52 protein-coding genes and 1 pseudogene (2 of these 53 only partly in view) are annotated in these 56,639 nt (G+C 67.8%); 10 read left to right on the forward strand and 43 right to left on the reverse strand.

Going from position 1 to position 56,639, the window contains the following annotated elements; translation table 11 throughout:
- From QZ607_RS09455 to QZ607_RS09485, 7 genes are all read right to left on the reverse strand, one after another.
- On the reverse strand, positions 1–946 hold the 5' portion of the coding sequence (locus tag QZ607_RS09455; RefSeq protein ID WP_295882156.1) for a tetratricopeptide repeat protein. 1,046 nt of this gene lie to the left of the window's left edge; 946 of the gene's 1,992 nt are visible here — the first part of the coding sequence; it begins with the start codon at positions 944–946; its stop codon lies off the left edge, out of view.
- 194 nt (positions 947–1,140) lie between these two features.
- Positions 1,141–2,094 carry a hypothetical protein gene (locus QZ607_RS09460; RefSeq protein ID WP_295882157.1) on the reverse strand — a complete coding sequence of 318 codons (954 nt, stop codon included), beginning with the start codon at positions 2,092–2,094 and terminating at the stop codon, positions 1,141–1,143.
- A 141-nt stretch (positions 2,095–2,235) separates the two neighbouring features.
- Entirely contained in the window at positions 2,236–3,201 is a 966-nt protein-coding gene (locus tag QZ607_RS09465) for a 1-deoxy-D-xylulose-5-phosphate synthase N-terminal domain-containing protein (protein ID WP_295882158.1), read from the reverse strand.
- Between the two features lie 101 nt (positions 3,202–3,302).
- Positions 3,303–3,944, reverse strand: coding sequence for a hypothetical protein (locus QZ607_RS09470; protein WP_295882159.1), 642 nt, complete (start codon positions 3,942–3,944; stop codon positions 3,303–3,305).
- Positions 3,945–3,977: 33 nt separating this feature from the next.
- Positions 3,978–4,724 carry a YciK family oxidoreductase gene (locus QZ607_RS09475; protein ID WP_295882268.1) on the reverse strand — a complete coding sequence of 249 codons (747 nt, stop codon included), beginning with the start codon at positions 4,722–4,724 and terminating at the stop codon, positions 3,978–3,980.
- Between the two features lie 126 nt (positions 4,725–4,850).
- Positions 4,851–5,291, reverse strand: coding sequence for an FKBP-type peptidyl-prolyl cis-trans isomerase (locus tag QZ607_RS09480; protein WP_295882160.1), 441 nt, complete (start codon positions 5,289–5,291; stop codon positions 4,851–4,853).
- Between the two features lie 43 nt (positions 5,292–5,334).
- The gene (locus QZ607_RS09485) at positions 5,335–5,475 is read right to left on the reverse strand and encodes a hypothetical protein (protein WP_295882161.1); all 141 of its coding nucleotides are present in this window, start codon (positions 5,473–5,475) and stop codon (positions 5,335–5,337) included.
- Between the two features lie 312 nt (positions 5,476–5,787).
- Between QZ607_RS09485 and rimO the strand changes: the two genes are divergently transcribed.
- Positions 5,788–7,152 carry a 30S ribosomal protein S12 methylthiotransferase RimO gene (gene rimO / locus QZ607_RS09490; RefSeq protein WP_295882162.1) on the forward strand — a complete coding sequence of 455 codons (1,365 nt, stop codon included), beginning with the start codon at positions 5,788–5,790 and terminating at the stop codon, positions 7,150–7,152.
- Between the two features lie 52 nt (positions 7,153–7,204).
- On the opposite strand, the gene QZ607_RS09495 is transcribed toward rimO, so the two are convergent.
- Together QZ607_RS09495 and QZ607_RS09500 are read right to left on the reverse strand one after the other, a co-directional pair.
- Positions 7,205–8,743, reverse strand: a complete 1,539-nt coding sequence (locus QZ607_RS09495; RefSeq protein ID WP_295882163.1) for an NYN domain-containing protein — start codon at positions 8,741–8,743, stop codon at positions 7,205–7,207.
- Positions 8,744–9,538: 795 nt separating this feature from the next.
- Positions 9,539–10,540: an alcohol dehydrogenase catalytic domain-containing protein gene (locus tag QZ607_RS09500; protein ID WP_367268174.1), complete on the reverse strand. Its 1,002-nt coding sequence runs from the start codon at positions 10,538–10,540 to the stop codon at positions 9,539–9,541.
- A gap of 696 nt (positions 10,541–11,236) precedes the next feature.
- On the opposite strand from QZ607_RS09500, the gene QZ607_RS09505 reads away from it, so the two are divergent.
- The 4 genes from QZ607_RS09505 (at position 11,237) to QZ607_RS09520 (ending at position 15,869) form a co-directional block, all read left to right on the forward strand.
- Positions 11,237–13,249, forward strand: coding sequence for a pentapeptide repeat-containing protein (locus tag QZ607_RS09505; RefSeq protein WP_295882164.1), 2,013 nt, complete (start codon positions 11,237–11,239; stop codon positions 13,247–13,249).
- A 41-nt stretch (positions 13,250–13,290) separates the two neighbouring features.
- Positions 13,291–13,908, forward strand: a complete 618-nt coding sequence (locus QZ607_RS09510; RefSeq protein WP_295882165.1) for a hypothetical protein — start codon at positions 13,291–13,293, stop codon at positions 13,906–13,908.
- A gap of 88 nt (positions 13,909–13,996) precedes the next feature.
- Entirely contained in the window at positions 13,997–14,617 is a 621-nt protein-coding gene (locus QZ607_RS09515; RefSeq protein WP_295882166.1) for a hypothetical protein, read from the forward strand.
- A gap of 10 nt (positions 14,618–14,627) precedes the next feature.
- Entirely contained in the window at positions 14,628–15,869 is a 1,242-nt protein-coding gene (locus QZ607_RS09520; RefSeq protein ID WP_295882167.1) for an ATP-binding cassette domain-containing protein, read from the forward strand.
- Positions 15,870–15,937: 68 nt separating this feature from the next.
- Here the strand turns inward: QZ607_RS09520 and QZ607_RS09525 are convergent, their stop codons facing one another.
- Positions 15,938–16,135, reverse strand: a complete 198-nt coding sequence (locus QZ607_RS09525; protein WP_295882168.1) for a hypothetical protein — start codon at positions 16,133–16,135, stop codon at positions 15,938–15,940.
- 90 nt (positions 16,136–16,225) lie between these two features.
- On the opposite strand from QZ607_RS09525, the gene QZ607_RS09530 reads away from it, so the two are divergent.
- Positions 16,226–18,670, forward strand: coding sequence for a methyltransferase (locus tag QZ607_RS09530; protein WP_295882169.1), 2,445 nt, complete (start codon positions 16,226–16,228; stop codon positions 18,668–18,670).
- A gap of 93 nt (positions 18,671–18,763) precedes the next feature.
- Here QZ607_RS09530 and QZ607_RS09535 read toward each other — a convergent pair whose 3' ends face one another.
- On the reverse strand, positions 18,764–20,473 hold the full coding sequence (locus QZ607_RS09535; protein ID WP_295882171.1) for a hypothetical protein: 1,710 nt from the start codon (positions 20,471–20,473) through the stop codon (positions 18,764–18,766).
- Between the two features lie 365 nt (positions 20,474–20,838).
- Between QZ607_RS09535 and QZ607_RS09540 the strand changes: the two are divergent.
- Positions 20,839–21,369: pseudogene (locus tag QZ607_RS09540) on the forward strand (class I SAM-dependent methyltransferase); the annotation flags it as partial.
- 296 nt (positions 21,370–21,665) lie between these two features.
- On the opposite strand, the gene QZ607_RS09545 reads toward QZ607_RS09540, so the two are convergent.
- Positions 21,666–22,580 (reverse strand): META domain-containing protein, encoded by a 915-nt coding sequence (locus QZ607_RS09545; protein ID WP_295882173.1) that lies wholly within the window; start codon positions 22,578–22,580, stop codon positions 21,666–21,668.
- Between the two features lie 228 nt (positions 22,581–22,808).
- Positions 22,809–24,053, reverse strand: coding sequence for a PEGA domain-containing protein (locus tag QZ607_RS09550; RefSeq protein WP_295882175.1), 1,245 nt, complete (start codon positions 24,051–24,053; stop codon positions 22,809–22,811).
- Between the two features lie 387 nt (positions 24,054–24,440).
- Here QZ607_RS09550 and QZ607_RS09555 point away from each other — a divergent pair, with 387 nt between their 5' ends.
- Positions 24,441–24,833, forward strand: coding sequence for a septal ring lytic transglycosylase RlpA family protein (locus QZ607_RS09555; protein WP_295882177.1), 393 nt, complete (start codon positions 24,441–24,443; stop codon positions 24,831–24,833).
- A gap of 154 nt (positions 24,834–24,987) precedes the next feature.
- Here the strand turns inward: QZ607_RS09555 and QZ607_RS09560 are convergent, their stop codons facing one another.
- The 12 genes from QZ607_RS09560 to QZ607_RS09615 form a co-directional block, all read right to left on the reverse strand.
- The gene (locus QZ607_RS09560; protein WP_295882179.1) at positions 24,988–25,428 is read right to left on the reverse strand and encodes a hypothetical protein; all 441 of its coding nucleotides are present in this window, start codon (positions 25,426–25,428) and stop codon (positions 24,988–24,990) included.
- A 352-nt stretch (positions 25,429–25,780) separates the two neighbouring features.
- A complete protein-coding gene (locus tag QZ607_RS09565; RefSeq protein ID WP_295882194.1) occupies positions 25,781–26,047 on the reverse strand; it encodes an acyl carrier protein in 267 nt (88 codons plus the stop codon).
- Entirely contained in the window at positions 26,044–27,273 is a 1,230-nt protein-coding gene (locus QZ607_RS09570) for a dihydrolipoamide acetyltransferase family protein (RefSeq protein WP_295882196.1), read from the reverse strand. The genes QZ607_RS09565 and QZ607_RS09570 overlap by 4 nt, the downstream gene beginning before the upstream one ends.
- Positions 27,274–27,287: 14 nt before the next feature.
- The gene (locus QZ607_RS09575; RefSeq protein WP_295882198.1) at positions 27,288–28,277 is read right to left on the reverse strand and encodes an alpha-ketoacid dehydrogenase subunit beta; all 990 of its coding nucleotides are present in this window, start codon (positions 28,275–28,277) and stop codon (positions 27,288–27,290) included.
- A 4-nt stretch (positions 28,278–28,281) separates the two neighbouring features.
- Entirely contained in the window at positions 28,282–29,307 is a 1,026-nt protein-coding gene (pdhA, locus tag QZ607_RS09580) for a pyruvate dehydrogenase (acetyl-transferring) E1 component subunit alpha (protein ID WP_295882200.1), read from the reverse strand.
- Positions 29,304–31,112, reverse strand: coding sequence for an acetate--CoA ligase (acsA, locus tag QZ607_RS09585; protein ID WP_295882203.1), 1,809 nt, complete (start codon positions 31,110–31,112; stop codon positions 29,304–29,306). Before acsA ends, pdhA begins: the two co-directional genes overlap by 4 nt.
- 123 nt (positions 31,113–31,235) lie before the next feature.
- Entirely contained in the window at positions 31,236–32,216 is a 981-nt protein-coding gene (locus tag QZ607_RS09590) for a hypothetical protein (RefSeq protein ID WP_295882205.1), read from the reverse strand.
- A gap of 330 nt (positions 32,217–32,546) precedes the next feature.
- A complete protein-coding gene (locus QZ607_RS09595; RefSeq protein ID WP_295882206.1) occupies positions 32,547–32,846 on the reverse strand; it encodes a hypothetical protein in 300 nt (99 codons plus the stop codon).
- 249 nt (positions 32,847–33,095) lie between these two features.
- Positions 33,096–33,362: an acyl carrier protein gene (locus QZ607_RS09600; protein ID WP_295882207.1), complete on the reverse strand. Its 267-nt coding sequence runs from the start codon at positions 33,360–33,362 to the stop codon at positions 33,096–33,098.
- Positions 33,363–33,418: 56 nt separating this feature from the next.
- Positions 33,419–36,136: a glycosyltransferase gene (locus tag QZ607_RS09605; protein WP_367268175.1), complete on the reverse strand. Its 2,718-nt coding sequence runs from the start codon at positions 36,134–36,136 to the stop codon at positions 33,419–33,421.
- Positions 36,137–36,168: 32 nt separating this feature from the next.
- Positions 36,169–36,648 (reverse strand): hypothetical protein, encoded by a 480-nt coding sequence (locus QZ607_RS09610; RefSeq protein ID WP_295882209.1) that lies wholly within the window; start codon positions 36,646–36,648, stop codon positions 36,169–36,171.
- On the reverse strand, positions 36,645–38,183 hold the full coding sequence (locus tag QZ607_RS09615) for an FAD-dependent oxidoreductase (protein WP_295882210.1): 1,539 nt from the start codon (positions 38,181–38,183) through the stop codon (positions 36,645–36,647). The genes QZ607_RS09610 and QZ607_RS09615 overlap by 4 nt, the downstream gene beginning before the upstream one ends.
- Before the next feature lie 149 nt (positions 38,184–38,332).
- Here QZ607_RS09615 and QZ607_RS09620 point away from each other — a divergent pair, with 149 nt between their 5' ends.
- On the forward strand, positions 38,333–41,032 hold the full coding sequence (locus tag QZ607_RS09620; protein ID WP_295882212.1) for a bifunctional acetate--CoA ligase family protein/GNAT family N-acetyltransferase: 2,700 nt from the start codon (positions 38,333–38,335) through the stop codon (positions 41,030–41,032).
- Between the two features lie 253 nt (positions 41,033–41,285).
- Positions 41,286–42,614 (forward strand): porin, encoded by a 1,329-nt coding sequence (locus tag QZ607_RS09625; RefSeq protein WP_295882214.1) that lies wholly within the window; start codon positions 41,286–41,288, stop codon positions 42,612–42,614.
- A 201-nt stretch (positions 42,615–42,815) separates the two neighbouring features.
- On the opposite strand, the gene QZ607_RS09630 is transcribed toward QZ607_RS09625, so the two are convergent.
- The 18 genes from QZ607_RS09630 to QZ607_RS09715 form a co-directional block, all read right to left on the reverse strand.
- Positions 42,816–43,328 (reverse strand): ferritin family protein, encoded by a 513-nt coding sequence (locus tag QZ607_RS09630; protein ID WP_295882215.1) that lies wholly within the window; start codon positions 43,326–43,328, stop codon positions 42,816–42,818.
- Positions 43,325–45,157: an FAD-dependent oxidoreductase gene (locus QZ607_RS09635; protein ID WP_295882217.1), complete on the reverse strand. Its 1,833-nt coding sequence runs from the start codon at positions 45,155–45,157 to the stop codon at positions 43,325–43,327. Before QZ607_RS09635 ends, QZ607_RS09630 begins: the two co-directional genes overlap by 4 nt.
- The gene (locus QZ607_RS09640) at positions 45,157–46,299 is read right to left on the reverse strand and encodes an NADH-quinone oxidoreductase subunit D (protein ID WP_295882219.1); all 1,143 of its coding nucleotides are present in this window, start codon (positions 46,297–46,299) and stop codon (positions 45,157–45,159) included. Before QZ607_RS09640 ends, QZ607_RS09635 begins: the two co-directional genes overlap by 1 nt.
- 197 nt (positions 46,300–46,496) lie before the next feature.
- The gene (locus QZ607_RS09645; RefSeq protein ID WP_295882220.1) at positions 46,497–47,066 is read right to left on the reverse strand and encodes an NADH-quinone oxidoreductase subunit C; all 570 of its coding nucleotides are present in this window, start codon (positions 47,064–47,066) and stop codon (positions 46,497–46,499) included.
- A 624-nt stretch (positions 47,067–47,690) separates the two neighbouring features.
- Positions 47,691–48,104, reverse strand: coding sequence for a GxxExxY protein (locus tag QZ607_RS09650; protein ID WP_295882222.1), 414 nt, complete (start codon positions 48,102–48,104; stop codon positions 47,691–47,693).
- Between the two features lie 92 nt (positions 48,105–48,196).
- Entirely contained in the window at positions 48,197–48,964 is a 768-nt protein-coding gene (locus QZ607_RS09655; RefSeq protein WP_295882224.1) for an NADH-quinone oxidoreductase subunit B, read from the reverse strand.
- 43 nt (positions 48,965–49,007) lie between these two features.
- Positions 49,008–49,220, reverse strand: coding sequence for a type II toxin-antitoxin system HicA family toxin (locus tag QZ607_RS09660; RefSeq protein WP_295882226.1), 213 nt, complete (start codon positions 49,218–49,220; stop codon positions 49,008–49,010).
- Positions 49,217–49,423, reverse strand: coding sequence for a type II toxin-antitoxin system HicB family antitoxin (locus tag QZ607_RS09665; RefSeq protein WP_295882227.1), 207 nt, complete (start codon positions 49,421–49,423; stop codon positions 49,217–49,219). Before QZ607_RS09665 ends, QZ607_RS09660 begins: the two co-directional genes overlap by 4 nt.
- Before the next feature lie 40 nt (positions 49,424–49,463).
- Positions 49,464–50,363 carry a respiratory chain complex I subunit 1 family protein gene (locus QZ607_RS09670; RefSeq protein WP_295882229.1) on the reverse strand — a complete coding sequence of 300 codons (900 nt, stop codon included), beginning with the start codon at positions 50,361–50,363 and terminating at the stop codon, positions 49,464–49,466.
- 85 nt (positions 50,364–50,448) lie between these two features.
- Positions 50,449–50,733 (reverse strand): DUF2442 domain-containing protein, encoded by a 285-nt coding sequence (locus QZ607_RS09675; RefSeq protein WP_295882231.1) that lies wholly within the window; start codon positions 50,731–50,733, stop codon positions 50,449–50,451.
- Positions 50,717–50,953, reverse strand: coding sequence for a DUF4160 domain-containing protein (locus QZ607_RS09680; protein WP_295882233.1), 237 nt, complete (start codon positions 50,951–50,953; stop codon positions 50,717–50,719). Before QZ607_RS09680 ends, QZ607_RS09675 begins: the two co-directional genes overlap by 17 nt.
- 147 nt (positions 50,954–51,100) lie before the next feature.
- Entirely contained in the window at positions 51,101–51,373 is a 273-nt protein-coding gene (locus tag QZ607_RS09685; RefSeq protein WP_295882235.1) for a DUF2442 domain-containing protein, read from the reverse strand.
- A complete protein-coding gene (locus QZ607_RS09690) occupies positions 51,354–51,590 on the reverse strand; it encodes a DUF4160 domain-containing protein (RefSeq protein WP_295882236.1) in 237 nt (78 codons plus the stop codon). The genes QZ607_RS09685 and QZ607_RS09690 overlap by 20 nt, the downstream gene beginning before the upstream one ends.
- A gap of 25 nt (positions 51,591–51,615) precedes the next feature.
- Positions 51,616–53,541 carry a proton-conducting transporter membrane subunit gene (locus QZ607_RS09695; RefSeq protein ID WP_295882238.1) on the reverse strand — a complete coding sequence of 642 codons (1,926 nt, stop codon included), beginning with the start codon at positions 53,539–53,541 and terminating at the stop codon, positions 51,616–51,618.
- A 61-nt stretch (positions 53,542–53,602) separates the two neighbouring features.
- A complete protein-coding gene (locus tag QZ607_RS09700) occupies positions 53,603–55,105 on the reverse strand; it encodes a proton-conducting transporter membrane subunit (protein ID WP_295882240.1) in 1,503 nt (500 codons plus the stop codon).
- Positions 55,102–55,614 (reverse strand): sodium:proton antiporter, encoded by a 513-nt coding sequence (locus tag QZ607_RS09705; protein ID WP_295882241.1) that lies wholly within the window; start codon positions 55,612–55,614, stop codon positions 55,102–55,104. The genes QZ607_RS09700 and QZ607_RS09705 overlap by 4 nt, the downstream gene beginning before the upstream one ends.
- On the reverse strand, positions 55,611–56,354 hold the full coding sequence (gene mbhE, locus QZ607_RS09710) for a hydrogen gas-evolving membrane-bound hydrogenase subunit E (protein WP_295882242.1): 744 nt from the start codon (positions 56,352–56,354) through the stop codon (positions 55,611–55,613). Before mbhE ends, QZ607_RS09705 begins: the two co-directional genes overlap by 4 nt.
- Positions 56,347–56,639, reverse strand: the 3' portion of a protein-coding gene (locus QZ607_RS09715; RefSeq protein ID WP_295882244.1) for a DUF4040 domain-containing protein. The gene runs 22 nt beyond the window's last position; only the last 293 of its 315 coding nucleotides appear in the window; its start codon lies off the right edge, out of view; the stop codon is at positions 56,347–56,349. Before QZ607_RS09715 ends, mbhE begins: the two co-directional genes overlap by 8 nt.

Here is a 56,639-nt window from a genome sequence, read left to right on the forward strand (position 1 = left end):
ATTCTCGGGGATCTTGGCGGCCGACGGCGATGAACCAATCTGCCCACAGCATCCAGCAGTAGGGATTGAGTGGCTCCCAGGTCAGCGCCTGTTCCACCAGAGTACCGAAGTGGTCGAGCCGATCCGCAGGTATCTTTTCCTGCTGGAGCAAGCGACCGCCCAGATTGTGCAGTGTGCGGACGAAGAAGTAGCTGTCGCCGGTTTGTACCGCGTAGACACGATTCTGTTCCAGGAGTCGGAACAGGCGCTCAGCCAACTGTTCAGCCGGCAGTAGAGCCGCCTTGATGTCATGCTCCAGCAGCTCACGGTCCTGTTTGGCAGCAGGCTGCACGCCCGCGCCTCGTTGTCGGCCACCGGTCCGCGCCTGGTTCAGCGGTTTGCGCAAAGCGTCGGCGAGGTCGCGCGCCCTGCGCTCCGCGCCCGGTCCCGCGAATCCGTCCAGCGCCTCCGACAGTACTGATTGCCAGTGCTGCGGGGACCGGGGGTAGTCGCCGCCGCGCCCCCGCAGGGCGGCAAGCTCGCGGTTGACGAAGGCTCGACCCGCTTGGGCGTCCGGATATGTGACCTGCGCATGGCGCAGCAGGGCGTTGAGCATCAGGACCTGGTTGCGGCGGGCGTCGTGCTCGTTCGGCAGGTTCCGCAAACCGACCAGCGCCGTGTTGAGGTACTCGGGGCGCGGATCGGCGGCCAAATGCAGCCAGGTGGCCGTGTCCGCGCTGTCCGGCTGGTCGCGTGTCAGCAGCCGCCAGCACTCCAACGCCGGGTCGCGGTCGGATCCCAGCCGCAGCGGCGTGAGCCAGCGCAGCCAGGCGTCCCGGGTCTGGCGGATTTGGTAGCGGGTGCTCGGCAGATTCAGCAGCTGCAGCGCCAGCAGTGCATCACAGAGCCGCTTGCCGTACACCGCAAACCCGAGTCGTTGCACCTGCCGGGCATAGTCGCGACGCATGGTCGTGAGCCACGCCAGCAGCGCGTCGTCAAGCCGGCGCCGATCCGCTGCCAGCTCGGGCTGCTCCGGAAACGCTTGGTACAACAGGTCCGGGACGTCCAGTCGCAGCCCGGAGCCGACGCCGGCGCGACCGCTGAACAGATCGGCCACGGCGCGCTCGGGATCCCGCGCGAACTGCTCACGCCAGCGCCCGATCATGTGCGACCCTGCATGGGCTCACCGAAGTCGTCACGGCCGCTGGCGTCCTGCAACGCGATCAGGTGGAGATCGCGCGCGTCTTGCAGCTGAGCATCTTTGCAGGCATGAGGTTGGTGAATCCAGCCGAGTTTCCACAGGTGCGGGCGGGTGTACTCGATGCGGCAGTGGATGATCTCGCAGGTGAGCGTATCGGCTTGCTCGGGCAGCAGATGCAGGGTGGCACCGTAGGTTTCTTCGCGCGGCACTGGGAAAAAGAATTCATGCATGCCACCGTCCAGGACGGTCGGCAGGGCGGCGGCGATCGGCAGCTTCGCGTCTGCTTGCGCAGAGATCACCTCTGCAAGCCGGTAGCGCATCAATGCGACCGGCATGGGCGCGCCACCGTCGGTGCCGTAGTGGCCGAGGCCAAGCCGGTCTCGAAGAGCATGCGGCCAGTCGTCGGCATCCGCCTCTTCCTTCACTTCGTCATAGAAGGCCGCGAAGGCGGGTCGCCCATCCCGCGCTGAGCTCCATGACGAGAAGAAGCTGTCGGCCGCCTTCTGGGCATCCGAGTCGCGACCGGAATCTGCTCGGGTCAGGATGTCCCGCAGTGCTTCCAGGGATAGCTGGGCGTTATTGAGGGCGCGTGTCAGCGATTCGATGCGCACAAGGCTCTGGTTGGGGTTGTTGCCGATGCCGGTCAACCAGGCGTCGCGGTTGATGGCGAGGAAGGCGTCCGGAACCGAGACCTTCGGACCCGCAACATACTGGTCGAGGTGCTTGGTATTCGCTTCAGCCCAGTCACCAGGCACCAAGTCCTCCGGGTCTTCCAGCACCTGCTCCAAGATCTCCAGAAATTGCTGCCAGCGGGCTGCGGACGCCCGTTCATCAAAACGGCAATTGTCGGCAACGGCGGCCTCTATCGGATCGACGGAGCGGCTCTGGCGGACAAGATACGCTTGAGTATCCATACGACTCTTCTCTTCGACTGGGTGTGCGAACCTCAGTGGGCTACTCGCCCGGGTATACCCTCAGGCAGCGGACGTCGTCCCTAGGCGTCGAAACTGTGTTTTACCATTTCTGAGCCGTGAGCTGTTTGCGGAAGAGTGCGCTTAATCCCCGCGCACCCAGGAATTCAGCGCGTTCTCGTAGGCCCGGCGCTCCGCGTCCGACGTGAAGCGCAGGTAGTGCAGCTTCGGTGCGCGCTTGCGCATGAGCTCGATGCCGCGGCAGGGGTCGGTGCGGGCGATGACCACAAGCGGGCGGTCGCCGGTGCCGAAGCCGTCTGCCGCGGCCGCCAGCGCGTCGCTGTCGTGCCCGTCCACCTCGTGCACGTCGGCGCCGAAGGCGCGCAGGCGCTCCGCCAGCGGCTCGATGGTCATGACCTCGGCCATGGCGCCGTCGCACTGCTGGGCGTTGGCGTCGATGTAGACGCCCAGGTTACCGATCCGGTGGTGCGCAAGCGCCGCGAAGGCCTCCCAGGTCTGGCCCTCCTGGAATTCGCCGTCGGACATGAACACCCAGACCCGACCCGTCTCCCCCTTCAGTCGGCGTGCCAGCGCGATGCCGCCGGCCTGGCTCAGGGCCTGGCCGAGGGAGCCGGCGGTGACCTCATGCCCCGGGGAGTGCTCTGCGCCGATGAGCTCCACGGTGCTGCCGTCCTGGTTGAAGGCGTCGAGTCCGTTCGGGCCAAGCCGCCCCAGCTCGATGAGCAGGGAGTAGAGCACCAGCGCATAGTGCACCGGCGAGAAGATGAAACGGTCCAGCGCCGGCCCCTGCGGCCCGTTGTAGTCGGCGCCGGTGAAGGCGTCCGGGTTGCTCGGCCCCGGCACACCGGCGAAGGGTCGCGGCACCAGCGGTGCTTGGCTCGCGCCGAGCCGCATGACGCGCAGATACAGCGTCGCCAGGGTCTCCGCGGACGAGCAGGCCTGGCTCAGGTAGCCGCCGTTGTTCTTGAGCGTGTAATCCAGCACGCGGCGGCGCACCGCATCGGCGACGCGGCGGACGGCTGCGGCTGTCGCGTCGGGGGGGATGCCGACGTCGGGGGCTGCGGGCGGGCGTTGTGCGGCTTGTGGCATGGCCTCGGGCATGGGTCGGTGAGCTGTGGTGGTCGCGGCTCGGCTTGCTGCGGCATTGTAGTCCGCCTGGCGTGCGGGCAATGCCGGGATGGACAGGAGCCTCAGTGCCCGGGTCTTGTCGCCAGGTAGAGTACGGGGCCGAACAACGGCACCTGCTGCCAGGCGGGCGCAGGCCCGAGCCCACGCCGGCGGCGGTCGGTCAGGGCGGCCAGGTGCAGGGCGGTGGTCAGCGCGATCAGGTCCGCGGTCATGACGGCGATGAACTGTGAGCCGGCAAACTGCGCTGCGAAGGCCGCCGGGCTGCCGGCCACCAGCGCAAAGCCCACCAGGCCCACGCCGATGAGGAGCATGATCCAGCCCGCCACCGGCGAGCCGATGGCGCGCACGAAGGCGCCGGGGGCGGTCTTCAGCGGCGCCCGGGTGTTGCGCAGCACCAGGTAGGGCAGCAGGATGATGCCGCCCAGAAAATAGGCGCCGATGGCAAACGGCCAGGGACCAACCGGGGAGTGCGGGCGGCCCGGGTCGTAGAGCAGGATGGCGAGGAAGGCCGTGGGCAGGAGCCCGAGCAGATTGAAGACGGCGATTGCGATGGGGTCCACCCGGCTCGTATCCGCCAGCGCCAGCGCCGTGACCTCGCCCAGGAAGTCCGCCGGCGCCGGCGGCGAGAACAGGAGCCAGTAGCCCACCAGCGCCAGCCAGAGCCCGGCGTAGGCCAGACGATCAGTCCGCCGATCAGTCGTCATGGGTGCGCAGCCGGCGTCTGACCCGGGGGCCGCTCAGTCGGCCTGCGCCGAAAGCGCCTGCCCGGTGGTGCCGGCGCCATCCGTGCCGAGCAGCCAGAGGTAGGCGGGCACGGCCACCTCCGGCGTCGGCAGGGTGTTCGGGTCCTCGCCGGGATAGAGCTGACGGCGCTGGGCCGTGCGCAGGATGCCGGGGTCCAGGCTGTTCACCCGGATGCGGGTGCTGTCGCGGGTCTCCTCCGCCAGCACCTGGGTCAGTCCCTCGATGCCGAACTTGGCCGCCGCAAAGGCGCCCCAATAGGCGAGCCCGCGGCGGCCGACGCGGTCTGACGTGAAGACGACGGAGGCGTCCTCCGCCGCCCGCAGCAGCGGCATGCAGGCCTGGGTGAGCAGGAAGGGCGCGGTGAGGTTGACGCGGGTGACCCGCTCCCATTCCTTGGCGTCGTAGTCGTCGATGCGGCTCAGGAAGGGCACGTAGCTTGCGCAGTGCACCAGCCCGTCCAGGCGCCCGAACTCATCGCCCAGGGTGGTGGCGACGCCCAGGCAGAGCTGCTCGTCCGCCGTTGCCAGGTCCAGCGGCAGGCTCGCGGGCTCCGGACTGCCGTCGGCCTCGATCTCGTCGTAGACGCCTTCCAGCCGGTCCTCCTCCTTGGCGCACAGCACCACGGTTGCACCATGGCGGGCGGCGGCGCGGGCGACGGCGCGGCCGATGCCCTCCACGGCACCGGTGACGAGCACGACGCGGTCGCGCAGCAGATCCGGGCTTGGCTGGTAGTCCTGCATGGTCGGGCGGGGCACTGCGGGGCCTGACGCGGTCAAGATGAAAGCCCGCTAGGCTAACACTTCGTTGCCCGGCAACCCATGGGGAAACGCAATCGCGCAGCGCGGGCTCGGTGTGCCCAGGCTGCGTCAGCTCACGGCGAGGATCTGCACCCGCGCGCGCAGACCGCGGCGTGCAAGGGGGTGGTTGAAGTCCACGCGCAGGTGCGTGTCCGTCACGGCCAGGACGGTGCCCGGCGTCTCCTGTCCGCCCGGGGTCTCGAAGGCGATCACTTGCCCGGGCTCCGCGGCGAAGCCCGGCGGCAGGTCATCGACGGGCAGGTCGTGTACCAGGCCTGGGTCCACGGCGCCGAAGACCGCGGCGCCCTCGGCGAGCAACTGGGTGTCCGAGCCCGCCGGCAGGTCGAGCAGCATCTCCTCCAGGCCCGGTGCCAGGGTGCCGTCGCCCATGACGAAGCTGAGCGGCTCCCCGGCGAACGTGGAGAGCACTTCGGTGCCGTCCTCCAGCGTCAGGGACAAGTGCAGTATGACCCGGCTGTGCGGGCCGATGCGCGGTGCGTCGGCGGTCATGGGCAAGGACGGCGAGCCGGTGGCCGGCACCGCCCCGGCGGCGTCAGGCCAGAAGCTCCTGGGTGACGAACAGATAGCCGACGCTGACGGTGACGACGGCGATGGTCAAGTACGGGATCAGCATACAAAAGCCGGGCAGATCGTTGCACACCTTGCTGAGACGACAGAGCTTGCAGTTCTTCATCACCTGGATCCTCACCTGATCCGCGGGCAGTTGGTCGGGCGGCTCAGCGGCGGCGACTCGCCACCCTGAGGGCCGTTGCGCCGGCACCTGGGGTTAATACCTAGAGCGTCGCTAGATTACCCGTGAATATTTGTCGGAATCAAGGGCTCAGTCACGGCGTTGTCGCGGCCCGTCGGCGACGCAGACCACAGCGGCAGGCCGGGATGGCCGGCGGTGCGCCCGCAGCCGCTGTCACGCCCCAGCGGACCCGGCGACCGGGCGGCGCAGCATTGCTATGCTGTCGGTCCCAAAAAGCGCAGGAATCAGAGCCAGATGTCACAGCCAGCAGACGCCGCGCACGCCGTCTCCGAGCAATCCCCGCGGGTGGGCTTCGTCAGCCTCGGCTGCCCCAAGGCCACCGTGGATTCGGAGCGGATTCTCACCCAGCTGCGGGCCGAGGGCTACGGCATCTCGCCGAGCTATGACGGCGCCCATCTGGTGGTGGTGAACACCTGCGGCTTCATCGATGCCGCGGTGGACGAGTCCCTTGCTGCCATCGGCGAGGCGCTGGACCAGCACGGCAAGGTCATCGTCACCGGCTGCCTCGGCGCGCGCGCGGAGCTGATCCAGGAGACCCATCCACGGGTGCTCGCCGTCACCGGCCCACATGCCTACGACGAGGTGATGGACGCGGTGCACCTGCACCTGCCGCGCCCCGAGCCGCATCCGGCGGCGCCCTTCACGAGCCTGCTGCCGGAAACCGGCATCAAGCTCACACCGGCCCACTATGCTTACGTGAAGATATCCGAGGGCTGCAACCACCGCTGCAGCTTCTGCATCATCCCGAGCATGCGTGGTGACCTGGTGAGCCGCCCCGTGGGGCAGGTGCTCGCCGAGGCGGCGCGGCTGGTGGACGGCGGTGTGCGGGAGCTGCTCATCATCTCCCAGGACACCAGCGCCTACGGGCTGGACCTGAAGTACCGCACCGACTTCTGGCAGGGCCGGCCGCTGCGCACCGACATCGAGAGCCTCGCCCGCGGCCTCGGCGAGCTGCCCGCCTGGGTGCGGCTGCACTACGTCTACCCCTACCCACATGTGGACCGGCTGGTGCCGCTGATGGCAGACGGCCTGATCCTGCCCTACCTGGATATGCCGCTCCAGCACGCGAGCCCCGCCGTGCTCAAGGCCATGCGCCGGCCGGCGGCCGCCGAGAAGGTGCTGGAGCGCCTGGCCGACTGGCGGCGCATCTGCCCGGAGCTCGTCATGCGCAGCACCTTCATCGTCGGCTTCCCCGGCGAGACCGAGGCCGACTTCGAGGCGCTGCTGGCCTTTCTGGAGGCAGCCCGGCTCGATCGTGTCGGCTGCTTCGCCTACTCGCCCGTGACGGGCGCCGCCGCCAACGCGCTGCCGGACCCGGTGCCGGAGCCCGTGAAGCAGGAGCGCCTGGCGCGCTTCATGGCCGCCCAGGCCGAGATCAGCCGCGCCAAGCTCGCCGCCCGGGTCGGCCAGCGCATGACCGTGCTGGTGGATGAGGTGCTCGAAGACCAGGTCATCGCCCGCAGCTATGCCGATGCCCCGGAGATCGACGGCAGCGTCATCATCGACGGTGCCTGGGAGCTTATGCCGGGTGATTTCATCGAGGTGGACATCACCGCCAGCCTGGAGCACGACCTCATCGGGGAGCCGGTCTGCGACTGAGGGCCGTGGGGACGGCGTCCCCGCCGCGAGGAGCTGAGGCAGCCGCCCGGCCTCAGTCGGCTGCATCGGCGTCTGCTGGTGCCAACCGATAGACCTGAGTCACGCCGTCCATCCCGGGCACGAGCAGATTCCGGTCGACGCAGGCCTGGAACATATCCTCCACCTGCGCGGCCGAGAGTGCCCGGTCGGGCAGCGCGGCGCGCGAGCGCAGCTCCCGGACGATGCGCCCCCGGGACAGGCTCTCGCCGAACTCGGCGTAGATCTGTCGCAGGATGCCATCGATGTCCACATGGCCCGCGATCTCGAGCCCCGGCACCCGCAGTGTCTGCGTGGGTGCCGACGCCCCGAGCTCCAGCAGCGCCTGGGCATAGGCGACGGCGTCGGCGTCCTGCGGCGCAAGCCCGAGCAGCTCCACCGTCTTCGCGACATCCAGGTCCGGCCGTGCGGTCCGCGCCTTATACACGACGCTGCGCTCGTAGAAGGTCACCAGTGCCGACAGGGAGTCGATCTCCGGGACGAAGCTCATGCTCCGGTCCTTGTGCGGGAGATGATCCTGGTCCGGGTGAATGTTGAAGACCCGGGATTGCCAGAGCACCGTGTAATACTTGGTCAGAATTGCGGCGGACAGCGTGCGGTCGTTGGACGCCTCCGCCACCAGCTGGACGAGCTGCGTGCGGGTGAAGGTCGGCTGCGCCTTGGCCGAGCGATAGATCTCGCGCAGAATCTGGCGCCGGCGCCCGGGATCGACCTCGTAGCGATAGTCGCGCAGCCCGCTTTCGCGCAGCAGCGTCTCCAATGGGTCCTGCGCCTGTTTGTGGGCCTCCTTGCCGGCGTCGGCCGCGAGCCTGACGACGATGTCACCGCCCGGTACGTCGGCGATGGCCGCCACATCGGGCAGCGCCTTCAGAAAGCCCTTCAGAGACTGGAAGCCGTAGTCACTGACATCAAAAGTGGGCGAGAGCTCGCGGCGCAGCGCGGGCACGATCTTGGCGCCCAGGATGCCGTCCGGCTCCCGCGCCAGTACGCGGCGCAGCGCCTTGCGGGCGCCGTTCAACTCGCGCCCGCCGGGGCCGCCCGCTTCCGTGGCGCCGTCTTCGGCATAGGTGCGGCGCAGCGCGGCGTAGGACACGAAGCGATCACACAAGGCCGCGAAGTCGTCGCTCACCGCATTGTCGGGGGCGACGCCCACCACCCGCTTGCCGCGGCGGCGCAGCGCCTTCAGCACGTGAATGAAGTCCCGGTCCCCGGAGACGAGCACGAAGGTGGAGATGGCCGGCAGCTCCCACATGGTCTCGATGGCATCCACGGCGAGCTTGACATCGACGGCGTTCTTCTGGCGCTTGGCGAGGACGTGCACCAGGTCGATGCCGAGGTTGTAGAGATCGAACTGGAATTGATTGATCTCGCGCAGACGCCAATCGGCGTAGGCCCGGGCGGAGACGACGTTGCCGTACTCCTCCGCCAGCGAAAAAATCAAACTGATATCCAGGTGCTCGGCCGTGGACTCATCGCCATAGGTATCGGCGATGCCGCGAACCAGGTTCTCGAAGTCGAACAACAAACAGACTTGGTCGTTGACCGTGGATGACATGCTGCATCTCCCAGCCGCTGTGAGTCCGATGCCCGGTCAATACCGGTGCATTCTTGGGTTATCGGCCGGGACAACAGCCCCGGCATTGGTCTGTACCCGAAGGGCACGAAGACAGATGAGCACCAGGTCGGACGCGCGGCACGCAGGTCCGGTTCCGCGCGCGCCCGCGATGGGCTCGCAGCCGCCGCAGTGGTGCGCTCAAGCAGGGGCCTAGGCGGCATGATGCGTTCTGCTGCCACACGCCCCGCCCCGGGGTGAGCCGGGCAGGGGAATGGGTGGGCGCGCGGGGGCACCGGGCAGATGCCGATCCCCGGCGGGGTCCGTAGCGCGGTGTGCTTGTGCATGCGTCCCAAAGCGTGGCGGCGCCGACTGCGGTGGGGGACAGGCAGGTCCGTTGGCCTGGACTCTGACCCCAGGCTAACGCGAGCACGGCGATGCCCGCAACGGAAAGTGTGCGCTGACGGCGCGACGCGGTGTCTGTCACCGCTGCGCCCGCGGTGCGTGATCGGACGCTCGCCGGCATGGCGCGGCGCCCGGACTGTCACCCCTGCGCCCGCGGTGCGTGATCGCCCTGGCAGGGTTGGTGGGGCTGCGACAGCGCCACCCGACCATCAGGGGCTGGCGCATGCGCCATGTGGGGTCAAGCCGGGCTGCACCGCCCCGGACCAGCTCGTTGCCCCGCCCCAGGGGCGCGGGCGAAAGGCGACTGTTGGCGGGGCCGGCCCCTGCTGCGCGATGCGCCGTTGGGCGGGGCTGGTTGCGGTGGGCGCCGCGGCGGGCAAGGCGCGGGCGCACTCAGGTGCAGTCGAGCAGCACCTTGAGCACGCCGGGCTCTGCGGCCCGGCGCAGGGCCGCCTCGGCGCGGGCGAGCGGCAGGCACGTATCGATGAGCGGTGTGGGGTCCACCAGCCCCTGGGCCAGGAGGCGCAGGGCCGCGGGGAAGGGCCCGCAGCGGGAGCCGACGACGCTGATCTCGTCCACCACCAGTCCCGCCAGGTCCACCGACACCTCCCCCGCATAGGTGCTCTTCAGCACCAGGGTGCCGCCGGCGCGCAGTGCACGCCGTGCGAGCGCCAGGCCACCGGGCGCACCGCTCGCCTCCACGGCCAGGTCGAAGCCCGCCGCCGGTACGTCGTCTTCGGCGAGCCAGGGGATGCCGACGTTCGCCAGCAGGGTGCGCTGGCGCGCGCGGCGGGCCACCACCGCCAGGTTGCAGCCGGTGAGGCGCAGCACCTGCGCGATGAGCTGCCCGAGCCGGCCCGCGCCCACCACCAGCACGCGGGTCTCGGGGCCGATGTGCACTTGCCGGGTGATCTGCAGGGCTGCCGCCAGCGGCTCAGTGAACACGGCGGCCTCGTCCGACACCCCGGCCGGCACCGGATGGAGGTTCTCAAGCGGCAGGGTCAGATACTCGGCGAAGGCGCCGTCATGGCCGCGCATCCCCAGCACTTGCCTCCGCTCGCAATGCTTCCTGCAGCCTCGGCGGCAGGCGTCGCAGTGCCCGCAGGCGATGTTAATCTCCCCGACAACACGAAGACCGACAAGGCTTGGCTCTGAAGGGCAGACGACGACGTCCCCGACAAACTCGTGCCCCAGTATCCCGCGGAATCCAGCGTAGCCGCGCACCACCGCCATGTCCGAGCCGCATACACCGGCCTGCCGTACACTTACGAGCGCGTCGCCAGTCCTGGGAACGGGAACGGGTAAGTCGGAGCGCACAGCAGGGTTCCCGTCGAGGACGAGTCCGGACATCGCTTTGCTGGGGCGCAGCGCCTTGGTCTGGGCTTGTTTGTGCATGGCGTGGATCAAGTAGGATATGGTCAAATGCTTGTCGCTGCGTTGAAGAGCTAGGTCCCGCCGCGCAGACGACCGCGACAAACGGTTATCCTACCGGCCGGATTGGGGGTTGCCGCTGGTGTGTGCTATGGCGTGTACACGGGCAGTTGTCGGGACAGAGCCGCTGAAGCCGATTATGCCGACGAGGATGTGCTCGCTCGCCACGATTCCCAAGCCGCCGGCTTCTGTGCCCTTCGGCACACCCTCCGGGTTTGCCCTCTATGGTGACTCTCGGGTCTGAAGTTCCAGCCCAGAGCCTCTCCAGGCCCGCAAGGGGGCAGGATATCGGAACGGTGGTCTACGACGCGCCTAGGGGCCAGCATGGAATCGCGGCACGTCTGCCGCTGCAGGCGTTCGCCGCCAGCGCGCTACGAAGCTCCGTGGACAGCGCGATTCGACGTGATTCAGACCGCTTCGTACAAACCGCGTTGCGTTAGAATCCTTCTCGCCGTCGACGAGATTACCCGAATTGGAGACTATGCCTTCCGATGCTGCCAGGTCGCCATCAGTCGCGCAGCCCAAGCCGCTCTGGTTCCAGGCGCTCGCGAAGCAGCAGCCCACCGTACGAACCTGCAGCTTCCCCAGCCCGAAAACCTTAGCACGCGCGATTGTCCCAGCGATTGCGGCGACTCTGGGCGTTGTGCGGGAACGTACAGTGTGAAGTTTTTAGCACTCGCGCTACTCGCCGTTTTCGCAGCGATCGTGATTTTCCCCCAGGAGTTTGCGGCTTTGCTCAGGCGCTTACACCATTTCGCACGGGCGATCAGGACGTTCCGGGTCAGCAAACTAATCGAAGCAGCGTCTCTCAGGAAGATCAAAACCAAGCTCACAGCTGCCGATATGCCCCGTCTTGAGTTTCTTCTCATTTTACTGGTCGGCTACCTTTCGGTTGTTCTGTTCGTACCTATGCTGCTCTTAACAGGACCAGAGCCGGAGTGGCTGCGTTTGTTTTATTGGCCCACCGAGCACCCAGTGAGAGTCATGGCGGCAGTCACCGCGTCACTGACCGTGCTGGTCATATTTGCGTGGCTGAAGGTCCCGACGGAGGTCGAGCGTATCGGCGAACAAGCTGGCTCAAGCGATTCAGCTTATATGACACTTACCTGGTTGGCGGCTGGGTTGGCCTTCTTGCTCTTCTGGTTTTTGCCCAAAGCGGAGGGCCAAGGAGGAGCTGCGCCGCTCTTCGGATGGCATCACCTTGGGCTGCTTTCCATCCTGGTCCTGAGTTGGCGACTTTGGGTCTTCAATAGTAAGCGCTACCAAGGCCTGGAATCAGAAATTGTCGCCGGACGAAAGCCGGACCGATACGGCCAATGGCTCATTGATCGGGCGTACGAGCATCGCTTTTCGTGGTCGTTGATTGTGCCCATCACCCTCGCGGCCAGCCTTGGCAGTGTCGCCCCATTGTTGGTCGGGGAGATCGTCATTCGGGTGACAGAAGTCGTTGAGCGTCGGACAGACCACAGTGAGCTCCACAAAGCCGAGGGCGAGGTGTCAGAAACTCAGTCGGCGACAGCGGCGTCCTCGGGACAACGGACGTCCATGGACCAGAGCCCTCGGACCGAAATCGCGGGCCGCGGCTTAAGCGCCGTTTTTCTCGCGCTGACGGGCCTGCCGCTGCTGAGCTATGCATGGTTCATTCGTGCTTACGAGCGGGAGCGCGAGCTCAAGCGGAACGAGTCCGAGCACTCATCGGGCGAATTCAGTCGGCTCATGGAGATTGCTGCGGGGGGCACCAGCAAGGGTGAGCGCGACACCAGCACCGCGAATGTGGTGCTTCGCCGTACTGCCATCCGCCAGTTGCAGGACTTCTTGAACGGTTCCCGCGCACCGCTCCAATGCCGCAGCAACAGCGCGGCCATCTTCGAGCTGTTCTCATCGGTCGTCCGCGCCGAATTCGAGCGGTTCGAGGCCGCGGTAAACGATGGTAAGCCTCGCCCCGCTGCGCTGGACGATGCCCGGCGCAACCCGCTGATTTTGACCATCGGCGCGGTGCTGCGTGGCGTTTACGGGCAGACTGGCAGGCGCGGCCCCAGCAGCCACAGCCGCCATACATGGAGTAAGCCTGCAATCATCGTCAGCGCCAACAGCCTTGCGGACCTGCACTTCGATCTGCTCGACCTGCGCGACGTGGACTTCGGCGGTCTTGACCTCTCCCGTTGTACCTTCCGCGACGCGCGTTTGAGCCATGCGCGGTTCTATGGGGCGGTCATGCCGCACGCTGACCTCTCCAACGCTGAGATGCTCAACGCTAACCTGGATGGGGTGCAGCTGGATCAGGCTCTCTTGATGCGTGCAAATCTATCCTGGTCGTCAATGCGGTCAGCCTCGCTACGCGAGGCCCGACTCGAGCACGCAGCCCTCATTGGGCTGCAGCTCGAAGGCTCTGACCTCAGTCTGTCGAGCTTCGTTGGGGCCAACCTGAGCATGGCTGCGCTCGATTTGCAGACCAACCTCATTGGATGCAATCTCAGGCAAGCGGTGCTGATCGGCATCCAGGGGCTCCGCAAGGGCGATAAGCCCGAAGAGGACGAGCCTGAAAACCCAGCCGCGGGGGACGCGGGCCAGCAGTGGGCGAAGTCGATTCCGGGACTTGACGTCGCCGGCGCCTACTGGGAATCTGATCCGCAGCGTATCCCGACGCGCATCGAACAGGGGGACGTTACGTGACTTCCCCCCGTTTTTCCGACAACCTCTAAGGGCCAGTCCAGATGACCGAGCTCACGAAACGCAGTCTGTTCAATCAGCAGGCGTTGGCGCTGATGCCGCTTTGCATCGCCCTCAATATCGCTCTCGGCGGCGTGGTCCACTTCCTGAAGCTGCCGATTTATCTGGATGCGACGGGCACCATACTCGCGACCCTGTTGCTCGGGCTGCCTGCCGGGGTCATCGTCGGCGTCGCAAGCTTCCTGCTGGCGTCCCTGGTCATCAGCCCGGTCTACGTCTTTTTTGTCGGCACGCAGGCGGCGATTGCAATCTACATTTATCTGGTAGCCCGCTACCTGCACGGCTTGCTGAGTACCCCGCGGGCCATCGCGACCGGCATCGGTCTCGGTGTCCTGGCCGGTGTTGTGAGCGCGCCGATCATTGTGTTGGTTTTTGGTGGCGTCTCCGGCAGCGGTCGCGATCTGGTCACGGCCTTGATTGCGAGCAGCGGTCAGCAGATTCTCAATGCGGTCATGCTCTCCGGTGCGGCCAGTGAGCCGATCGATAAGACCCTGCAAGTCCTGATCGCCTTTTCGCTGCTGCGCGGCAGCCCGAAAGGACTGCTCGAACGCTTCCGCAACCCGTGGTTGGTCGGCAATGGCTTCCTCAAAGCGCCGGGCTGACGATCACATTCCCGAGCCTTGGGCTCGCGGAACTGCGACGCTGGTCGCAGTCATTGGAGTGTTCGTTTGTACCGATCCGACTGCGCTGATGTTGTTCTGGATCGGCCTGCTGTTGCTGCTGTACCTGGTCGGCATACTGTCACTGCATCTGCATTTCCTATTGTTTGTCTGGGTGCCCTTGTGTCTGGGATTGCTCTTGGTTTGGGGCGTCGCGATCCCAGCGGGCAACAGTGCGGGATTCGGGCTCGGGAGCGCGGAAGCCTATCGGACTGCGCTGATTGCGCTGCGCATCGGAGCGTTTGCCGCACTCCTGCAGCTGTGCTTCGTGCCGCTCTTGCACCGTTCCGAGCTTGTTGTGACACTGACGGCTTGGGGTCTGAGGGGTAGTGCCCTCGTTCTCGCCGTCGCCTCAATGACGCTGATCGACGACCTGCGGTATCGGGTGGATCAGGTAATGTCAGCCCGCATCGCCCGCGGACTGGCTGCGCGTAATACCCTGAGTCGCGTTCTGCAACTGCCCGCAATGTTGCGCCCTCTGCTGGTGTTCGTGCTGACTAGCGCCGTACGCCGTAGCGAGCTCTGGACACACCGGGGACTGGAACGTCGACTAGCGCAGATTCCGGTGGAGAATGGCTTCGGCTCGCGCTCGGTCTCCGTCCTGATATTGGCCGGGGCAATCGCTTGGCTTGCTGCCTCGCTTCTCCTTTGAATCAACGCCCATGTCCGAATCCTACGCCCCAGCGCCAATCCTGCTTGAGGGCCCCAATTTCAGCGGGCGGACCGCCCATCTTCGAGGTTTTGTAGGGCTGCCGCCGGTTTCGGGCGGAGAGCTGACTCAGGGTTTGTCTGGCGGCGCCTTTGTTGCTCAGGACAGTCAGAACTTCATCTCCGGTCTTGCAACCACCGGCCACCTGGAATTGCTGTTGCACGGGCTAGAGCAGTGCCCGTTTCGGGAGGACATCGAACGGCTGACCGTCCAGCTGAGGCTCCGCGAGTGCCTCGATCGGAACCCGTTTACACTCTCTGGGGGAGAACAGGCGATGCTGACCGTCCTGTCTGCAGCGGCGATGACGCCGCGGCGCCTTGCGCTGGACGGGGTTCTGGAACAGTTGAGCGATGCCTCGCGCGAGGTCATGCTGGACCTCATCGGCGGCCCTTTGGCGACAGTTTGCGCGACTCGTCTGGCCGACAATCGCCTGACGCACTTTCCGGGGCTCTTGGAGCGATTCTCGTTGCGACCCCCGGGCGCCGTGCCGGCGCTCCGTCCTGACACCCCCTGGCCGGGCAGGACGACTGGGAAGGTACTGACCCTTGCCGGTATCCGCTTCGCCTATCGTAGGGGTCAGGCGGTGCTGGACGGCATCGACTTTCGGCTCCAACCAGGGCGCGTCTATGTGCTGCATGGCGCAAACGGCGCGGGCAAGAGCACGCTGTCGAAGGTTCTGTGCGGCATCCTAAGGCCTCGCTCGGGCGAGCTCCTGACTGCCACTGGACAGCGAGTGCAGCCGTGGCGCGAACCGGCTGGGTTGTTTGCCTATCACTTTCAGAATCCGGATTTGCAGCTGTTCCACACGAGGGTCCGTGACGAATTGGGGCTGGTGGGCGAACCGTCCGACGGGGGAACTTTCCACCTCGTCCATGGCTTTGGATTGGAGTCCGTGCTCGACGAGCACCCCTTAGACCTGCCCTACGTTTTGCGCAAGCGTGTTGCGATGGCGGCGACGCTCGCCATGTTCCGGCCTTGGACCATCCTGGACGAGCCGACCCTGGGGCAAGACGATGCCAACTGCCTCGCCCTCGCCGCATTTTTGCGGCGCGCGGCTAAGGCCGGTGCCGGCATCATCGTAATCAGCCATTCCCGTTGGTTCAGCGCGCAACTGGACGCGGAGCACATCCTGCTGCGAGGGGGGCGTCTCGAAGCTGTGGTCCCAACGGAGATCAGCGCGGAGAAGAGAGTTTGAACCAACAGGTAGAGCCAGCAGACTCGCCGCCAACCTGGGAGCGCGTTGCGTGGCGGGACGGTGAGCAGTCAGCCCGAGACCGACTGAGGGAGCTTCATCAGAGCTTTCCGACAAAGGATGGCGTTGTGCTTCACTTGGCCGCGGCAATCGAGCAGCTGCACCGGCAGATTGACCGCATCTATCTTTTCTGTGCCGAGTACGCCGCAGACATGGAAGTCGTCCGTGAGGGGCGTTTTCGCGTCCCTGAGGATGGTCTTGTCGTCCATGAGGGTAGTTGCTCAAAAAAAAGAGAACTGAGCGAGCTCGGGCTCAGTTACGCGCCTGTCCCCCTGGGTATCGTGCTGAGCGGGAGTCTCTTGATCACTGAGGACGACAAAGATGTGCGTCGGCTTCGCCCCGGTTATCTGATCGGCCTTTATGAAACATGCGCATGGCTTGCGCATAGAGGAGCCAGGGAAGGCGGCAGAGCGATACAAAGCAAACGCGTCGGACGTTGGTCGGTCAGGGCGCAGACCGAAACCAAAATCCTGTTCTTACCCGAGCAGATTTTTCCGCTGCGGCGGTCTCTATCCCAAAATAAAAATAGCTTCTCGACCGACGAGCCAGCGCACCGGCACGAAGAAAAGATGTTCGACAACTTGATGAAGGATCTCAAAGATGCGTTGCTCGAGACGGCACGGGACACGCTCAACCCTCAGCCGGTGTCTGAACTGCCGCTGCTGGACAACGTGGTCAGAGAGCTGGACTGGCCGGAATGCCCCGACATGGCCATCGTCTGCCGCCTGCACCTGCTTCCCAGTGCCGTGAGCCTCCTGAAGCATCTGGCGAATTTGGTTGGTCCAGCGAACCTGTTCGTCCTGGAGAAGGCCTACTCCACGGTACCCTGGGTGCGCGCAGAATGCGAGGCGATGCTCAAGCAGAATCTCGTGCGAGAGGGTGTGCAGGTCGGTACGCGTTACGAAGAATCAGCGCGCCGTTCCGTTGATCGGCTTTGGGATCGTGTACGGTTGGCGACACATGAGCAGCCGGGCCTGTCTGCGGAAGGGAATGCTGGGTTGCCGAATGTCACAGGGCGATATTATCGGCGGTTGGTAGTCCTCGACGACGGTGGCGAGCTCATCTCCGCGGTTCCGGATTCGGGTTTTGAGGATACCCTGGTCACCGCAGTAGAACAGACCTCCTCCGGCATCTGGCGACTAGACCGTGCCCGCTGGTACCCGCGGACTGTGGATGTCGCTTACAGTGCCGCGAAGCAGGTCGCGGAATCCCCGGTCATCGCGCGTGCGGTATTCGACAAGCTCGCAGGCCTAGGCGTGCTGAAGCCAGGCCCCATCGGCCTCCTTGGCCTTGGTCGCGTCGGGCACAGTCTGGCGCGCCTGTTCATAGAGAAAGGCTATCAGGTGCTCGGTTTTGATCCGGATCCGCATCGTCGAATCGGCCATGCGCCGAGCGCACTCCATGTTATACAAGCCTCCGACCTAATCATCGGCTGCAGCGGGCAGGACCCTTTGGCGGCGCTCGACTGGCAGGTCGTCCATGGCGAGCGCACGCTGGTCAGCGCATCCTCGCGGGACGACGAGTTCCGCTCGGTGCTGCACCATGTCTGCGACGCGCGGGACGACCCCTTTGCCCCAATCACCGTTCGTCCGCACGCCGGGTTGAAGCTGCGGGTCCTGAACGGTGGCTTCCCGATCAATTTTGACCGTGAGCGGGAGTGGGAGCCCGCGCACGCCATCCAACTCACACGCGCCCTGCTTTATACCGGTGTGGTCCAGGCATTGCTTCAAAACCCCTGTGATGACCATCGGGCGCTTGCAAACACAAGGGTGATGTTGGATCCCCATGCCCAACGCCGAATCGTGCGGGCTTGGCTGCGATTGCAGCCGGAGTATGAGGCAATTAAAGCCTTACCCCGTTATCGCGCGAATGCCGACTGGTGGCGGGAACATTCGTGTGGAGTGTATCAGCCAGAGATCCGGCTGCTCCACAGTTCCGAATATCGTCTCCACTGGACGACAAGGCAATTCATCGTTCAGATGCGCACACACGTGCGCCCTTACGTAATTGACGCTCGACCGCATACCGGTCCGGACGCCGAAAAGGGCTGCGACATCCGCTTTGAGCTGCAGCAGGCGGCTGATGACCGAGACGCCGGTTCCACTGATGGCTGGATGCCACTTAAGGGTACGCAAGAAGACCCGCGCTCGTCTGATTGGAAATTCGTTGTCTTTCCGGGCGTTTGGTCTCCATTGTATGACCGGTCGTCATTTTTTCATGTTCAGCATTTACCTGAGGTCCGTGGCCGGTCTTTCCTTGAAGTTGGTTGCGGCTGTGGGGTAATCTCTGTTGCGGCGGCGCTTGCAGGTGCCAGGCGCGTTGTGGCCGTCGACATCAATGATTGCGCGCTCAAGAATACGCGCGAAAATTTCCAGAAACATGGTTTCAGTGAAGGGGAGTTTGTTCTGGAACGGTCGGATATCTTTGACACGCTTACGCAACACTTCCGCCCACAGCTTGGTTTTGATGTGATTCTGTATAATTCCCCATATCACGGTAGTGTACCCCAGGATCTACTTGAATCCTCCGCAGCGGATGCGGATTACGACGGATTGGCTCGGTTCCTCGCGCAGGCCCGAGATTGGCTCGCCCCGGAGGGTGTAGTTGTTCTAGGCGCATCGACCACCGGTGACGAAGATTTGGTGCTACTTGTAGTAGAACGTGGTTGGAAAATTCAGAAGGCCGTGCACAGTGTCTGGCGCGAAGGCTATGATTCGAAGATCTATTTTCTTAGGCCGAAATAGTGTTTGCTGTTTTGTGCACAAGCCGTGAACGCTCTGTAGCCGAGTACGTACGAGGTAGGCTGTTCAATTTCCCACAGAGAAGCCGCGAAGTGTTCATGCAGTTTTCATGTCGGGCCTTAGGGCGCGCCGTCGGCGTGCCAGCATCGAAGGCCCGAGGTGGGTCTGGACCCACTGCTCGACATCAACGCTGCGCACCGATGCCATCGCCTCGCGGATGACTGGAGCGGTGAGCTCCGAGAGGAACGCGGGGATCAGCAGCACCAGCCGACCGACCTCCTTGAGCGGGCCGCGAGCGCTGAAGGTCTTGTAGTGGCCGAAGACCGATTCGATGATGTCGGAGGACGCCAGCCAGGTGACGTCGGCGGGCAGCTTGGTGGCTTCCTGTTCGACGTGCCGCAGCACCCGCGTGCGGAAGTCGGCCACCGCAGCGGCGAGCGGTTCTTGCGCGTCCAACACCGAATGCAGCGCCTCCGGTGTCGTGCGCGAGAGCCCGTCGGTTTTCAGGAGCGTCTGAACGGTCTTGGACACGGCCATCGTCTGCGTCCACTCCGGCAAGACCTCGCGGTATGCCAACACCCAGTCGAAGGCTTCGAGAAAGCGCGCATAGCCGCGATCGGCCAAGCGCCAGAAGGCGTCATCGCGCGCATCCGGCGCCGCGGCGCCGTGCGCGCGCAACACCTCGCACAAAGCCGCGCGCGTCTCGCAGCGCTGTCCGATCAGCACGCGCAGGGGCTCGATGCGGCGCTGGCCCTGCACCGCGCGCAGGTACGCCCAAGCGTCGGCGCTGAACACGCACGCCCGCCCGATGAGGCTGAAATCGCCCTGGTCGTGATAGCCGAGCAGGCGCTGCGCCCAGTCGATATGGGCGTCGATCGCCATGTAGCGCGCTTTCGTGCGCTGGCGCGGCGGCAGCAGAAACGCCAAGTCGGTCTGTTGGAAGCGGCTCAAGATGGTGCTCGAGTGTTGCAGGAACGCCTGCCAGGGCGCGTTCTCGCGCCAGTGCGCCTTCAGTTGCGTCGCCACCGCATGGGAGATGTCATAGGTCTCCACGCAGCGCGGCGCCTGCTGGCGGAACAGCGCGATGCCCTTGCGCAGATCGCTGCCATGGTCGCAGACGATCTGCACCGGCACACCCGTGCGCGCGCTCACCTGCTTGAGCACCGCCGCCACCCGCACCCCGGTACTGTTCGCCATCACCTCCACGGCCAACACCGTCATGTCGCCATGCCGGGGCGAATACCCGGTCGCGCGCAACCGACCGGCGGGAATGCCCAGTACCACCAGACACTTCATCGCGCCCAAAGCCACCGTGTGGTCGATGACGAAAATCCAATCGTCGCGCCGCGGCGGCACACGCCGCAACACGCCCAAGCCCAACCGACAGCACCAGTTCAGGACGGTGGTCGCGGCGGGAGCGCCCAGCGGCAGGTAGCCCGCCAACAGGCGCAGGACCCAACTGACCCCGCGACAACCGAAGGAGGCATGCAGATACAGCTGCAGGCTCAACTGGATCGCCTCCAGGGAATAACGATGGTTGGCGACGGGCGTCGGTACCAACACCGCAGGCGGCTCCTCGCCACCGTCCTCGTCGGCTTCACCGCCGCCGGCGTCGCGCGCCGGTGCTCGGCCCTCGGCCGACAACGCCCGCGCTTTCCAGTAGGCACGGCTGTGCTCCAAGTCGCGAATCCGCACTTGCGCAGCACGCAGGCGCTTCTGGCGCTCCAGCGCCTTGGCTTTCCAGCCGTCTCGTGCGTGGCGAACCAGACGCAGCAGGCGCGAGACGGGGGTCTTCAACTCGTTCATGCGTGTCGGGCCTCGGGTCGGGTGCCCACCGCGCTACGCGCAGCGGGAACACAAAAGATCCAAGGATTTTCGATGCTTCTGCTGACCCCTTCAAGTCCGTTCTCGCCTTTACCTGCCAAGCACCTGTTCTGCATGAACGATTGAGGGCGGTTTCGGCGGAGATTGAACTACCTACGTACGAGGTCAGCGGCATGAATGACTGTGTGTGTGAGTGGGACCTGGTTGCGGATGATTGGGAGTTGAAAGTCGGTGATGAAGGAGACATCACCCGAAAGGTAGCGATTACTCCGACGGTGTTTTCCGTTCTGAACGGTAAGCTTCCGAGCGGTGCCAGGGTGCTCGATCTGGGATGAGGCAATGGGTTTCTCACGAAAGCGTTGCTCGAAAACGGGTACGACGCGGTTGGCTGCGATGCGTCCAAGGCCATGGCGGCATATGCAGGCAAACGGGTTGGTACTGGGCGGGTTGCGGTTGAAGATATAAAAAACCTCGATCCGTCGCACGGGCCCTTCGAGTGCGTTGTCACCGTTCACGCGCTTAATTCTCTCTCCGATTTGGATGGAGCGCTCCGTAGTATGGCCTCCGTATTAGGTCGGAACGGTTGGCTGATCGCCGTAATCCCTCACCCTTGCTTTTACTACCGTTTTCTGGGCTATGCCGAGCGCTATGCTGAGCATGTTTCGGTTGAAGTCAGACTCGCCGGTGTGTCGCGCCCGGTCACAGAATATCTTCGTCCTCTCGCGAGCTATTTCGCCGCATTTAACAAAGCTGGATTTCGGTTTGCGGGGTTTCTTGAGCCCGTGGTTCCACAGCAATTTCAAGAATACTTTATGATGCGCAAACCCAGCAGTGCGCCAAGCGTGCCGGTTGCGTACTTTGTAGCACAGTCGCAATAGCTCAGGTTGTATGCGCCCGCTTGCTAAATGGTTGCCAACATTGGGGGGCAGTGCCGAGGTTTTTCCAGGAAAAGCCGCGCGTGATCTGTGGGCGCGGAGGAAAGAGGCTAAGCGAACGCCGTATGGGTTGGTCGGCAGTCCGGCATAGTTGGGAAGCAGCAAATATGCCGAAGCGGTGGAGCGCGAGGAACATCCGACATGAATGCAGGCGGGCGCAGAAAGCAGAGAGGGTCAATCGTGCGGTCTGCGGTGCGCGATGCGCGTTGTCGGCGGACTGCCGCGTCATCGTGTGCGGATCAGCGGGATACAGGGGGCGCCGCGCCCGGCACCGGCACGCCTGCGGCGGGCTGCTCCGCGGTGCGCGGTATGACCTGCGGCACCGGCAGGCGCGTGGTGGGGGCAGGTGGCAGCGCGCGCGGCGCAGTGGTTGCCGGCGCGGTGCGGAATGCATCTTGCTCAGCGGCCGCCGGCGAGTCGTCCATGGCCGCAAAGCGCGCGATCATGCGCCCGTCCGCATCCCGCAGGAGCAGGGATTGGGCGTCCACGCGGTAACTGTCCATTTGACCGAGCACCGCGAGATAGTCCTCCGCCTGGCGGTTGACCGCCGGCTCGCGGCAGCCGAAGCGGGTGCCCGCCAGGGGGCCTTCCAGGGCCAGAAAGCGCTCCTCGTCCCGCACGAAGCCGCCGCGATACTCGTCACAGGCGCGGCCGGACAGGCGGGTGGCGTTGTCGAAGCGCAGCGTGAACCTGGGCTCGGGCAGCGCCGGCACGATGGTGTCGTCGCGGTTGCGATAGGCGAGCAGCACCCAGATCCGGCGCTGAAGCGGCGACGTTTGCGGTCGCGTCAGGGTGAGCAGCGGCTGCCCGTCGGCATCGAGCAGCAGGAGTCCTGCATCCGCGCGGCGCAGCCGGGTCACCGCGGGCAGCAGCGCGAGCACCGTCTGCTCCTGGGCGCGCAGCGTCGGCGGACAATCACCGATGACGGAAGCCACGTGGGGCGAGAACAAGAGCCGGTCACCCTCCAGCCAATAACTGCCGCGCAGGGTGTCACAACCGGCATTGATGCGGAAGCCGTCGGCGTCGAAGGCCACGTAGCCGTGGCCGTCGCCGCTGGCGGCGGGCTTGAGGCCGAGCTCGGTGCGGTACGCCTCAAGCTGCCAGATCACTGAGCGAAGCAGGTCGGCGTGGCCTGGATCGTCGGCGTCCGTCATCGCTGCTGCCGACGGTGCCGCCGTCGGCGCGGCGGGGAGATTCCACGCACCGGGCACTTGCCCTTGCGCGGTGCCGGCGCCAGCCAAGGCGAGCAACGTCCACAAGACCACGGCGGTGCGCATCGCCGCGCTCGGGCCCAATTTGGCGCGCGCCGCGGCCGACCTCATGACCGGTGCGGCTTAAGCAGGGTGCGGGGGAGCATGTTCACTGGTCGTCGGGGCGGCGGCTCATGGCTCCGCCAGCTCGGCGAGCTGGGCGCGCAGGGTGCGGCTGCCGTTGAGGCTGATGCGCTCGCGATAGGCTTCATGGCCCGGCTTGCGCACCTCCACGTCGTACTCTCCCGGCGGCAGCATGACATCGAGCTTGGTGGAGCCGTAGGGCACGCCGTCGATGTAAACCTCGTCGTAGTATACGTTGGAGCGGACCGTGAGTCGGAAGCGCTCGGCCTCGGCAGCGGTCCCCGCGGTTGCCCCCACCGACGCCTCCGGCGTTGCTTCGGAAGGTATTGGGGAAGGTATTGGGGCAGGTATTGGGGCCGGGACCGGCTCGGCGACCTCGGGAGCGGGGAGCGGGGGCGTCGCGGCCGGCGCCGGTGCTGAGGCCGGCGTCGCGCTCGCGGGTGCCGCCGCCGCGGGCAGCTCGCCCCGGCACTGGGCTTGCGTCAAGCCCAGCAGGCGGCAGGCGTCGGCGAGGGTGGCCTCGGTGCGCAGCTTCGCGCTGAGCGTGACAAAGTATTCGCCCTGACCGCGGAAGCCGCTGTCGGTGATGGTCGCCTCCACCACCTGCGGCTCCACGCCGGCCGTCACCTGATGCTTTGCCACCGTCTCCGCCTCGGTGACCCGGTCCAACAGCTGTGCCGCGAAGCGGTCGCGCGCAACCCGCCGCGCCGTCTGCTCGCCACGCTCGATACAGCCGGCGATGGTCTCGTCCAGGGAGCATGAGATGGCGTTGGTCAAACGCTGCTCGCCGACGACGTTGATCTCCCGCAGCAGACGCTGCGCCCGCGCCCGGTCGAGGCCCGCGCTGAGCTTTGCGAGATCTGCCTCGCCGGCGCCGGTGGCGGCGCGCAGGCGCGACAGGCGCGCTTGCGCTGTGGCGATCGCCTCGCTCCCCGTCCTGAGCGCTGCGCCGTGTCGCTCCTGCGCCGCGGCCGCCTCGCGGTACTCCCGAAGCTCCGCCTCCAGGGATTGCTCGGGGTCCGCCACCACCCGCTCGAACTGCGCCTTCAGCGTCGCCAACGCCTTGCTGCGGCGCGCGGCGAGATCGTCCGTGGCGCCGACGAGCGCCTGCTGCTCGGCTTCCAGCCCCGCAAGACGCTGTTCTGCCTCCGCGAGGTCGGTGCGGACCGCTTCGACCTCCGCCTGCTTGGCAGCGATACTCTGCTGAAGCGCCGCCAGCTCCGCCGCCGTGACACGGGCGAGCGGCAGCCACAGCAGCGCCCCCAGAACGAGAACCCAGACCTTGCCGATCATGCTGCCGACGCGACCTCCGCCACTTCAGACACGAAGCGTTGCCACATGCCGGCATCCGCGACCAACGCCGGCGCCCCCGGCCCGAGCAACGCAGCCCACGGAAGCATAAGGCCAATTCCGCGCGCGGCGAGCGCCTGCCGGGTGCGCCCCCGACTTGCGGTTGTCATCCGGCGTTGAGCGGAAGCCGACGCATTGTCTACGCCGCAACCGGCGCCATCTCGATTCCCAGCACGCAGTCGCCGGCTCATTAGGGTTTGCCCTAATACGGGTTATCCCGTATAGTCGCCGCATCCTGTCAAACCGCGTCCGCCTCGTCAGCCAGCGTCCTCGGCTCCGCCGACGGCGACGGCGCCCACCGAGCGCGGCGCCTTTCTGAAGGTTATCAACATGATGAAGCTGCTGAGCCCGGCCCTGGCCGCGGCGCTGACCGTCTTTCTGTCGTCGCCGTCCTGCGCCGCGCATCCCGGTCAGGTCCAGACGGGCATCGCCTCGTACTATCACGACAGCCTGCATGGCAACCGCACCGCAAGCGGCCAGATCTACGACAAGAACAAGCTGAGCGCGGCGCACAAGACCCTGCCCCTCGGCAGCCGTGTACGGGTGACGGACAAGCGCACCGGTAAGAGCGTGGTGGTGCACGTCAACGACCGCGGGCCCTTCATCAAGGGTCGCATCATCGACCTGTCGCGCCGGGCGGCCCGGGAGCTCGGCATCATCCGGCGCGGCATCACACCGGTGCGGGTGGAGGTGCTGAGCGTCGCCGGGCGGCGCGGCGCCTGATGCCGGAGCCGCGGCGCGGAGCATGCTGTCCGCGCCGCTCGGTTCGGGCTGCCGGCGCAGCGGCAATTTCTGGGCAGGAGGCCAGCCAGCCTTGGGGCGGGCGCAGTGTTCCGGCCGCGTGCGTCGCTGCCCGGCGAGCAACGCGGCGAGCGGCTTACGGACTGATCGGGGGCGGCGCCACCGCAGCAGGCGGGCGGCGGGTGCCGTCGTCATCATCCGTCGCCGCCCAAATGACACCGCCGAGCGCGAAGGCGCCCAGGATGCCCAGGCCGATGGTGCGCTCGTCCAGTTGTGAAGTCGCCGATTGTTGGAGTACTTGCGCCTGCGGGCTTGCGGCGGCCTCCGCCGCTGCCCGCTCCAGGGAGCCGGATGCTGCGGCACGCAGGTCCTCGCAGGTGGAATCCGGTGTGAGCACGTGCAGGGCAGGCCCAAGCAGCTCAGCGCGACAGCCGTCGCGGAACGACAGGGTCGCTTTGCCGTCCTCCAGGACGAACAGCCGGTCGCCGCTGCTGAGCCGCATGCCCTCCGTTGCGGCTGTGAAATCACCGCCCTGGTCGAGCAGAACGGAGCCCGCTGTTTTGCTCAGCGTCGCCAACGTCTGATCCGCGCTCCCAGCGCCATGGCCGAGTGTGGCCATGCATAGGGTCACGGCGCCAACCACGCCTACCTGTATTTTGCTCGTTTCCAGCATCGCAGCACTCCGAAGCAACGGGGATGTCATGTGCCGTCAAGGTTACGGCGCTGCGGGGAATCAGAGAATCAGGCCGAGCGCAGACGATGCCGGATTATGGGTACAGGCCGACGAACCGGCGGCTGGCCAGGTTGATCGCGCAGGGAGACCCTGGGGAACAGCCGGATGGGCATGACTCGGCGTATGGCCATGACTGGCGGCCGCAAGCCTTGGCGGCGCCGGCGAAGCCGGGATGATCCGGCATCCCGGGTCCGCCTCAGCCCGCCCGTGTCGCACGGTGCAGGTAGTCGGCGGCGGCGCCCAGGCTCGCAAGCCTGGGATAGTCCTGCTCCGGAATGTCCACGCCGAGGCGCTTGTGCAGCGCGTTGATCCAGTTCAGCAAGTCCATGGAGTCCAGGTCGTAGGCCTCGCGCAGGTCGGCATCCGGCGGGATGGTCTCTTCGGCCAGGTCCGGTGCAACCTGTGTGAGCGCTTCCAGGGCGATGGCCTGAAGCGCTTCGCGTGACAGGCTGTTGCTCGTCATAGGGCTTGGGGCTCCTGCAGGTGTGCCGCAACCCGTGCCAGGAAGAGCGCGCCGCGATGGCCGTCGCTGTGGCGGTGGTCTGCGGCGAGGGTGGCGGTGACGACGGTGCGGGCCTGGACGCTTTGCTCCACCACCCAGGCGCGGGGCCGCGGGGTGCCGAAGCCGACGATGGCCACCTGCGGGGGGTAGATGACGCCATAGAGGCGATCGACGCCGCGCTCACCGAGGCTTGAGACGGTGACGGTCGGGTCCGACAGCTCGGCTGCCCTGAGCCCGCCGCTGCGCACCCGCGCCACCAGGTCCCGCAGTCGGGTCATCAGCGCATCCAGGTCGAGCTGGTCGGCATCGTGAATGGCGGGCGCCACCAGTCCGCCGCCGCGGATCGCGATCGCCGTGCCCACGTGAATGCCCGCCGCGGGCTCGAAGCGGCCGTCGCGGTCGAAGCCGTTCAGCTCCCGGAAGTCGTGTAGTGCCAGCGCCACGGCCTTGATGAACAGCACGCCCATGAGCAGGCGTTGGCCCGGCGGGCGCGCGGCATTGCGGCGGCGCAGCCAGTGCACGGCGTCGCTCAGGTCCAGGTCGTGGGCGAGATAGTAGTGCGGGATCTCGCGCTTTGCGCGGCTCATGGCCGCCGCGATGGCTTCGCGCATGGCGGCGAGGTCCGGTCTGGCGTGGGTCGGCTGGCGTGCCGGCGCAGGCGCTGTTTCAGGCTGCGGCGACGCGGCTTGTATGTCGGCGAGGATCACAGCGCCGCCCGGCCCGCTGCCGATGAGCGTGGCGAGGTCAATGCCCTGCTGCGCGGCCAGCCGCCGGGCGGCCGGGGACGCGCGCTGGTGGGTCGCTGCCGGTGTGGCGTCGGGCGGCGGGGGCGACTTCGCGGGGGGCTCCGGTTGGCTGCCGGATTGCGCTGGATGGTCCTTGAGCTTGTCGCCGGCTGCCGGACCGGAAGGGCCTTGGCGCTCGCTCGGGGGCGCCGCTGTCGTCCCGGACGCCTGCACAGTGGGTCCGGCCGGCTCCAGCTCCGCCATGGGCGCCCCCACCGGCACCTTGTCGCCGATGCCGATGAGCGGCCGGCCCATGACCGCATCCTGAAAGACCTCCACCTCGATGGCGCCCTTCTGGGTCTCGATGACGGCGATGGTGTCGCCCCTGGCGAGCCGCTCGCCGGGCTGCCGGGTCCACTCGATGAGCGTGCCCGCCTCCATGTCGGCGCCGAGGGAGGGCATGCGGAAGACCTGGGTCATCGCCCGAGCGTTGCCTTGGCTGCGGCGACGATGGCCGGCACTTGCGGCAGGGCGGCGTGCTCCAGGTGCCTGGGATAAGGGATGGGTACCTCGGCGCTGCACACCCGGCCGACCGGGGCGTCCAGCTCCCAGAACGCCTGCTCCATGATGCGCGCGCTCACCTCCGCTGCGAGGCTGCCGCTGCGCCAGCCCTCGTCGATGATGACGGCGCGGTGGGTTTTGGCGACCGAGGCCATGATGGTGGCGTCGTCCAGCGGGCGCAGGCTGCGCAGATCGATGACCTCGGCGGCAATGTCGTCAGCGGCCAGCTGCTCCGCGGCCTCCAGCGTCTTGAACAGGCAGCCGCCGTAAGTGATCAGGCTGACATCCGTGCCGTCGCGGCGCACTGCAGCCCCGGTGAGGGGCACGGCGTCGGCGTCGGCGGCGAGCTCGCCCGTGCGGTTGTAGAGCATGACGTGCTCGAACAGGATCACCGGGTCCGGGTCTTCCAGTGCGGTCCAGAGCATGCCGCGGGCGTCTTCGAGTGTTGCCGGCGCGGCCACCTTGAGCCCCGGCACATGGGCATACCAGGCCTCCAGGCTGTGAGAGTGCTGGGCCGCGAGTTGTTTGCCGGCGCCGGTGGCCATGCGGATCACCACGGGGACCTTGAGCTGCCCGCCGGACATGTGCCGCAGTGTGGCGGCGTTGTTCAGGATCTGATCCAGCGCCAGCAGGCTGAAGTTGACGGTCATGATCTCGACGATGGGCCGCATGCCGCCCACGGCGGCACCGATGCCCGCACCGGTGAAACCGCATTCGGACAGCGGCGTGTCGCGGATGCGCTCCGGGCCGTAGTCGTCGTAGAGACCCTTGGTCACCGCATAGCAGCCGCCGTAGCGGCCCACGTCCTCGCCCATGAGGAACACGCGCTCGTCGCGGTCCAGCGCCTCGCGAATGGCGGCGCGTACCGCCTCGCGGTAAGTGGTTTGGATCGCTTCGCCGCTCACGATGTCATGCCTCGCCCCGCGTCACGCACCCACAAACATCCCGGCTGAGGTCCTCCAGCGGCTCCCAGGCGCTGGACTCGGCGAAATCGACGGCCGCCGCCAGCTCCCGCTCGATCTCTGCATCCAGGCGCTCGGCGGTGTCGGCATCCAGCATCCCGGCCGCTTCCAGCCAATGCCGGAAGCGCAGGATCGGGCCCTTCCGCTTCCATGCCTCGACCTCCGCCTTGTCCCGGTAGAGCTGGGCATCGAACATGGAATGTGCGCGGAAGCGGTAGGTGCGGCACTCCAGGAAGCGCGGGCCGTCGCCGGCGCGGACTTCGGCGATGGCCTCCCGCGCCGCGGCCTCGATGGCGATGACGTTCATGCCGTCCAGCGCCGCCGAGGGAATCTGATAACAGGCGGCCTTGCGGGCGATGTCGGTCTCGGACTCGGAGCGCTCCAGCGCCGTGCCCATGGCGTAGCGGTTGTTCTCGCAGACGAAGAGCACCGGCAGCCGCCACAGGGCGGCGAGGTTCAGGCTCTCGTGGAAGGCGCCCTCGGCGGCGGCGCCTTCGCCGAAGAAGCAGGCCGTCACCTGATCCCGTCCCTGCATCCTGTCCGCCAGCGCCAGCCCCACCGCCAGCGGAATGCCACCGGCGACGATGGCGCTGCCGCCGTAGAAGCGCCGCTCGGCGTCGAACAGGTGCATGGAGCCGCCGCGCCCCCGGCTCACGCCGTCCTGCTTGCCGTACATCTCCGCCATCAGCCGGTCCATGGGCAGGCCGCGGGCCAGGGCATGGCCGTGCTCGCGGTAGGTGGCCACCACGGCGTCGGTGGGCGTTAGCGCCTGCATGACGCCCACGGCGACCGCCTCCTCGCCGCAGTACAGGTGCAGAAAGCCGCGGATCTTCTCCTCGGTGTAGAGCTCGGCGCAGCGCTCCTCGAAGGCGCGGATGCGCAGCATCTCCCGCAGCAGATGCAGGGCATGCTCGCGGCTCAGGTGCAGCTTGTGCGCCTGTGGCGTGCCGGATGTCGGCTCGGTCTGGCTCATGGCGCGTCGCTCGCAAGCATGGAGAGGTCGCCCTCCGGCAGCCCCAGCTCCCGGGCCCGCAGGAGCCGGCGCATGATCTTGCCGCTGCGGGTCTTGGGCAGGTTGGTGCGGAAGTCGATCTGCCGCGGGGCCACGGCGGGGCCGAGGCGCTTTCTGGCATGCGCCAGCAGGGCGCGGCGCAGGTCCTCGTCGGCGCTGACGCCGGGCTTCAGCGCCACCAGGGCCTTGACGATCTCGCCGGCGGTGGGCTCCGGGATGCCGATGGCGGCGGCCTCGGCCACGGCCTCATGCTCCAGCAGGGCGCTCTCCACCTCGAAGGGGCCGATGAGGTGGCCCGCGGATTTGATCATGTCGTCGGCGCGGCCGAGGAACCAGAAATACCCGTCGGCATCGCGCCTGGCGAGGTCGCCGGTGAGGTACCAGCCGCCGGCGAAGCACTTGGCGTAGCGCTCGGGCTCATGGAGATAGCCGCGGAACATGGAGGGCCACCCGGGCCGCAGGGCCAGCTCGCCCGGGGTGCCCGGCGTGTCGAGCAGGGTCACGGCGCCGGTTGCCTGGGCGTGGTGCACGATGGCCGCCTCGATGCCCGGCAGCGGCCGGCCCATGGACCCGGGCTTGATGGGCAGGCTGCGATAGTTGGCGAGCATGATGCCGCCGGTCTCGGTCTGCCACCAGTTGTCGTGGAAGGGCAGGCCGAGGACTTGCTCGGCCCAGACCACGGCCTCGGGGTTCAGCGGCTCGCCGACGCTCGCCGCGAAGCGCAGGCGCGAGAGATCGTAGTCGGCAAAGATGCCGGGGTCGTCCTTGTCTGCGAGCTTCATCAGCATGCGGATGGCGGTGGGCGCCGTGTACCAGACGGTGACGCGCTGGTCCTGAAGGATGCCGAGCCAGCGCGCCGGCTCCATCTCGGCCGCATCCACCACCATGGTGGCGCCCAGCACCAGCGGCGCGATGATGCCGTAGCTGGTGCCGGTGACCCAGCCCGGGTCCGCCGTGCACCAGTAGATGTCGTCCTGATGCAGGTCGAGCGCCAGCAGACCGGTGAGGCGGTGTACTACCACGGCCTCGTGCACATGCACCGCGCCCTTGGGCCGCCCCGTGGTGCCGCTGGTGAAGTGGAGCAGGGCCATGTCCTCGGGCGCCGTGTGCACCAGCCCGCCGCTGTCCGGGCAGTCCGCCAGGGCCCGCTCCAGGTCCAGGGTGCCGGGGGGCGGGTCGTCGCCGGCGTCCGTCAACAGCACATGCCGGAGTCCCGGCAGCTCGTTCCGCCAGGGGGCTACCTTGCGCCGATACCAGGCGGCGGTGGTCACCAGCACCCGGGCATCGCCGATCTCCATGCGCGAGCGCACGGGCCCGGGCCCGAAGGCGGAGAACAGCGGCGAGAAGACACGACCGGCCTTGAGGGTGCCCAGCGCCGCGACATAGAGGGCTGGAACGCGGCCCAGCAGGCTGAACACCCGCTCGCCGGGCGCCACGCCGAGGCGCTCCAGCAGGTGCGCGAAGCGGCTGGTCAGCGCGGCGAGCTCGCGGTAGCTGATGTCCCGCGGCGTCAGGTCTTTGGCGAGCCAGCGGATGGCAGTCTTGTCGGCGAGGCCGTCGTCCAGGTGCCGGTCCACGGCCTCGTGGGCGATGTTGAGCCCGCCGTCCGGCAGGCCGGTGAGCGCCGCGCGCGCGGCGTCCCAGGAGAAGCCGGCGCAGGCCCCGTCGTAATCCGCCAGATTCGGCGCGGGCCAGTCCGGGCGCTCGATCTTGTGGAGGGTCTTCCAGGCCAATTCGGCCCCCGCGGCGCGCGGCAGGCCAGACAAGCCCGCCATCCACTTGAAGCTAGGCCAGGTGATGGCAGGCGTCTACGGGGCTTCCCCCGAAATACCCGTGCGCGTCGCGCTCACCACAGTGTGTCAAGCAGCGGGCGCGCGAAGGCGCGCCCGTCAGCGCGGCGCCGCCAGCGTGCCGGCGAGGCCGCCGGGCGTCCCCAGCTCCGTTGCAAGGCCGAGCGCCAGGGCCTCGCTCGCATCGAGCCAGTCGATGCGCCCCGGTGGGGCGGCCGCCGCGCGCTCGGCGATGGTCTGTGCCTGCGGGATGCCGAGGCCGAGCAGGTAGCCCGTCTGCCGGACCACGGCGCCGCGGGTGCCGCCGTCGCCGCCCATGCGCGGCAGGCGTTGCAGGCCGAGGCGGGCCTGCGGCGCGATGAAGCGGAGCATGCCGCCGGCGAAGGCCTGGATGCAGGCCAGGGCGCAGTCGCCGGTGACCGCGGTGTCGAGGCCCCGGTGGCGGATCCAGCGGCCGAGCTTCTCCGCCTCGGCGAGGTCGGCACCGTTGGCGTCGATGACGAGCCCGGTGGCGCCGACGGCGCGCACGAGGTCCATCACGGCTTCTGCCCAGCCGGTGCCGATGTCGCCGCTGATGATGGTCCAGTGCGGACCGCGCCGGCCCGCGGCTTCAGTCTCCGCCTGGCAGTGCAGGCCCACTGCCGCGATGGCGTTGCGCGAGCCCGTCAGCTGGACCTCGAGCTGCCGGTCGCCGACGCTGATGCTTGCACGGTCGCCGGCCTTGAGCGCCGCCACCGCGTGCTCCGTCAGGCGCACCCGCTGCCCTGGTGACTGCTCGCCAAGGGCGATGAGGTTGCCGTCCACCGCGGCCCGGACCTCTCCCCAGGGTACGCGCAGGGTGCGCTGGCGGGCGAGCCGGCCCACCAGGAGCTCGGGCTTGCAATCCTCGTCGTAGCGCACCAGCGCGCGCAGGCCGTCTGGTCCGGCCGCGGAGCGGGCGCCGCGCGGGTCGGGCGCCCACTCGGCGGGTGCATTGCCGCTGGCGAGCGCCAAAAGGCAAGCGAGCGCGCAGCCGACGGCGGCGGCGCGTGCACCTGCGGGGTGCGTGGCGGCGAGGCGCCACGGGTGCTTGCTTGGCATGATGAATGGCTCGATGGCAGGCGCCCGCCGCCGATGCAGCACCGCCGTCGCGCGCTGTGCGCAGACCCGGCCCGGGTCCAGCAGAACCCGGGCAAGCCGCTCGGCCCTGGGTGCCGTTGTGACGGTGCGGGCGCCCGGATTTTGGCATCGGCGCGTGGGCATCGGCGTGCGGACATCGGCGTGCGGACATTAGGCCGCCGGGGTCAGCTGAGCGCGGCTCGGCGGACAATGACGACCGCAGCCCTGCGCCCCGACCGCGGCATCCTGGGGCTGTCGGTGCGCGCCGACCGGAACGCCGGCAAAGCTGCGCAGGGCGGCGAGCGCCCCGGATCAGGAATCGTTCTGCGCTGCGCCGGCGGCGGCTGCGGGGGCCGGGCGCTGAGCCGGTGCCGAGGCCGCCACGCGCACCGCGCCCACGGGGGCGATGCGGGCGACGCGCTCGGTGGTGGTGTCCGTGTTGCGATGCGCGGCGGGCTCCAGCAGCAGCAGCGAGGCGAAGCCGATGACTACGGCTGCGGCGACGAGGCGGACACCGGTGGCTTCGAGGTCCAACTGCGCAAGGCTGGCGCGCAGGCGGTGGAGGCGCTCGCCGATGGGGTCATGGGAGGCGTTGGTGGAGGCGTGGCCCATGTCGGAATCATCCTCTGCGGGGGTGGTGGTACGGTCGTTCTTTGTCGTGCCGCGACTGCCGACGCAGCCACGTCTCTGGATTGCAGCATGACGCAATGACTTTACGCAAGTTCTGTGTTGTTTTTGTCGGGTGGGGCGCCCGCAGGCCGGGGTGGTCACGGGCGGCCCGGTCGGGACGCTGCGGGGCCTGCGGTAGGCGCGGCGGCGGCCAGCCGCGGCTGACTGCGGCGCGGGTCCAACGCGCCGGCGTCAGTCCTGCGGCGTGCTCGTCAGCGTCGGCAGATAAGCGAGGCAGCCGCGCAGGCAGGACAGCCTGGGGTAGTCCTGCTCCGGGATGTGTACGCCGAGCGCGCGCTCCAATGCCAGCACGAAGTTGAGATAGTCCACGGAATCCAGCTCCGCCTGGTCGCGGAAGTTGATGTCCGGGTCGAGCGCGGCCGGGTCGATGTCCGGGGCGATGCCGGTGAGCGCATCCAGCACCGTCTCCCGCAGGGGGTCGTCGCCGATGGTTGCCATGTCAGCGTGGAGGTCAGGGCCTGATCGACGGCGCATGATGGCATGCGCAGCCGGGCTCAGCCATCGTGGAGGCGGGGCGCCGCGCCCGGCGCTGCGGCGCTGCGGGCGCCCGCGGGCGTGACCCCGGTCTGCGCCGCAGCCCTCGCCGCGGGCGGCTCGCGCATCTCCGTCAGCGAGCCGATGAGCCCGGCCGGAAGCTTGGGCAGGGCACTGAGCAGCGAGATCAGCAGCGACGCCAGATAAGGTACCGACTGCACCAGCAGCACCGCCGCCCAGATGCGCACGTCGAGCATCCCGGCGTCGTCGCGCTGCAGCACGGCGAAGGCGCCGAGCCAGAAGGCGATGAGCAGCAGCAGCTCCTCCCGCGCATCCGCGAGCGCCCGTATCAGGGCCGGTGCGTGCGCGAGCTTGGGCGTGCGGAAGAACGCGAGCCTGCCGGACACCAGCCCCGCCGCCGTCGCCCGGGCGATGGTATGCGACAGGCCGAGCCCGGCGAGCCCCGCCGCCAGGCTCTGGCGGAAGCTCGCGTCCACGCGCCTGCGGTAGAGCACGAAGCTCTTCATCATCTTGAAGCCGAACAGCACCAGCGGGATGAGGGCGATGCTCATGTAGGGCGGCGTCACCCGGTGCGGGTCCAGCACCATCGCAATGGTCCAGGCCAGGGCCGCGAAGTTGAACAGCAGGTTGAAACCGTCCGCGAGCCAGGGCAGCCAGCCGGCCAGGAAATGCCAGCGCTGCCCCGCGGTGAGCTGGGTGCGCTTGATGCCCAGCAGCTCGCGGCGATGGGCGATGAGGATGCGCACGGCGCCATAGGCCCAGCGGAAGCGCTGCTTCTTGAAATCCGCGAAGGTGTCCGGCATCAGCCCGCGGCCGTAGGTGGCGGGCACGTAGAGCGCCTTGTGGCCGCGCTCGAACAGGCGCAGGCCAAGCTCCGCGTCCTCGGTGATGCACCATTCCGCCCAGCCACCCACGGCATCCAGCGGTGCACGGCGGATCATGGTCATGGTGCCGTGCTGGATGATGGCGTTGCGCTCGTTGCGGGTGACCATGCCGATGTGGAAGAAGCCGCGATACTCCGCCAGGCACATGGCCTTGAAGGCGTTCTCGTGGCCGTCGCGGTAGTCCTGCGGCGCCTGCACGATGGCCACGTCATCCTCGAAGAAGGCGGGCACCAGGTCCCGCAGCCAGCGCGGCTGCACCAGATAGTCCGCGTCGATCACCGCGAGGATGGTCGCGCCGGGGTCGGTCTCACGCAGGGCGAAGTTGAGCGCGCCGGCCTTGAAGCCCGGTAAGGGGTCGATGTGGAAAAAGCGAAAGCGCCGCTGCCGGCCATCCGCCGCGTGCTGCGCGTACTCACGGTCGAGACGCTCGCAGTGCGCTCGCACCGGCTCCCAGACGGCGGGGTCCTTGGTGTTGTTGTCGATGACCAGGACCTCGAAACGCGGATAGTCCAGCGCGGCCAGGGCGTCCAGGGTCTCGATCAGCAGCGCCGGCGGCTCGTTGTAGGCGGGTACGTGCACCGACACCATGGGCAGCCAGGCATCCGGCACCTGACGCCGCGGAAAGGCGCGCCGCCAGCGCTTGAGCCACAGCGATTCGGCCCATTCGTGGGCCTCGGCCGACAGCAGCACCAGCACGCCGGCGCCGCCGATAAGCAGCAGCACACCGACGATCGTGGTGAGCGGCGTCATGTACTGGCGCGTGTAGTCGTACACCAGCAGCACCGCTGCGGTGGAGATGGCGTAGGTCACCAGCGCCAGGAATCCTTTGCCGGAGGACGACAGGGCTGCGCTGTCACGGTAGAGGAACAGCAGCAGCAGCACGGCCGTGCCCACGGACAGCGCCGCCAGCTCGTGCCAGTTGGGAATGCGTACCACGGGCTGGGTGAGCGCGAACTTGGGCTTCCGGTCCACATCGTAGACGCCCCAATAGGCACCGACGGGACCCTCGATGCGCCGCTTCCAGGGCTGGTCGAAGGCCTCCATCACGTAGTAGACCAGTCCCTCGTGGTCCGCCCGCGCCAGGAAGCGGCGCAGAAACCGGGTCTCGTTGACCACCGAGGGCTCTGCCCCCTCGTTGCGGCGACCGTTGCTGGGCCAGCCCACCTCGCCCACGATCACGGGCTTGCCCGGGAACGCCTGCTGCACCTCCCGCAGCCGCGCGAAGGCATAGTCGACCGCCTGGTCGATGGGGACGCCCTCCCAGTAGGGCAGCAGGTGCACGGCGATGAAGTCCACGTGCCGCACCAGCTCCGGGTGCTTGAGCCAGATATGCCAGGGCTCGGCGGTGCCCACCGGGATGTCGGTGATGCGGCGGATGCGCTCGAGTTGGGCGCCCAGGGCCTTGACGCTCAGCTCCCCGCGCAGGATCACCTCGTTGCCGACGAAGACCCGCACGATGTTACGGTGGCCCTCGCGCAGCAGCGCGTCCAACAGCTCGAGCTGCGCCGCATTGGTTTCCGGGTTGGCGTCGATCCAGGCCCCCACGGAGACATTGAGCCCATGCCCGGCGGCGAGCCGCGGCACCTCGCGCATGGGGCCCTCCAGGGTGTAGGTGCGGATGGCATGGGCCTCGCCCTGGAGCAGCACCAGGTCCTCGTCCACCTCGGCGACGGACGGGTAGACGCGCCGGGTGGGATCATCGTCGGCGCGCATCGGCGAGAAGGAGTAGCCCTGGATGCGCGTGGGCCACGGCGGCTCCGCCGCGGGCTGATTCATCATCGCCCAGAGGGCGATGGTCAGCGCCGCGATGAACAGCGGGATCGCGATGCTCATGGTCCGGCTCATGGCGCGGCCTCCTGCACCGGTCAGCGATTCGGGGTGGTCTCGACAGCGCGGGCGAGTGCGGCGAGGGCATAGAGCCTGGCCTCGCTCGGCGCCAGCAGCCAGCCGTCGGCGCGGACCAGCGGGCCGGTGCAGTATTCCGCCGCGATCAGCCTGGTGAGGGCGGTGAGCATCGCCTCGGTTGTGCTCGGCACCGAGCCCGTGGCTGCCAGCAGGGCCCGGCTCAGCTCGCGCACCAGCTGGTCAGGGCTCGCCGCCTGCGGCTGGGCTGCGAGGTAGGCGCTGCCGATGCGGGCCGCGGCGGCCGGTGCGCTCACGGGTCCGAGCAGCGCTGCCGCGCCGGCATCGGCACGCGCATCGGTGGCGATGTCGGTGGCAGCCGCATCGGCGCCGGCGCCGCGCCATCCGAGCGCGCCGGCGGTGAAGGCCAGTGCCGCCGCGATGAACCGGCGCCGGTCGAGGCTGGATGGGCCGGTGCTTGCTCCGCTCAGGGTGATACTCATGCGGGCTGCCCCTGCAAGTGATCCACCAATCGGTAAGCCAGCGCCAGCAGGTTCAGGGTCGGGTTGGCGGAGCCCCCGGTGGGGAATACCGAGGAGCCGGCGATGTAGAGATTGTCGGTGCCGTGCACCCGGCAGTTGCGGTCGACGACGCCGCGCTTGGGGTCGTCGCTCATGCGGGTGGTGCCCATGTGGTGCGAGCCGCCGGCGACCCGTTGCTCCCAGATGCCGTCGTCCGCGAGCTTCGGGCGCATGCGTCCGATGCCGGCGGCGGCCAGCGCCGCACCCAGGGCCTCGATATTGCCCACCAGACTCCGACGGTCCTGCTCCGTGAGCCGCCAGTCGAGCCGGGTGCGGCGCAGGCCGAGCGCATCGGTGTCGCCGGAAAGCGTGACCCGGGAGTCGGGATTGGGCACCTGCTCGCAGGAGCAGCCGATGCCCATGCGCACGCCGGCGCCGGCCGACGCATCCGGCCGCGACGTGGGGGCTTGGTCGGCGAGGAAGGGCCGGGCGGCCGCGAGCATGTCGAGCTGCCTGCTCAGCGCCGGGTCGGTGCGCGTTGCCGCGTCATCGTGCAGGTCGCCGATGGGTGACATGGTGAAGGAAATGTTGAGCCGCCGCGTGCGCCGCAGATAATCCGGGTCCGGGACATAGGAGACGCGCGCGGCGCGGCCGTCCACCATCACCTGCTCGCGGTAGATGCGCGGCAGGCGCTGCAGGTCGGTAATGACCACGTCCGCGAAGCCGCCCAGGTGCGGATGCTCCATGAAGCAGCGTCCCACCATGTCGTGCTGGTTGCCGAGGCCCGCCGGCGCGATGTCGTCCGAGAGGAGCAGCAGCCGGGCGTTCTCGATGCCGCCGGCGGCCAGCACATAGCGTCTGGCATGCACCCGGTGGCGGCGGCCGGTGAGCGTCTGTATGTCGAGATGGTCCACCGCCGCCGCCGAGGGCAGGGCGGCGATGCGGGTGACATTGGCATGCAGCAGCACATGGATGTCCCGGGCCTGCTCCAGCTCGCCGCGGTAGTGCTCGCCGAAGCGCGTCGGCGGGCTGAACTGGAACAAGCGCGTCTGGATGCGCCCGCAGCGCCAGTGCACCAGGGGCTCGCCGGTGTTGGCGGCCCAGTAGTCCAGGTCCTCGTAGCGGGCCGGCGCGTTCTCCACGGCCCGGCTCGCGGCCTCCCAGTAGGGGTCCAGCGCCTCGCGGCCGAAGGGCCAGCCGCTCAGCGGCACCCAGTCCCGCGCCTCGAAATCGATGGGGTCCAGCGGCCGGCAATAGCCGCCCCAGTGCCCGGAGCTGCCGCCGAATCGACGCAGCCGGGTGGCCGCCAGCGGATAGTCGATGCCCGTGCTCTCGCCCTGGTAGAGGGCCTGAATCTCGGCAGCCGAATCCAGACCGCCGGACTCCAGCAGGCAGACCTGGGTGCCCGGCGCGGCCATGGCGCGGGCGATGCTGATGCCGGCGGGGCCGGCGCCGATGATGGCGAGGTCGGCATCGATGCGGCTGCCGTCATCCAGTTCTCGGGCATCGATGAGCAAGGGCGTGGGTGCTCTTATGGCGTGGTGGGGGCGAGGGGGGCTCGGGTGCGGCCGCCGTCTCGGTGGCCCCCGTCGGCTGTTGTGGTCAGTCGATGCAGAAGCTTACAACGCCGCATGGAGGACCGGCTATTCCCGGCTATAGTCTGGGGATGGCCGCCAGGCAGCTCGATGCACTCTTTCATCCGCGGACCGTCGCCGTCGTCGGCGCCGGCGAGCGGCCCGGCTCCATTGGTGCGACGCTGCTGCGCAATCTGACGAGCGCGGGGTTCACTGGGCGCATCCTGCCGGTGAACCCGCACCACCGCCGGCTCGGTGGCGAGCCCTGTTTTCCGGACGTCGCGCGCCTGCCGGAGGCGCCGGACCTCGGCGTCGTCTGCACGCCGCCGGCCGCCGTGCCGGAGGTCGTCGACGCCCTGGGTGCCCGCGGCGCCCGGGCGGCGGTGGTGATCTCGGCGGGCTTCGGCGAATGCGCCGATGGCGGCGCCGAGCTGCAGCAGGCGGTGCAGGCCGCCGCTGCCAAGCATGGGCTGCGCCTGGTGGGGCCCAACTGCGTCGGGGTCATCGTGCCGGGCAGTGGTCTCAACGCCAGCTTTGCGCACCTGATGCCGGCGGCGGGGCGCCTCGCCTTCGTCGCCCAGTCGGGCGCCATCCTGACGGCGGTCATCGACTGGGCCGCACCCCGCGGCATCGGCTTCTCGCACCTGGTGTCCCTCGGCGACATGGCGGACCTGGGCTTCGGCGACGTGCTGGACCACCTGGCCTCCGACCCGGGCACCCGCGGCATCCTCCTCTACATCGAGGCCATCCGCGACGCACGGCGCTTTTTGTCCGCGGCGCGGGCGGCGGCGCGCATGAAGCCCGTCATCGTGGTCAAGGCCGGCCGACACCCGGAGGGTGCGCGGGCGGTGGCCTCGCACACGGGTGCGCTGGCAGGCTCGGATGCGGTCTACGATGCCGCCTTCCGCCGCGCCGGCGTGCTGCGGGTGCGGGGGCTGACGGAGCTGTTCGATGCGGCGGAGGTCCTGGCGCTCGCCAAGCCGCCGCGCGGGGACCGGCTGCTGATCCTGAGCAACGGCGGCGGCATCGCCGTGCTCGCCACCGACGAGCTGATCCACCAGGGCGGTCGCCTCGCGGCGCTGCCCGAGGCGACCATCAGCGCGCTGAACGCCGTGCTCCCGGCCACCTGGTCCCGCGCCAACCCGGTGGACATCATCGGCGATGCCGACGGCGCCCGTTATGCCGCGGCGTTGGCCGCGCTCTGCAGGGTGCCCGACGTGGACGGGCTCCTGGTGCTGCACTGTCCGACCGCCGTCGTCTCGCCCGACGCTGCGGCTGCGGCGGTCCTGGCAGCGCCCAAGGGACCTCAGCTGCTCACCAGCTGGGTGGGCGAGGCGGCGGTGGCCGGCGCCCGGGAGACCTTCGCGCGGCAGGGGATTCCGACCTACGACACCCCGGAGCAGGCGGTGCGCGCCTTCATGTACCTGGTGCGGCATCGCGAGCGCCAGCGCCTGCTGATGGAAACGCCGCCGTCACCGCCCGAGGACTTCGCCACGGATGCGGCCGGGGTGCGGGCGCTGCTGGACGGCCTCGACGCGGACGCGCTGGCCCGCCGGGGTGGCTGGCTCACCGAGGTGGAGTCCAAGCAGGTGCTCACCGCCTACGGCATCCCGACGGTGCCCACGCGGCAGGCCGGGACGCCGGCAGCCGCCGCGGCGCTCGCAGCCGACATGGGCACCGGGCCCTGGGTGGTGAAGCTGCTCTCGCCGGACGTACTGCACAAGCGCGCCGCCGGCGCCGTGGCGCTGGACCTGACCACCGCCGCGGAGGTGGGGCAGGCGGCGGCGCTGATGGCGAAGCGCCTCGCCGCGAGCCGGCCGCAGGCCGAAATCATCGGCTTCAGCGTCCAGCCCATGGTGCGCGGCCGCGGCGCCCGTGAGCTCATCGTCGGCGTCGCCGCGGACGCCCAGTTCGGTCCGGTGCTGCTGGTGGGCCACGGTGGCAGCGCCGTCGAGGCCATCGACGACAAGGCCATCGGTCTGCCGCCGCTCAACCTGCGCCTGGCGCAGGAGCTCATGGCGCGCACGCGCATCCATCGGGTGCTCTCAGGCGCCGGCGGCGAGCCCGCCGCGGCCCTGGACGCCGTGGCCCTGGTGCTCATGCGGGTCTCGCAATTGGTGTGCGACTTCGCCGAGGTGCTGGAGCTGGATATCAATCCGCTGCTGACGGACGCCGACGGTGTGCTGGCGCTCGACGCCCGGATTCGCGTGGACTTGAGCGCCCGCACTGCCGATCCCGGCGAGCGCCTCGCGATCCGCCCCTACCCCAAGGCGCTGGAGGAGACCATCAACTTGGGCGACGGCCGCCGCCTGCTGTTGCGGCCCATCCGGCCGGAGGACGAGCCCGCGCTCCAGGCCGCCGTCGCCGGCCTCACGCCGGCGGAGGCGCGGCTGCGGTTCTTCGCACCCACCCGCACCCTGGACCATGTGGCCGCCGCCCGCTTCACCCAGCTCGACTACGACCGGGAAATGGCCCTGGTGCTGACCGAGCCCGGCAGCCCCGGCCGTACGCCCATCTACGCCGTCGCCAACCTCTCCGCCACCCCGGACCGGGCCAGCGCCGAATACGCCGTGCTGGTGCGCCACGACATGGCCGGCATGGGCCTCGGCGTGCTGCTGATGCGCCGCATCATCGACTACGCCCGCGCCCGCGGCATCGGCGAGCTCACCGGCGATGTGCTGCGGGACAATACCACCATGCTCAAGCTCTGCCGGCTGTTCGGCTTCAGCACCCACCGCGACCCGGAGGACCCCGTCATCGTCAAGGTGCGGCTTCCGCTGTCCGGCGCTTAGGCGGCGAGGGCGCCGGATCGCGATAGGGCGATGGCGGCGACGGATACCCGTCGTGCAGCAGGCGCCACTGGGCACCATCGGTGGTGCCGATACGGGAAAACCATTGGGCGGCTGGGCCGATACCCGAGTGACGGCGCAGGGGTGGCGGTGTCTGCCCCTTTCGCTGAACCCCCGATCCTTCCCGTGCGTGTATTAAGGTAATGTGGTGGCGTCTACACATCTGTCGCGCTGAAACAACACAAAGGGGGTTTCCATGTCCAGCAGCAGAACACGCCGACGCCCCGGCCGCGTGCTCCTCGCCACCGTCGCCGTACTCGCATGTCATCAGGTCCATGCGGCGAACTGGGTCATGCTGCTGGGCACGGAGCCACCGTCCGCCCCCGCCTATCGCCCGTTCGGCTTCATCGGCGTCGACTACCAGCAGACACAGGGCACGGACCTGCCCGCCGGCCCCTGGGAAGGGCAGCCAATGGTGCTGAATCAGATTCCGCCCAACCTGGATACCGATTCGACGCTGCAGTTTTCGTTCGTGCGCCTGGGCCTGCGCGGGCGTCTGCTCGACGGCAAGCTCAACTATTGGGTGTCGCCCCTCGCCGGAGACAACCCGATCTCCCAGAACGGCACCCCGAACGTCAAGTTCACCGACGTGAGTGCGACCGCGAGCCTGATTCCGTATGCACGCATCCGCATCGGGCAGTTCAAGTATCCCGGCTCGGAGGAGGGCATGCAGCCGACGGTGTTGCGCGATTACATCAGCCCCACCGCCGTCAATGCACAGCTCGTCAACGAGCGCCCGCTCGACAGCGACGGGCTGCCTCCGGACGATGCGAACGACCTGACAGGCCCCGTGAGCGGCTGGCGCGACACCGGAATACAGCTGTTCGACGCCTTCAAGACTGGTGACTGGGAGCACACCTATGCGGTCATGGCAGGGACCGGCTCCGGTCTCGCCATCTACAACGGCACCGGCAGCGGCACACCGGACTGGTGGCTGTACTGGAGCTCGGAGTGGGTCTTCGGCGGCAAGGGGCCGTTCCGGGATGGGCTCAAGCTGACGGGCTGGTATCAAACCGGCGAGCGTGAGCTGCGCGCCGGCCCGGAGCAGACCAAGCAGACCTTCGATCGCACCCGCTGGGGTCTGGGTACCACCTTTCGCCGCGGCCCCTGGCGCGCCGCCGCCGAGTGGATCAAGGGTGATGGCATGATCTTCAACGGCACCGATGCCGTGGCGGTCCCGGGCGCGATCAGCAACAACGGCATGCGCGTGGCCTCCTACAACGTGCTGCCGGAGAACGAGGCCGACGGCTGGTACCTGGACGCGGGCTACACCCTATTCGACAAGTGGGAGCTGCGCGCGCGCTGGGACCGGCTGAACCGCGGCACGGACAGCGACATCACCGAGCGCCGCTTCGAGACCCTGACCCTGGGCACCACCTACCGCTTCAACAAGCACGTGCGCGTACTCATCGACTATCAGTTCCGCGACTTCAAGGCCCCGGGACTGCCCGGCGCCGCAATGCCCAATGTGATTCTGGACGACGTGGACAACGTCTTCGCGGCCCGGGTCTGGGCAAGGTTCTAGTGCGCAGCTGCTGCGGTCGCGCGGCCGTGCCGGATACGCCGACTCCGGTCGGCACGCTGGGGCGGGCGGACTGCGGTCCGCCGGCGGTGCAGGAGCGCTGGCCGCAGCCGTACCAGTCTCCAGGGCGGCCCAGACGCGGCTCTGGCTTGCGTCCCCCGGCCGGCGTCTGTTCCCGCGGGCCGGTCACGGCCGCCAGGTGCGTCACACGCCGCCGGCGTGGACAGTTTCGTAGTAGAGCTTCTCCAGCTCTTCCTTGTGCTTGGCCTCCTCGTTGGCGAGGTATTCGAACAGCTCCTTGATGGGGCCGGGGGCGGTGCTGTCGGCAAGGGAGCGGTAGTGGGTCATGGCCAGGTGCTCGCGGCCCATGGCGTACTGGAGCACGGCCTGGTCGTCGGGCTGCTCGCCCAGGTCCGGAGTCATCACGGCGTCAGCGAACTTGCCGTCGGTGACCGGGCGCTCGATCTCCGCCTGGATCGCGTCTTCGACGTCGTCGCGGGCGGCGAGGCTGGTGAAGAGGTCATAGTGGCCCTGCTCCTCCTGCGCCAGCTCCTCCACCAGCCAGCGGAAGCGCTTGCTGACCTTGGGAATCAGGTCCGTGTAGAAGTCCCGGGCGCTCTCCTCGAAGGACGTGGCCACGGCGAGCACGTCCTTCAGCGTGGTCATGGATTTGATCTTGGCGTAGCTGGCGGATTCGCCTTCCTGCATGCTGCTCATGCGGCTTGCTCCGAAATCATCAGGTGATCGTGGATGCTGGCGGCGGCCCTGTGGCCGTCGGCGACGGCAGAGACAACGTCCGGGCCCCGCACCATGTCGCCGGCGGCCCAGAGCCAGTCCGCGGAGGTGCGCAGCTGCTCGTCGACCCTGAGACGCCCGCGCTGCCACTCCAGTTCCTCGGTGAGGGCCTCGCCCAGCAGATTCACGTCGGCGGCCTGGCCGATGGCCTCCACCACCATGTCGCCATCGTGGACCAGCTCGTCGGCGTCGTCGAACTTGGGGGCGAAGCGGCCCTGCCCGTCGAAGATGGACAGCACCTTCAGCGTGCGCAGGCCGGTGGCGCGGCCTTGTCCGTCGAGCATGACCTCCTGCGGCCCGCGGGCGTCCAGGATCTCCACGCCTTCCTCGCGCGCCTCCCTGATCTCGTCGGGGTCGGCGAGGAAGTGGTCGATGTCCTCCAGGGCGGTGAGGGTGATGGCCACCTGGCCGTGCTTGCGCTTCTGCAGCCGGGCCAGGGTGCGGGCGATGTCCATGGCCACGTTGCCGCCGCCGATGATGACGGCGCGCTTCGGCACCGGGATGGACTCGCCGTCGGCGACCTTGCGCAGCAGCTCCACGGCGCGGTGCACACCCTCGGCATCCGCTCCCCTGACCCGGGTGGAGCGGCCCATCCACAGGCCCACGGCGATGAGCACCGCGTCGTAATCATCGCGCAGCTGCTCCATGGTCACGTCGGTGCCGACGCGGGTGTCGTACTGGATCTCGACGCCGAGGGAGGTGATCACGTCCACGTCGTTGTCCAGCTTGTCCGCCGGCAACCGGTAGTAGGGGATACCGTAGCGGGTCATGCCGCCGGCGGCGCCCATGGCCTCGAAGACCTTTACCGCATGGCCCTGCATGGCAAGGTCGTAGGCCGCCGTGAGCCCGGCGGGGCCGGCGCCGATGATGGCGATGCGCTGGCCGCTGGGAGAGGACTGCCTGCCCTCGGCGGCGATCTGCTTGACCCGTTCGTGGCTCAGCTGGTCCATGGCGAAGCGCTTGAGCCAGCGGATGGCGATGGGCTCGCCGCGGTGGCCGACGGAGCAGGCGGTTTCGCAGCGGTGCGTGCAGACCCGCCCGCAGGTGTGCGCGAAGGGGTTGGTGCGGTAGATCTGGCGCACGGCCTCTTCGATGTCGTCCTGCCAGATGGCGCGGATGTACTCCGGCGCGTTCATGTGCGTCGGGCAGGCGTCGTGGCACATGCCGCACTGCACGCAGCGCGACGCCTCGATGATGCCCTGGTTGCGGTCGTAGCCGTCGACGATCTCGTCGAAATTGCCGATGCGCGCCTCGGGGGCCAGCTCCGGCATGTCGGTGCGCTCCAGCGCCACCATGTCGCTCTCGGCGTGCTTGGCCCAGCCCTTGTCGTAGGCGACGCCGTGGATGCCGCTGCTGTCCGGCAGCACGAAGTAGCTGTCGAGCTCGGGGTCGGTGCAGGTGTGCACGTACTCGCGCGACAGCGAGATGGACCCGGTGGGGCAGAGGTCGACGCAGAGCGCGCACCAGCAGCAGCGGCCGTAGTCGATGGCCGGGCGCAGGTTGCGGACGCCCTTCTCTGGGTCCTCCGGCAGGCCGGGCACCTCCGCCATGGTGATGGCGGCGTTGTCGCAGACCTTCTGGCAGGTGCTGCAGCCGATGCAGGCCTCCCAGTCATTGAGGTGGAAGCCGCGGTAGTTGGCGGAGGCCGGGCGCGGGTCCAGGGATTCGGTGACCGCCTTGCGGCCGAAGAACTGCAGGTTCTTGAGGGGCGCGAGGATGCTGCCCTTGTCGTTCGGGTCGATACGGCTCATCAGCGGTCCACCTCCGGGGGGCAGGCGTCCAGGGAAAACATGATCTGCGCGACGTCCTCGATGCGGCAGCCGACGGAGAGCTTCTCCAGCACCTGCACCGCGTGCATCTGCGAGGGGCCGCGCACGTGGGTGCGGTAGGGCTTCTCGCCGCCGTTGGAGACCACGTACCAGGCGAGCTCGCCTTTGGAGGACTCCATACGCACGTAAGTCGAGCCCGCGGGCACGTTCCAGGCAAGCGGGTTCGGGATGGGGCAGCGGATGGGGCCTTCGATCTCCGGCAGCTTCGCCAGCACCTGGCGGATGATCTTGATGCTCTCGAACAGCTCCTTGCGCCGCACCAGGGCGCGCGCCCAGGCGTCGCCGGCGTCCTCGGTGACGATGTCGAAGTCGAGTTGGTCGTAGACCAGGTAGGGGTCGTCCCGGCGCACGTCGAAGGCGAGCCCCGTGGCGCGCAGGTTTGGCCCGGTGACGGCCCAGTCCAGCGCGTGCTGCTGGCTGATGACGCCGACGCCGCGGGCGCGCTTGACGAACACCCGGTTGCGGAACATCAGGTTGTCGTAGTCCGGCAGCCGGGACTCCAGGTAGTCGATGGTGTTGGACACCCGCTCGATGAAGCCCGGCGGCATGTCCCGGCGCACGCCGCCGGGGATGTTGTAGATGTGGTAGACGCGCCCGCCGCAGAGCTCCTCGAACAGGTCCAGGATCAGGTCGCGGTCCGCCATGCCCCAGAACATGGGCGTGTACATGCCCGTGGTGGCCGCATGGCCGCCGAAGGTGAACAGATGCGCGGCGAGGCGCGAGAGCTCCGCCTGCAGCACCCGCAGCCACTTGGCGCGCTCCGGGACCTCAAGACCGCACAGGTCCTCCACGGCGAGGCAGTAGCTGATCTCCATGGGCACCGGGTCCGGCACGCAGATGCGCGGCGTGATGGCCAGGTTCTGGATCCACAGCCGGCCTTCCATCAGCTTCTCGAAGCCCCGGTGCAGGTAGCCGGCATCGGCGCGGCCCTCGATGACCTCGTCGCCGTGCAGCCGCAGCTTGAAGGCGTAGTTGCCCTCGATGCCGGGGTGGTTCGGGCCGATGTTCAGCTCGTACTCGTGGCTCGGCGGCTGACGCTGGGTCTCGTAGTTTTCGGGTCTCATGGCGGATCAGGGGCTGGGGCTTGAATGAATTGGTAGGAGCTGGGAGAAGATTCAAAAACCAGTCGTCGACGGCGTCGGCTTTGGCGACACAAGTGTTTGAGGTCTTTTTGAACCGTATCCAGGCGATGGGCCCAGGAGAAGGGAGTAGCCATCGGCTCATGGTGCGGGGTTTTGCCCGGCCACTTGCCACCAGGTTCTCATTTCCGGCTGAAGCGCTGCTCGTCGGGGCGGATCGCGATGCCGCCGCCCTGGGCGACGATCTCCTTCAGCCACTCGGGGTTGTAGTCCTGCCAGTCGAAGTGATCGTTGACCCAGGCCTCGGAGTCGAAGTCTTTGCGCATGGGCGGCGGGCCGTCCCATTCGGTGAGGATGAACTTGCTCATATCCGGGCTGCCCTCGAAGTAGACACCGAACATCTCGTGGATGTCCCGCTCGAAGAAGGCGGCCGGGGTGTAGATGTCGTAGACCGAGATGTAGACGCCGGGCTCCCGCGGAATGCGCGTGTGGGCCGACACCAGCGACTGCAGCTCGTAGGACCAGACGTGGTAGACCAGCTCGAAGGCGCCGTCGTCGGGCCAGTCCACGCAGCTGATGGCGGACAGGTGCACGTACGATGCCCGTCCGCGCAGCAGCTCCAGGAGCGCTGGCAGGGCATCCGCCGCCACGTCAACGCGCAGCCGGCGGCTCGACTTGCGCCGGAACTCGATGCCTTCCAGCTCCGACAGCACTTTGTCGAGCCAGGTGGAGAGCTCTTTGCCTTTGGTCATGGGTCGGCCTGTGTTGGGTTGGCTCACGCGAAGGTGGTTGGAAGCTTGTCACGCGAAGACGTTGGGTGCGATGTCACGCGAAGACGCTGGAAAGAGGGGCACGCGAAGACGCGCAGGGAAGGCGCGAATGAAGAGGTGGCATGCGAAGACGCGAAGACGCGAATTGAAGAGGTGGCACGCGAAGACGCTGAGGTGAAGGCGCGAATTGAAGAGGTGGCACGCGAAGACGCTGAGGTGAAGACGCGAATTGAAGAGGTGGCACGCGAAGTCGCGAAGACGCGAAGGGGAAGACGCGAATTGAAGAGGGGGCACGCGAAGACCCGAGGACGCGAAGGGGAAGACGCGACTGAAGAGGTGGCACGCGAAGATGCGAAGGCGCGAAGGGGAAGGCGCGGGTCTGAAGAGGGCACGCGAAGACGCGAATAGAAGAGGGCACGCGTAAACGCGAGGGGTCTGGATTTGACGCAGGGCGTCGAGCGGAGGTCCGGCCACAGGGCCGGCGCTGGCTCCCACGCTCCCGCGTGGGAGCAAGGGCGGACGCTCTGCGTCCCGGGTCCATTCTCGCGAGATGGTCGGAGTTATGACCAAGGCCTGATGTAGAGAGGTTCATGGCGTGGGTCCTTGTCATTGATTCACGCGGAGAGTTGAAGCTGTAAGTTCATGATGATTGTTGACGACGCGCCGTACGCCTTCCCTGAAGGTCGCTGCGCCGAAGTTGATCACCAAGCCGACGCGCAGATCCATCAGGCGCAAATAGGTGAGCAGTTGCTTCATGTGTAGCGGCAGTAACTTCTCCACTGATTTGACCTCGATCACCAGACAGTCGGCGACGAGCAGATCGATGCGGAGCCCTTCATCGAAGTGCATGTCGTCAAAGTCGAACGCAACCCGCTTCTGACGCTCGACCCGCAAGCCACGCTTCTCCAGCATCCGGGCCAGCACGGCCTCGTAAACCGATTCCAGCAAGCCCGGCCCAAGATCCCGATGCAGCCGAAACGCCGTATCCACCACAATGGAAGAGACTTCCTCTACGTCCATACCGCTCCGCATCCGCGCGCCGTCTTCTTCGCGTCTTCGCGCGAGCCTCTTCTCCCCGCGTCCTCGCCTTCGCGTCTTTCCTCGGCGCCTTCCTACCCAGTCGAGCGCCAGTTACGCTGCTGCTCCAGCTCGGCGATGGAAAGCTTGATGTCCAGCGCCTCCAGCGGCTTCTGGTGCTGCTCCAGCAGCGCCGTGTGCTCGCCGCGCGTTTCCGGGCCGAGCTGGCCGTAGTGCTCCGCCTCACTGATGATGTCGGTGGGTGTCTGCCAGGTCTCGCCGAACAGCCGCTGCTGGTTGCCGAGGTAATAATCGTAACGGCGGTAATAGTCCTGCCAGGCGTTGCCCTCGCCGTTCTTGATGTTCTCGATCAGCTCGCGCAAGCCGGCGATGACCGCCTCCGGTCGCGGCATGCAGCCGGCGATGTACATGTCCACCGGCAGATAGTCGTTCAGCTTCTTGGCGGTCGCATAGCTCTGCCAGTACATGCCGCCGTTGACGGTGCAGGAGCAGATGCCGATGACGTACTTGGGGGAGGGCATCTGCTCATAGGTCAGGATGACGCGCTTTAAGGTCTTCACCGAGACATAGCCCGTCACCAGCAGGATGTCCGCCTGCCGCGGCGTCACCATGGGCTGGATGCCGAGCCGCTCCATGTCGAAGCGCGAGGTCATCGCCGGCGGCAGCTCCACCGCCCCACAGCCGGTGCAGTAGTGCAGCATGAACAGCGAGCGTGACTGCGCGAAGGCGATGAGCTCGTCGAAGACATGGGCGAGCGGGTTGGTGCGCTTACCGGCCTTCACCGGCAGCGGGTCGCCCGCGCGGGCGAGCTGCTTCTGATCGGTTTGGTGTGCCTTGGTCATATTCAGCCTCGTGAAGGATGCCCCGGCCAGCGGTGCTCGCCGATCATAGGTCTTCTGGTGTGAGCCCGGTCTGCTTCGCAATGCGTGCCAACATTCTGGGTCCGATCTCATCACGGTCGTGGAACGCGAATACGACGTCTGGATAACCATCGCGCTCCAGTATCCGGTGCGAGCTGCTCTGTCGCTTGATGCCCCATCCAATCTTGACTAGCGCCGCCAACACACGTTTGGCCTTTGTGGAGGGCCAGCGACTCATGCCGCCGCAAAAGTGATCGTAATCGGTTCTACGGGCTGCTCGCCGTGCTCGATCCGATCCGCCAAGACCCTGAGTGCCAGCGCCTCGACTTTCGCAACGGCTTCTTCATGACTGGCTCCATAGCAAAGCGCCCCGGGAATGGCTTCGATCTCGGCGATCCAGCGACCATCGTCCTCGCGCTCGGTTTCGACTGTGAAGAGCATGTCGCCTCCGGTGTGCAGGGGTTTTGCTCCGTCAGGTCGTTCAGGTCATCAGAAACGCCAGACCCAGCAGCCCGATCATGGTAGGCCAGGTCCAGAGCAGCCGAACCACGTCCTCGGTGCGGTAGCGCGGGAACAGGTAGGCGATGGACATCGGAATCGCCACCACCGCGAAGACCTTGATCAGGAAGGTCAGCCAGTTCTCGCCGCCGCCCAGGAACAGCGTCGTGTAGAGGACGCCGGCGGTGTAGAGCTGGAAGCATTGCATCACGAACAGCCCGCCCAGGAACTTGCCGCCCATCTCCACCATCGGTCCGGTGGCGATCTCCGCCGGGGCCACGTAGATCTCGAAGGGCTGCTTGCCGAGCATGCCCTGCATGGCGATGAGTCCGGCGATGGCGAGCAGCGGATTCTGCACGATGCCCCAGGTGGCGATGCCGCCCGCCTGCTGCATGGCGATCATCTCCACCAGGTTGGTGGAGCCATAGATGAAGGCCACGCCGAAGGCGACGATGACGAAGGGGATGTCGTAGGCCAGCATCGCCGTCAGGGCGCGGGAGATGCCGATGGACCCGTTCGGGTTCGCGCACTGGCCGACGCCGAGCGCGAGCCCCAGCGACGGGATCATGGTGATGTACAGGAGCGCGATGAGCCCGCCCTTTTCGGCGATGCCGTTCATGCCCGGCACCGGCAGCAGGGTCTCCGCGGCTACGAAACCGCCGATGGCCATGACGATGCCGATCTCGTGGATCAGCCCGTGCGACACCTGCGTCTGCTTGCTGTGCAGCTTGACGATGTCGTACAGCGGCTGGAAGAAGGGCGGCCCGACCCGGCGCTGCAGCTTCGCGCCGATCCTGCGCATCATCAGCACCATGGCCATGCCGACGATGAAGGCGATCAGCGGCATCAGCGTGAGCTCGATCAGGAGGTGTTGCCAGTGCATCGACGTGGTCTCGTGAGGCGATTCGTGCCTGGTTGATGGTCGCCTGGAGGCCGTCGAGCCCCAGGAGCAGTCTGAGGCGGCGGCTTCAGGCCGCGTCTTTCGCCGGTGACTTCTGCGGCCGCGGGGCCGGCATACCGCTCAGCATGCCTGCGACGCTGATGTCTTCATCGACATCCGGCCAGTGCGCACCCTGTCCGTCGCCGAGGATCTGGAAGTTCTGACGTGCCTCGGGCGTGGCATCGGACAGTCGCCACGACCAGGCCAGGGGCACGCTGATCGTCCGGCCGTCGGTGAGCTCGGCGATGATTTCGTCGTCGGTGACATGCAGTTGTCGGAGGCGCGCTTCTGTATGGTCAGCCGCAGTGCTCATGCCATGCCTCTTGAATGCCAGCCAGGTTATCCAGGATGGTCCTTCGCAGCGCGTTCAGCTCTTTTGCCGTGAAGCCAGCGTTCCTGGCCAGGCTGACCGGCTCCAGCCAGAATTTGCAGAGTCTGCGCTCGCGCTGGACATGGACATGCGGTGGCTCGTTGCAGTCGAAACTGTAGAAGAAAAACCGGTGCGGACCCTGAACGACGTGAACGGTCGGCATCGTACTGGTATCGCGATCGGCACCGGCCTGGCTCGCCCGCTTACAACACCACCCAGGCCAGCATCACCACCGCCGCCGCCACCGCGAACAAGGTGGTGGCCGACGGGATGATCGAAGCCCTGGAACCAGCAAAACGCCCCCGCGCATTCATGTCGCCGCATCCGGCAACGGCAGCTGAAACCGACCTGCAACAATGCCGGCCACGGTCAGGTCTTCGTCCAGTGCTTCCCAGCGCAGGGCGTGCCCTGATACTTCGACCTGCACCTGCTTGAGCGCTTCGTCGGACGCCCCGTGGAGTATCCGGAAGCGGTCCGCCGGGAAGCCGATGACCCTGCCATCCGTAAGCTCGACATAGATCATGCGTCGCTCCGCCCAGGCAGTGATGGCGCAGGGTTCGCCGTCAGTCGCGGAGATGCTCATGGTATTTCTCTCTCAGGAAGACTTGCCTTTCGTAGACCAGACTCTCTATCTCACGGAGCAGCTTCGGCGGGATACCGCGATTGCGCGCCAGGCTGATCGGGTCCAGCCAGAATTTGCATTCGCCGTCCCCGCAGCGCACGTGGATGTGCGGGGGCTCGTTGCCCTCATCCGAGTAGAAATGGAACCGAAACCCTCTGATGCGCAGGACAGTGGGCACGACCAGGTCATCCGCTGCGTCGAGCTTACAACACCACCCAAGCCAGCATCACCGCTGCCGCCGCCAGCAAGAACAAGGTCGGCTGCACATACCGATACACCCCCACGGTGGAGAACGACAGCATGTCCACGGTGGACGTGACCGTCCCCTCCAGCCAGCGGAAGCCGCCCTTGTAGAGCCCGCCGATGAGGTGCATCAGGCCGGCGTAGAAGTTGTCGCTGTAGTGATAGCGCACGTCGGCGGTCAGAAAATGCCCGCCGGCGTAGTTGTCCAGCTGGTGCACCCGCTTCGACTTGCCGCCGAAGCCGTAGAACACCAGTGCGCCGACGCCGAAGCCGGCGAAGAGCACCCCCACCAGCCAGACCATGTCGATGCTGCCCTGCGGGCTCTCGACGCCGCCCAGGGTGTAACTGATGACTTCCAGACCCAGCGCCCGCTGCACCTCGGCCACCCAGGAGAGCGCCGGTCCCGGGAAGACGCCGGCCAGGAAGATCACCGTGGACAGCCCCAGCATGGGCGCGAGCAGGCTGACGGGCGCCTCGCGCACCTGCTCGTGCTCAAGGCGCAGCTGGCCCAGGAAGATGTTGTGGATCAGCTTGTAGACCGACAGGATGGTGCCGAGCGTGCCGATGACCGACGCCACGAACAAAAACGGCATCTCCGCTGCGATGAGCGAGCGGTAAACCAGCCACTTGGACACGAAGCCCGCCATGGGCGGCAGCCCGGCAAGGCTGATGATGCCGATCAGCAGCACGACGAAGGTGATGGGCATGCGGGTGAAGAGCCCGCCCAGCTTGTTCAGGTCCGCGGTGCCGGTGCGGTACATCACTGCGAACACCGCCATCAGCAGCGCCGCCTGGGTGATGGCGTAGTTGAACACGTGCAGCAGCCCGCCGGCGGAGCCGTTGGCGGTGCCCACCAAGAGCCCGAGCAGCATGTAGCCGCCCTGGCCGATGCCGTGCCAGGCCAGCAGGTAACGGGCGTCGTGCTGCTGCAGCGCCGTGTAGGTCGGGAAGATGATGGTCAGCGCCGCGATCCAGCAGAGCAGCTCCCGGGCGCTGATGAAGGTGTAGGGGATCTCCATCTGCACCAGTCGCCCGATACCCACCAGGGCCACGAAGACGACGACGATGGCATAGAGCCCCATGCGCGCGGAGATGGCGCCGAGGAAGGCCGAGCCCGGACCCGGCGTCTCGGCATAGGCCGGCGCCTGCCACAGGTGCAGCGGAATCAGCCCGAGCTTGACGCCGAAGCCGCCCACCAGCAGCGCCACCAGCACCCAGAGCTGACCGTTGGTTATGGTCGGCACCGCGGCGGCGAAGTCCGCATACGAAAAGGACCCGGTGACGCCGTAGATCAGCACCAGCGCACCCAGCACCGCCATGGCGCCGGCGAAGGCATAGGTCACATAGCGCAGCGCCGCCTGCGCCGCGATGCCGCCGGCCACCGCCATCAGCAGGAAGCTCGCCCAGCTGACCAGCTCCCAGCCGATGAACAGCGACAGGAAGTCGCCGCTGCCCACCAGCAGCAGCATCGAGAGCACATTCGCCGCCAGCGCCACGTGGAAGAGCCGCGGGCCGTGGCCCTGGCTGCGATACAGCCCCTGCCAGCCGCCGCCCGCGTACCAGGCGGACACGAAGCCGGCGCCGATGGTGATCATCGCGAAGAACCAGGACAGGGCGTCGTAGCGCCAGCCGAGGGCGTGGCCCAGGATCTCGAAGCGCATCGCCGCCGTCATGGGCTCGCCGCGCAGCGTGCCGGTTTCGAGCAGCAGCCAGAACTGCACGCCGTAGCCCATCACCATAAGCGGCCCGGCCATGCGCCAGCGCCCCAGCAGCAGGGCCAGCAGCAGCGTCGCCGCGGCCGCTGCGAAGAGCAGGTCCAGCGGCGTCAGGGCGCCAGGCAACGGGAGCGCGGGCAGGGCCGGAAGGGGCAGGGCGGGCAACTGCATCGGGTGGGCTCTCCGGAAGGCGTGACGGCGACCGCCGGTTGATCTGGCTCGTTACAGGGGCTCAGCGGGCGCCGCTCTGCACCAGCGTCGTCGGGAACACGGTGTCGATGTACGCGGCGCGGTCTGCGGCCTGGTCGGCGACGCCGCGCAGCCAGCCGGACACCGGCACCACCGACACCGTGGCCGCCAGCAGGAGCACGCCCGCCGCGGAGGCGACCCCGAAGTCCAGCAGCTTCGGCTTCGGCAAGGCCGGGGTCGACGCGTCGTCGGGCCGGGCGTACAGCCGCACCACCAGACGGAACAGGTAATTGGCCTCCACCGCGGAGCCCAGCAGCACCAGCGCCAGCGCACCCAAGGCCAGCGGCGTCGACAGCTCCACCAGGCCCAGCACCAGCAGCAGCTTGGCCCAGAACCCGGGCAGCGGCGGCACACCGATGAGCGACAGCGCGAACAGCACCACCAGACCTGCCGACACAGGTGCCGAGCGGGCGGCGCCGGTGAGGCGCGCGAGCGCACCGCGCCAGCGGGTGGCCAGGGCGAACAGGGCCGATTTGATGATCAGGTGATGCAGCACCAGCGCCAGTCCCGCCAGCATGCCGGCGGTGCCCCCCAGCGAGAAGCCGACGAAGACGAGCCCCAGCTGCCCGATGCTGGAGTAGGCGAGCATGCGGTTGAGGTCCCGCGCCCGCCAGGCCGCGAGCTCGCCGGTGACGAAGCCGAGTGCCCCCAGCGCCAGCATGAGCTGCGTCGCGCCGGTGCCGTCGAAGGCCAGCACCAGCAGCCGCACCACGACGATCACCGCCAGCTTCGACACCAGCCCCGCCAGCAGCGCGCTGATCCGCGTCGGCGCCGTCGCATAGACCTCCGGCACCCAGGTGTTCACCGGGAACAGCTCCGCTTTGACGCCGAAGCCGATGAGCAAAAGCGCAAAGGGCGCGAGCCCGAGCGGGTTCTGGAGCGCATCGGGCGCCAGCATGGCGAGCTGGGCCAGGCTCAGGGTGCCGGTTTGCAGGTAGACGATGGCGATGCCCACCAGCGCCAGCACCGAGCCCAGGGCCGACAGCAGCAGGTAGCGCACGGTGGCGATGTAGGCCGCACCCGTGGCGCGCAGGGTCACGAGCCCGAAGCTCGCCACCGCCACCAGCTCGTAGAAGACGTAGATGTTGAACAGGTCGCCGGACAGCGCCAGCCCCGTGGCCGCCGCCGCCAGCAGCAGCATCACAGCGTCGCGCCGCAGCGGGTCGGCATCGTCCTCGCCGCGGGACCAGAACAGCAGGGTCAGCACCGGCACCGCGGTGGCGAAGAGCAGCGCCAGGCGGTCCACGTAGAAGGTGATGCCGAGCGGCGGTGCGAAGCCGCCGATGGCCAGCGCATAGGGTGCATCCCCATAGGCCAGCCACAGCCGGATCAGCAGGTAGGCGCTCAGCGCCAGCGTCGCCGGCCCCAGCAGCAGGGCCAGGGGCCTGGCCACCCGCCCGAGGGGCTGCATCAGGAAGGCCGCCAGCAGCGGCAGCACCACCGGCAGCACGCTGTGGCCCTGGCTGATGGAGAACAGGCCGGTCATGAGGTGGCTCCGGTCTGGTCGGTGGCAGCTGTGCGCAACGCGTCCGCGACCGGGATGGGCGGCGGGAGGGGCCGCTCACCCGCCGGCGCCTCGCGGCTGCCCTCCGGCGCCATGCCGGCGTCGCGGCAGATGTCCAGCTCCAGGTGCCGGCGCAGCGCGCGCACGTCGAGCGTGCCGTAGATGCGGTGGATCTTGAGCAGCACCGACACCGCCAGTGCCTGCACGCCGACGCCGATGACGATGGCCGTCAGCACCAGCACCTGCGGCACCGGGTCCACCATGGGCACGTCGGCCGCGTGGGTGCCCAGGATCGGCGCCAGCGCGCCGTCGCGCCAGCCGCTCAGCACCAACAGCAGGTTGGCACCGGCCTCGGCGATGACCAGCGCCAGCACCATCCGGAACAGGTGATTGGACATGACCATGCCGATGGCGCCGATCACCAGCAGTCCGAAGGCGCCGACGTACATCACCACCACGAAGCTCAGGCTGTCAGGCCCCATCGCGCTCATGACCCCCGGTCCTCCGCCTGTGGATGCGGGTGCTGCGGCCCCGCCGGCTGCTCGGCCAGCTGGGTCATCAGCCCCGCCAGCTCTGCGCCCACCTTGAGCCCCACCGCCAGCGACAGCAGCGGCAGGGTGCCGGCGGACAGCAGCTCGCCCATGACGCCCTTGCCCAGCAGGGGCGCGAGAAACTCCCCGCCGTCCCACAGGGACCAGAGCCCGATGGCGATGAAGCCGGCGCCCGCCAGCCCCTCGATGAAGGCGATGGCCGTGTGGCTCGTGCCCCCGGAGCCGTCCGCACCCGGGCGCGCCAGCACCAGCACGAAGAAGGCCGCCGCCAGGATGACGCCGCCCTGGAAGCCGCCGCCCGGCGTCAGATGGCCGTGCAGGATGATGTAGAAGCCCACCACCAGCAGCAGCGGGAAGAGCAGGTCCGCGCCGGTGCGCAGGATGAAGCCGCCGGGCGGGTCCGACGTGCCGTGGCCGCAGTCCTTGCGCCCGCGCACCAGCACCAGTCCGGTGGCGGTGGCGGCGGCGAACAGGATGGACAGCTCGCCCAGGGTGTCGATGCCGCGGTAGCCCAGCAGCACCGCGGTGACGATGTTGGCGGCACCCACCTCGGCGGGTGCCTGCTCCAGGATGGCGCCGCCGACGCGCATGGGCGGCTCGCCGAAGCCGAGCTGGGCCGCAATGACCAGCAGCAGGAAGGCGAGGCCGGCGGTGAAGACCAGCGAGGCAAGGTTACGCATCCGGCTTACCTCCGCGACGCTCAGGCGAAGTGTCGGTCGCGTCCAGTTGCCAGAGGCCGAGCCGCCGCAGCCCCAGCGCCAGCACCACGCCGGAGAGCCCGGCGCCGACCACGGCCTCGGTCATGGCCACGTCCGGGGCGTGCAGCAGCACGAAGAGCACCGCCACGCCCAGCGACACGACGCCGGAGGCGGCCACCGCGCTGATCATGTTGTCCAGTATCAGCACCAGCACGGCGGACACCAGCACCAGCGCGACCATCACCAGCGCGAACAGGGTCTGCAGGT

The sequence above is a fragment of the uncultured Thiohalocapsa sp. genome (assembly GCF_913063425.1).
Taxonomy (GTDB): Bacteria; Pseudomonadota; Gammaproteobacteria; order Chromatiales; family Chromatiaceae; genus Thiohalocapsa.

Coding starts and splice junctions, on each gene's coding strand:
- QZ607_RS09460 (WP_295882157.1), bottom strand. CDS start 2,094: ATGGATACTCAAGCGTATCTTGTCCGCCAGAGCCGCTCCGTCGATCCG.
- QZ607_RS09465 (WP_295882158.1), bottom strand. CDS start 3,201: ATGCCACAAGCCGCACAACGCCCGCCCGCAGCCCCCGACGTCGGCATC.
- QZ607_RS09470 (WP_295882159.1), bottom strand. CDS start 3,944: ATGACGACTGATCGGCGGACTGATCGTCTGGCCTACGCCGGGCTCTGG.
- QZ607_RS09475 (WP_295882268.1), bottom strand. CDS start 4,724: ATGCAGGACTACCAGCCAAGCCCGGATCTGCTGCGCGACCGCGTCGTG.
- QZ607_RS09480 (WP_295882160.1), bottom strand. CDS start 5,291: ATGACCGCCGACGCACCGCGCATCGGCCCGCACAGCCGGGTCATACTG.
- QZ607_RS09485 (WP_295882161.1), bottom strand. CDS start 5,475: ATGAAGAACTGCAAGCTCTGTCGTCTCAGCAAGGTGTGCAACGATCTG.
- rimO (WP_295882162.1), top strand. CDS start 5,788: ATGTCACAGCCAGCAGACGCCGCGCACGCCGTCTCCGAGCAATCCCCG.
- QZ607_RS09495 (WP_295882163.1), bottom strand. CDS start 8,743: ATGTCATCCACGGTCAACGACCAAGTCTGTTTGTTGTTCGACTTCGAG.
- QZ607_RS09500 (WP_367268174.1), bottom strand. CDS start 10,540: ATGCACAAACAAGCCCAGACCAAGGCGCTGCGCCCCAGCAAAGCGATG.
- QZ607_RS09510 (WP_295882165.1), top strand. CDS start 13,291: ATGACCGAGCTCACGAAACGCAGTCTGTTCAATCAGCAGGCGTTGGCG.
- QZ607_RS09515 (WP_295882166.1), top strand. CDS start 13,997: ATGTTGTTCTGGATCGGCCTGCTGTTGCTGCTGTACCTGGTCGGCATA.
- QZ607_RS09520 (WP_295882167.1), top strand. CDS start 14,628: ATGTCCGAATCCTACGCCCCAGCGCCAATCCTGCTTGAGGGCCCCAAT.
- QZ607_RS09525 (WP_295882168.1), bottom strand. CDS start 16,135: ATGGACGACAAGACCATCCTCAGGGACGCGAAAACGCCCCTCACGGAC.
- QZ607_RS09535 (WP_295882171.1), bottom strand. CDS start 20,473: ATGAACGAGTTGAAGACCCCCGTCTCGCGCCTGCTGCGTCTGGTTCGC.
- QZ607_RS09545 (WP_295882173.1), bottom strand. CDS start 22,580: ATGACGGACGCCGACGATCCAGGCCACGCCGACCTGCTTCGCTCAGTG.
- QZ607_RS09550 (WP_295882175.1), bottom strand. CDS start 24,053: ATGATCGGCAAGGTCTGGGTTCTCGTTCTGGGGGCGCTGCTGTGGCTG.
- QZ607_RS09555 (WP_295882177.1), top strand. CDS start 24,441: ATGATGAAGCTGCTGAGCCCGGCCCTGGCCGCGGCGCTGACCGTCTTT.
- QZ607_RS09565 (WP_295882194.1), bottom strand. CDS start 26,047: ATGACGAGCAACAGCCTGTCACGCGAAGCGCTTCAGGCCATCGCCCTG.
- QZ607_RS09570 (WP_295882196.1), bottom strand. CDS start 27,273: ATGCCCTCCCTCGGCGCCGACATGGAGGCGGGCACGCTCATCGAGTGG.
- pdhA (WP_295882200.1), bottom strand. CDS start 29,307: ATGAGCCAGACCGAGCCGACATCCGGCACGCCACAGGCGCACAAGCTG.
- QZ607_RS09590 (WP_295882205.1), bottom strand. CDS start 32,216: ATGCCAAGCAAGCACCCGTGGCGCCTCGCCGCCACGCACCCCGCAGGT.
- QZ607_RS09595 (WP_295882206.1), bottom strand. CDS start 32,846: ATGGGCCACGCCTCCACCAACGCCTCCCATGACCCCATCGGCGAGCGC.
- QZ607_RS09600 (WP_295882207.1), bottom strand. CDS start 33,362: ATGGCAACCATCGGCGACGACCCCCTGCGGGAGACGGTGCTGGATGCG.
- QZ607_RS09605 (WP_367268175.1), bottom strand. CDS start 36,136: ATGAGCATCGCGATCCCGCTGTTCATCGCGGCGCTGACCATCGCCCTC.
- QZ607_RS09610 (WP_295882209.1), bottom strand. CDS start 36,648: ATGAGTATCACCCTGAGCGGAGCAAGCACCGGCCCATCCAGCCTCGAC.
- QZ607_RS09620 (WP_295882212.1), top strand. CDS start 38,333: ATGGCCGCCAGGCAGCTCGATGCACTCTTTCATCCGCGGACCGTCGCC.
- QZ607_RS09625 (WP_295882214.1), top strand. CDS start 41,286: ATGTCCAGCAGCAGAACACGCCGACGCCCCGGCCGCGTGCTCCTCGCC.
- QZ607_RS09630 (WP_295882215.1), bottom strand. CDS start 43,328: ATGAGCAGCATGCAGGAAGGCGAATCCGCCAGCTACGCCAAGATCAAA.
- QZ607_RS09635 (WP_295882217.1), bottom strand. CDS start 45,157: ATGAGCCGTATCGACCCGAACGACAAGGGCAGCATCCTCGCGCCCCTC.
- QZ607_RS09640 (WP_295882219.1), bottom strand. CDS start 46,299: ATGAGACCCGAAAACTACGAGACCCAGCGTCAGCCGCCGAGCCACGAG.
- QZ607_RS09645 (WP_295882220.1), bottom strand. CDS start 47,066: ATGACCAAAGGCAAAGAGCTCTCCACCTGGCTCGACAAAGTGCTGTCG.
- QZ607_RS09650 (WP_295882222.1), bottom strand. CDS start 48,104: ATGGACGTAGAGGAAGTCTCTTCCATTGTGGTGGATACGGCGTTTCGG.
- QZ607_RS09655 (WP_295882224.1), bottom strand. CDS start 48,964: ATGACCAAGGCACACCAAACCGATCAGAAGCAGCTCGCCCGCGCGGGC.
- QZ607_RS09660 (WP_295882226.1), bottom strand. CDS start 49,220: ATGAGTCGCTGGCCCTCCACAAAGGCCAAACGTGTGTTGGCGGCGCTA.
- QZ607_RS09665 (WP_295882227.1), bottom strand. CDS start 49,423: ATGCTCTTCACAGTCGAAACCGAGCGCGAGGACGATGGTCGCTGGATC.
- QZ607_RS09670 (WP_295882229.1), bottom strand. CDS start 50,363: ATGCACTGGCAACACCTCCTGATCGAGCTCACGCTGATGCCGCTGATC.
- QZ607_RS09675 (WP_295882231.1), bottom strand. CDS start 50,733: ATGAGCACTGCGGCTGACCATACAGAAGCGCGCCTCCGACAACTGCAT.
- QZ607_RS09680 (WP_295882233.1), bottom strand. CDS start 50,953: ATGCCGACCGTTCACGTCGTTCAGGGTCCGCACCGGTTTTTCTTCTAC.
- QZ607_RS09685 (WP_295882235.1), bottom strand. CDS start 51,373: ATGAGCATCTCCGCGACTGACGGCGAACCCTGCGCCATCACTGCCTGG.
- QZ607_RS09695 (WP_295882238.1), bottom strand. CDS start 53,541: ATGCAGTTGCCCGCCCTGCCCCTTCCGGCCCTGCCCGCGCTCCCGTTG.
- QZ607_RS09700 (WP_295882240.1), bottom strand. CDS start 55,105: ATGACCGGCCTGTTCTCCATCAGCCAGGGCCACAGCGTGCTGCCGGTG.
- QZ607_RS09705 (WP_295882241.1), bottom strand. CDS start 55,614: ATGAGCGCGATGGGGCCTGACAGCCTGAGCTTCGTGGTGGTGATGTAC.
- mbhE (WP_295882242.1), bottom strand. CDS start 56,354: ATGCGTAACCTTGCCTCGCTGGTCTTCACCGCCGGCCTCGCCTTCCTG.